We start from the raw sequence: 57,047 nt of genomic DNA, 5'->3' as shown, positions 1-57,047 counted from the left end.
TAGATAAACGTCCGTTCGGTACGATTAAAGATGTTTACGAAAAAGATTATGAGTGGATTAACCATTCTATGCATCCGACGCATATTAGTGATTTTGATTTTCGTACGACGGTAGGTGGTCCTCAATGTGCGCAACCGTATAGTTTGTCGATTTTCAATATTTCAGCCATGAGTTTTGGTGCTTTATCAGCTAATGCGATTTCGGCCTTAAATCGTGGTGCGATGATGGGGAAATTTGCTCATGATACGGGTGAGGGTGGTATCAGTAAATATCATCTGCAAGGTGGGGATCTGATTTGGAATATTGGGTCGAGTTACTTTGGTTGCCGTAATGAAGACGGTACGTTTAATGATGAGAAGTTCGCTGAAAAAGCACGTCATCCTAATGTTAAGATGATTGAGCTCAAGGTTTCTCAAGGAGCCAAACCCGGTCATGGGGGTATTTTGCCGGCGAAAAAGGTCACGGCAGAAATTGCGGAGGCACGCGGTATTCCTATCGGCATTGATTGTAATTCACCAGCGACGCATCCTGAGTTTGATAATCCGATTGGTATGCTTCAGTTTATTAAGCGGATGCGTGATTTATCAGGTGGTAAACCGACAGGGTTTAAAATCTGTGTAGGGCATCCTTGGGAATTCTTTGCGATTGCTAAAGCGATGCTAGAGACGGGCATCTATCCTGATTTTATCGTGGTGGATGGTGCAGAGGGTGGTACAGGTGCTGCCCCCGTTGAGTTTGCGGATCATGTAGGGGCGCCCTTACGAGAGGCGTTGCGACTTGTTCATAATACCTTAGTGGGTGTAGGTTTGCGTAAATATATTAAGATTGGTGCAGCGGGTAAGATTATTTCGGCATTTGATATTGCGCGTACTTTATCTTTAGGTGCAGATTGGTGTAATGCGGGTCGTGGTTTTATGTTTGCGGTCGGGTGTATTCAGGCACAGGCTTGTCATACGGATAAATGCCCAACAGGGGTAGCCACTCAAGACCCTAGTCGTGCTAAAGCATTGGATGTCGATAATAAAGCGAGTCGTGTGTATAACTATCATCGTAATACCATGCATGCGGTAGCAGAATTAGTAGGTGCGGCCGGTTTGAATCATCCTAATTTATTACGTGCGCATCATATTGCTCGCCGTATTTCACCGACAGAGGTACGCTTGTTATCAGCGATTTATCCAGAGTTACAGGAAAATGATTTGCTGAAAGGAAATTATCGATTCCGTTTATTTGAGGTGGCATGGCCTGTGGCAAGAGCAGATTCATTTGAGCCCAATGGTACAGTAGAAGACCTTATGAACCATATGAATCAAGTGTATCGTCCTACTAGTGTGAGTCCGACCGCGAATGCTAGTACTTGATTGTCCCTTTATAGTTGTGGTGATATCAAGCTTATCCAAGTAGTTGAAAAGCCTCAGTCAAAATATGTGGACTGAGGCTTTTTTGTGGCTACCATACTATACTGTTATGGATAGATGGTATCAGAGGAGGGGTTTGTTAAAGATTACTGGGTCTGCTCGATTTTTAAGCATTGTTCGCTAAACTGCTCTGTAATTTCAGCTTTAGGTCTTAACTGATCTTTAGGACTAGACCAGAGGGAATTAGCAAGGCCAACAAATAAATTTACATGTTCTTCTGGAATAGAGCCATCATCTTGTAAGAAATTGAGTGCTTGGTCGTATGATTTACCTTCTTGGCGCATATCGTAAAGCTCAGACAGAATATTGTCAGCGGCTTCACAAGAAAGTTTTAAATCCTCAGGGTTGGTGTCCGTATCAGCTGATGTACTCGCAAATGCTTCGTCCTCTGAGAGTGGTTTAGGCTCTGTGGCAGGAGGAGGGACATTGGTAGGCAGTGTTGCGGTACCATTTACAACGGGTGTTGGCTCATCATCAGCAAATAATGTGCTATCTAAGGCTTTCCATGCGCCAAAAGCAATGAGGGCAACAACGATTAAGAGAAATAGAACTTTTCCTAGTGCTTTCATGTACTCAACCCTTTAAGGTGTTATTTATTGTTAAGTTTACCTGTTTCGTGTGAATCTATCTACTTAAAACTTCAAAATGAGAATTATTATTGTCATTGTATGTTTCTTTGGATGACAAGTCTGACATCTGATTAGGGCGTATAATGAAGAAATTAGTTTTGGAAAAGAGAATAACGATGAAATATAGATCGTGGTCAGCAGGTGCAATAGTCGGAATAAGTTTGCTTTGCACGCCGTCAGTGTGGGCTTTTGCTAAAGCACCGAGTCAGCAGGATAATCAACACTTATCACAGCAAAGTGAGCACTCATGTGAGGTGGTGCTGGCTAAGTTTAATAAAACAGAATTAAAGTCTCAATTAGACGATGTAGGTCAATTGGTCGAGATTATTCGCAGTTTAAATAAGAATAATCGTCTTCCTAGTTATTTTGTGACCAAGAAAGAGGCGAATGGGTTAGGTTGGCAGCCGGGTACACCTTTTAATCAAATCCCTGCCTTAAAAGGAAAATCTATCGGTGGTGATCGTTTTGGTAACTATGAAAAACGTCTCCCTAAAGGACAATGGCAAGAAGCGGATTTAGATTATAAAGGGGTGAAGCGTAATGCAAAACGCCTAGTGTTTAGCCGAGAGGGTGAGCGCTATGTGACGGTCAATCACTATGATAGTTTTGCAAAGGTGCCAGTATGTCAATAACAAAAGTTTGTGTTCTCGATAATATTCACTCACTTGCACAAGTCTATGATCGCTTGGAAGAGGCATTTTCTTTGCCAGAGTATTTTGGACGTAATTTTGATGCACTTTATGATTGTTTAAGTGCAGATGTTGAGGGACCTATGGAAATTCGATGGGTGGATTATCAACAAGCTGCTTGCCGTTTGGGTGAGGATGTTGTCGATACCTTATTAAATATCTTTGAGGATGTTCAAATGGAGCGAGAGGATTTTAAATTGGTGTTGGGAGATGTGGTGTAACTTTTGCACTTAACCATGCTTCTAACTTACACTGCCTAATCGCATTTCTGCTTTCGTGATTCCGAATTTTCTTGTTCTCGGTGAGTCCTCGGGATCGACAATCTTGTGCCGTTCGTTATAGTTATGATATTAATCAAAAAGGCTATAAAATCAAATACAACATAACCATAATAGTAAATATAAATTATTAATAAATGTAAATTGGTAAGGTAGGGAATGGGGCAGGAGGTAGTTTTCAACTTTTGGTGGATTTGTTGAAAATAATTGGTAAAGAGGCGTTAAAATTCAAGAAGATAAAAATAGAATTTCAAGATAATAGTTTGATTTGAAAAAATTATTTTTTATTTTTAATTTCTATTTTTTCTTTGATTTTTCTAGATTTTTTTTATTTTTTTAAGTTTAATATTTATTTGGATTAAAGATAATGAAATCTACCTTTAAAGATTTTGAATTAAGGCTGCTTAATCCAAACTTCGATTCAGATCTTATTGATGTTTTGACAGAATTAGAGAAACTAAGGACATTGTTCTTGAGAGGGGATGTGCATCCCCATATTTTTATTCAATTAAAAACAATATTCCATATGCTGGAGAGTATGGGATCTGCTCGAATTGAAGGAAATCACACTACGGTTGCAGATTATGTGGAGCATCATTTGGATGATGCTCCTAGTCCCTCTGAGAATTTAGCAGAGATTAAAAATATCGAGAAAGCAATGGCGTACATAGATGAGTCATTGAAAGTAGGTGATGATATTACTGAGTTCTTTATTCGTGAATTACATGCCATTGCAGTTGAAGGATTAACGAAAGAGGGTGACCCTAGTCCTGGAAAGTATAGGATTGGTTCGGTGACTATTGGAAAATCATTGCATCTACCACCAGAGGCATTACGCGTTCCGGATTTGATGCAAGAACTAGTGGGTTTTGTGAATCGTCAAGATAAACCTAAATATGATTTAATGAAAATTGCATTGGCGCATCACAGGTTCGGCTGGGTTCATCCGTTTAATAATGGGAACGGAAGAACCGTACGCTTATTGACGTACGCATTGTTAATCAAATACGGATTCAATGTTCAGGCAGGTGGTCGTGTATTGAATCCAACGGCTGTATTTTGTAGCGACAGAACGATGTATTACGACATGTTAGCTGAGGCAGATAAAGGTAGTGATGAAGGTTTGGAGCGCTGGTGTACTTATGTACTATCAGGGATGTCTAGAGAGTTAAAGAAAGTGGATAACCTAACTAGCAAGGCATTTCTCAATGGAAAAATTTTAATACCAGCCATTCAATATGCTCAAAATAGAATGCTTATCTCACTAGATGAGGCGAAAGTGCTTATGTTAGCCATTGATAGAGGAGAATTTAAAGCGGGGGATTTACAAGGTTTATTTCCTTCTTATTCAAGTAATCAAAGAACATACCAGATTAAGAAACTATTGGAAAATAAATTTATTATTCCTATATCGGAAGGGTCTCGTGTTTATATGCCAAATTTTCAACACTCTTATTTAATTCGAGGAGTTTTTGAGGCTCTCGGTAAAAACGGTTTCTTAGGTGGATTAGATTAGTTATTGGTTGACATAATATTGCGAGAATGTGACTAGCGAGTCAATATCTGTATTCAAGTTGTGGCTGTGAGCAATATTTTTAATTTACTCTGCTTAGTGATGAGTCTAATAAGCCAAACTGTAGTTCGTATGAGGAATTGCTTTTATTTAAAACATGTTGCCATTCAGGTAAATCATTCGCATGAAAAGAATTTTTTAAGGTTTTCTATATATTCCATACCGGTTTAGGAGGGGAAATAAACAAAGCCTTGAAGTGATTCAAGGCTTGGGGGGAGGAAGAGTTTTTGACTTATGGTGAGTTAATAGAAAATTGGCGATTGACTTTTACGTTTGATGGTGAAGATGTTTATATTGTGAATTATCAGGATTATCATTAGGGAGTTTAAAATGGCTAGAATGCACAACCCTCCGCACCCAGGTTTATTTGTAAAAGAGTATTTGGACAATAGCAATATCACGGTAACAGAAGCAGCAAAGAATCTTGGTATTACTCGTGCGGCATTGTCTCGTATTATCAATGGTAGGACAGGCATATCGCCTGAGATGGCACTTCGATTAGATGAGGCTATTAAGCTATTTAAAGCGGAAACATGGTTGAAGTTGCAACTGGATTACGACCTCTGACAAGCCGAGCAACGCCACCAGAAATCTGTCGTGACGCCTTTTTATGCGGAACCTGCTTTTGGAGCGTAAAGGGGCTGGCTACCAAGTAGGCATTTTAAATAATCGACCATCTATGCCGTTATCATGAAGCGTTAAGGTTATTTCAGATTGAGTTAAAGGACTAGATAATCCTTGGACTTCAGAGTTGATAGTTGTTGCGATGATTTGGATGCCTATATCGCTATATTTTCTTAAAATGCTTAGCAATAAGTCTTTTTTTCTATTGTCAAGACCATCAAATACCCCGTCGATGTAGATGAAACAGGGGTAGTTCTGCCCAATATACGATCGTGCTACCGCTAAATCAAAAGCAATGCATAAGAATTTTCTGTAGGAAGATCCTCTGCTTTCATTTGTGTTTTTGCCGTGTTTATCCTGATATTCGGCACGAAACTCTAAATTGCCCTCATTGTTGATGAATACAAAAAGCTCGCCACGCTTATTTAATACGGTGGATATGATTTCGTTAAAGTATAGTCGAATTTTAGCGAACGTATTAACATCGTCTTCATTAACATGTTTAACGTTTGTCTGCATTTTGTTTTCAGTATCATCCAAGCCAAGTTTTAACGCTCTTTGTTGTTCTTGTAAGTCTAATATGCTTTCAATGTTTTCTTTTTGTTGTTCTAGAGAAAAAATATCAGTCTGAACTTCTGCTATCTGGCGGTTTGATTCTCTGAATTTATTAACAAGTTCGCTTTCTTTCAAGAAAGAGAGGTGATCCTCGCGCTGTTCGTTGAGATGTTTTAACTGAACAATAACTTGTTCAAGTTCTGCTTTACTTTCTTTCAATTCCTGCTTTAGGTAGGCTTTTCTCTCTTTCGTAATTGCCTTATTAAATGCGATAAGCTGCTCAAAATCCTTAGTAATTTGATCCGGGAGGAGTACATTGGCTTCATCAAATAAAGCCTGAACTTCTGTAGGGTTAAATTTAATTTTATCTTCAGAAAATGACTGCTCAATGTAACGAATATTATTTTTGAGCGAATATTCTTTCATATTCAGAACGGCAATTTTGTTATCTATGTCAGATACTAACTGCTCAACCGATTGCCTATCAATTTCATGAAAATTAAAATTATCAACAAATTTTTGTATATCAACCAATTCATTCTTGCGTAATAGTAAACGACCATCTACTTTACTCAATGCTTCACTGGCACTCTTTTCGTCAAAAGCGTTTCTTTCTTTGATTTGTGCTTTTATTTCGTTTACTTGTTGAGCGTATTCATATCTTTGTCTTGCTAACTTACCGTCAAAGCCAAGCAAGTCCGCCATATAGGGTTTCCACTGAGAGTCTTGTCCGCTGTATTTATGAAGTTTAAATACATCACTAAAATCGTCTTGTGTGCGAATTAGGTAGTTAATGATTTTACGGTATTTCCAATGTTTAACGGCAGTTAAGTTTAACTCCCCGTCAAGATAGGTTTTTGCTCTATCAAAGGAAAGGCGAGAATGAGTCCATTGTTCGTCAGCTAAATCTTTGTAGTTTTGATGGGGTTGCGTATGGGCGATGAAGCTAGGACTACTTGCTTCTGCAACGCTACGTTTAATTGTTAAGTACTTATTTTCTCCGAGTTTAATCTCTAAGAAGAATACAAAACCTTTAAAGATATCGATGTTCGCGAATAAAAAATGTCGATTATCTCGTTTCGCTAGGAACATGAAGTCCAGGAGTGCAGCAAGAGTGGTTTTGCCGAGGTTATGTGAGTCTCGCAAAACATCCTTTGGGAGTCTAACATCTCCGTAGATAAAATTCAGCCCTCCATTAAAAATGATGGGAGTGAATTTGCTATCCTGATTGCTGTACAACTTAGACAGTTTCATTTTTCTTCTCAATATATTCTATCGTATCAGTCTTTGGTTGATAATTTATCAATCCCAGTAGAAATAAGAAGTTTAATGCAGGTAAAAATAGATATTTACCGTTAACTATTTTATCTTTTACCAACAACAATAGGTCGTTATAGTGAATAACTCTCGACTTTTTTAAAGATTTTAGTATTAGAAAACTAGCATAAAGTACAGTCTTATCTGGGTGGTTATGTTTATTCGGACGTAGCATTGCTCTCTGAAATTCCTATGTCGCAACTCCAATACATGTAAAAAACCATAGCACGAGTCAGTCTCTTATTTTGTTTTAATGTAAAGTCCCGATTCGTGAGATAATCGACTAAATTATTAAATATTTTATCAAAACTTAGTCCTTCCGTCCTTTTTTTAAGAATATATTTAAGTTGAAATTCCTCTACTGCTTCTTGATAGTTTTCCAAAATCAGTCGGTTTTGTGGGTCGTGTAAAAAGTTATCTATGTTTGGAATAAGAGGCATATAAAGCTTGACCAACTCTTTGCCAAAATTTTCTGGCATTTCGTTAAGGTTATTTTTCTCGGAGAAAGTCGTGCGCTGGATAGAGTTAGCAACATATCTATCCATTGTCTTAGTTTCTGTCGCAAAAACATGTGAAAAGCAGGAGATTACTTTTGCCAAATTATTTGGATCGATAAGTGGTGCTATGTTAAGAGGCTGTAGATTAATGTCCCTTCTTTGAGGTATGTCAGGATAGCGGTTAAGCCAGTTATCCAAATCATCGATTCCCAAAATGGCTATATTTTGCTCACTTAAATTTGTCTTCTGAGAGATAAAATTTCTAACCTTACTTGATGCATCGCCTGTTAGTTTACGATTGGCAAATAGCATGTAATGGGTTAGCTGATTATTGGAGATGAGTTTCTTAATTTTTTCTGCTTCTTTTGACAGAACACAACTGTTATTGCCATAAAAGTCAGTCTCTAAAAAATGCTTGTTAATCCCATAAGTGTGCTTGGCTTGAATAACTATTGTACCTTCCCAAGGGGTTTGTAGGCTTGGGTAGCTATTAGCTTTACCGACAAAAACACCATCTTTCCCCCCATCTCTACCAGCAGTAAATCCTTGAACTCCCTCACCAAGAATATGTTGGCAAATAGCGATTACTAACTTTTCGAATTGAGGAGCTTCTATGTCTTCGTAGTGATACATATTCTATCCTTTTTCACCCCCGCAGCGACCACCATTTTTTCACAAAACCGCAAATGACCAGCTGGTCCATGTCTTTTTCTGAGACATATTCTGTGTCGTACTGGTCTTTATTATCGCTGATAATGGCTAGACGCCCGTCAATCATAGCGCGTAGGCGTTTGGTTAATAATCTGCCGTTCCAGTTGATGATGTAAATGCCGTCAGCGACGTATTCACGCTGTGTTACATCAACAAATAGCACATCACCATTATTAATCGTGGGACTCATTGAGTCGCCGACGTTATCGATAATCCTAATTTTATCAATGGCACCGCGTCCAAAATTTCTTAACGCCCAATCCTCAAGCACCCAAATCTTTCTGTCCAAGATAGGAGTGTAGTCGACAGGAGCCACCTTACCCGGTCCCGCAGACGATTGAATATCGTAGTAAGTCAGCTCTATGTAGCCGTCTTTGATAGGCTCATCATCAGCATGGTCTTGATCTAGCCAGTTTAGTGGTTTTCCGATAGCTGCCTCAAAGTCTCTAAGAGTAGATGAACGAACCCCACGAGGCTTCCCGGTTGCATGAATAATCGAGCCATTTAACCATTGGCTAATCTGTGATTGGTCTCTATTAGCTACTTCTGCGAGCTTGCCTACTCCGCCAAATTCTTCGACTAAAGCTCTTAGGTTTTTACGGCGTAATTCATTAATATCCATAATTCTATTTAATATCATTTTGATAACTTTTTGAATTATCAAAAAAGTAATGCTATTGATTTTTAATTGTCGTAATGACAATATTTAGGCTGTTTTATCATAAAACCCTAAATATGAAACTACTTGATTATGTAAAAGCCAATCGAGGTAGAGCTGCTGAGATTGCATCCATAATAAAAGTTCGACCAGAGTTCATTTCTATGTGGGCTCTTGGACGACGCCAAGTTCCAGCAGAACGCTGTCCTGATATAGAGCAAGCGACAGGACGTGCGGTTACTTGTGAGGAAATGCGACCTGACATTAACTGGGCAATCCTGCGCCAATCTCCTAAAAAAGCAAGGTGATGTATGACGGTGTAGGGGCAGAGGTGGAACTCACCGAGGACAACCATACTAAAACGCCTGTGAATTGGCAACATCACCAATTAGTGACTGACTTTGTTAAACGGTAACATTGGGTCGTCAAAATCATCATCATCCACGACTATGAGGACCGTTTTTTAAAGTATCGAGGATTGAGTAGAGCTGAACGTAGGGCAGCGATTAGTCAGCGGACGGGTGTCCCACTAAGGACTGTCGAATTTATGCTCAAAAATGTCAGAAAGGATTTAATGGATTTTGTGAGGGGTGAGGTTTGAAGTACGCAGATGAGGTTATCGAATTGCTTAGTACCTATCCGAACAAAACATTTAGGGTAAGGACGATTGTTAACTACATTAACCCTCGAAAGAAAGAAAAGCGTAGTGTTACGCGACAGGTGCAACGTGTATTGGACGGTTTGGCCGAGACAGGCAGTATTGAGGTAAAAGCAAGAGAAAAACTTGGAGCTGGAGCTGAGTATAGGTGGGGTAGAGCATCAAATGTGATGCTCTACCCCAATTGATTTTAGCTAGTTTTAATCAATATAAATTTTAAAAGGCTTACCTTGTGCTCGGATGACATGCCCAGTTTTTGTGCGGCGGGTCCATCGCAAAATAAAGGTACCTCTTTCATCAGAATAAGTCATATAGACCTCCTGTTAAAAAGGGTTATCACCTTTCTATTTGGAAGCCAAACCGTTACAAAGTTTACATTGCAAACATTTTAACGGTTGTATACAATCTAGAGTTAAGGTTTTGCTAGATTGTTTGCTTGAGTTAGTAGGCGAACAACTAACCCTAAATATTGATTACGCCAATAATCAATATTTACCAGAAGCTCAAAGGATACCTCTCCTTTGGGCTTTTTCTTTTCTAATTTCTGCGCATTCTAAACTTACTCCAAATTGCTCTGCTAGTATTTGAATAGAAGCGCCTTTATTTTTAACTAACTCATAATCAGGCAGAAGCACAGCACCTGCAAATTCATTAGCTTGCCACTCGCTATTTTCGTAGATTTTGTTTTGAGAGGTTGATGCTCTAGCAAAGCCAATTTGCCCTTGGTGCAAACATACATGTCCAAACTCGTGTGCCAGGGTAAATCTATCTCGACCATTTCCATTAATAGCTCCTTCATAAACGCTAGGAGCCAAGAAGATGATGCCATCATTGGTTGTTAAACCCATAGGTCCATTAGAGTCGCTTTCCAAAATGGCATATTTTCTGCCGTCGCCGTAGTCTATTTCTAGAATCGTAGAAATATCAATTCTTCCGTAACGGTCAATTCTATGAAAATAATCCATTCTGAAGTCCAGTGCTTTAGAGTGAATTTTTGAAATGCTTAGGGGATTAACTACATAGCCTTGATGATAGTGATTTTGTTTAATCATAGGCAAACTTATTCCTTTCTAGACGTTAAAAGACCAAGAATCTTTTCTTTGGTTGCAAGGTCTAATGTTTCAAAATTTCTACAAAAAGCACCAACAAGTTCTTTATTGAATGAATCTTCTGGCATTTGGATAATTTCTTGAGTCTTAGAATTATCAATAGAAGTAAGAAGTTCTTGTTTTTCTTCTTTAGAAAAAGTGTATTTTTCCAATAATTTTTTTTCAAAATCAGGGGGAAGGTTTTTCTTGCCTGTTTCTACAGCTGATAAAAAAGCTGAGCTAACGCCAAGGCAATCGGCCATGTGCTTTAGCAAGATAAGGTTGTTAATTCTGTACTTACGGATAAATTGTCCGAATTTAGTGAGTTGCATAGCGGATCTCCCTTCTATGTTATGAAACATATATTAACCTAAAGGAAAATTTTTTTCAATATAAAAAATTTATTTTTATTTTGGTTATAAGAGTGCGACATTTACTTCTTGAAAAGCGCGACAAAAACTGCGACAATTTGGACTAGCACAATTGTGCCTATAGAAAACGTAGAGATGAACCCCGGGATTAAAACTCTCGGGGTTTTGTGTTTGAACTGGTATGAATTTTCTGGACAGATAAAAATGGTCAATAGACCATAGGTGTTAACCCTGAGGGTTGATTAAATGCCATCGGCGTTTTGTTGTTCAATACAGAACTCGGACGTCGATGGTGATAAAAAGCGATAAATCGTTCAATCGCTTGATTTTGTTCAATAAAACTGGGCGTACTCGCTGTACTAAATGCTTCATTATACAATCCTTCTACCTTTAATATGCCATTAAAGCTTTCCATTACCGCATTGTCATAGCAGTTACCTACACGCGATAGACTTTGCTCAATCCCCTGTCTAGCCAACTCCTCTCTAAACGCTTGGGAGGTATAAATAGAGCCTTGATCGCTATGCAGTAACGCATGCGGAGCAACGCCTTTAAAGCTCAGTATTTTTAACGTCTTTAACGCTAACTGCTGATTGTGTTGCTTACCATAGCATCACGCCACAATGGAGCGGTCATATAAATCCAATATCAACGAGAGGTAACCCCAGTGCCACTGATTATCTTCATAATAGGGTACATAGGTCATATCAGCGACCAACTTACTCCTTGGGCTTGCTGAGCTAAAGTACCTATTGAGTACATTGGCAGCTAATCCCTGCGTTTGCACACAACGGCTCTTTTGATACGTCTTGCGTTGCTGACGTATCTTGGCATTGAGTTCAAACGCCTTCATCAAGCGACCTATCTGCGACTGCCCCAGTTTTAAGCCTTGGGCTTGCTCAAGCAATACCCCCATGCGACGACGACCTATCGTATAAAAACACGCTTGTTGTATCTGTGCTATCCACTGCGCTTTTTGCTCATCACGTCGCATCGACTCGCTCGGATGCTTGGCCGCATAATAGCTACTTCTTGGCACACTCAATACTTGGCAGGCAGCCTTGATGCTAACGCCTGTTTGAGCTGCTCGTGATATAGCTGCAACTCTTTTTTTTGACCTCATCCTTGCAATCACTGAGTATCTCTTGGAATAAACACTCGTAGGTAATTAAAATATCATTCACCTCTTTATCCAGCTGCTCTTTGGTCTTAGCTCTGGATAAGCGCTCACTGACCATTTGGTGAATTCGTGCTTTATCAACCATTGCATCTCCTGTCCCATGCCATCTTAGGCAATCCCATAACCGTATTTTATCAGGCAAATGCTCAGAGGGACTATGTGCGATATAACGTTTAATCTTTGTGTATAAGTCAGAGGGACGAATGCCAAATAAACGGGCAACATCACTGTAACCTATGGGGTAATGCTCTATCCAGTACAAAATCGCTTGATGATGCTGTGCTTTACGTGTCAGGACACTACGCTCACTTATCCAAGCAAAGTCACCTTTGTGTCCAAAATATCCGTACCAGTTTAAAAAAGAAAACAAAAAAGCACTTAACGGAAAATGCTAAGTGCTTGATTATATTGAATTCTTAGTGGTGGCTCTTCCCCGATTCGAACGGGGGACCTGCGGATTATGATTCCGTCGCTCTAACCGACTGAGCTAAAGAGCCACTTTTATTATTGGGGTGACCGATGGGGCTCGAACCCACGACAACCGGAATCACAATCCGGGACTCTACCAACTGAGCTACGGTCACCACAAGAGAATGAAACTATATCATTTAAAGATAAATTCTGACAAGTTTTATCTTTGTTTTGTTGTTAAAAGTTGCTTTTGTGCAACAAAAATATAGTTTATGGCGCCTCCAGCGAGAATCGAACTCACAACCTACCGCTTAGAAGGCGGTTGCTCTATCCAGTTGAGCTATGGAGACGCTAAGCCACAAATTATAACTGATTTTCTTTGCAAATACATCTGTTAGAATAGTTCTTTCATCTATTTGGGAGAAATGGCGATGAGTGTTGTTTTTGATATTCACCCTGATAATCCGCAACAGCGTCTTATTTATCAGGCGGCGTTATTAATTAAGGAGGGTGGGTTGGTTGCCGTCCCCACAGATTCTGGTTATGCCGTGGTGGCACGCTTAGACGATGCCGACGCCGCTAAAAATTTACGACGTATTCGGGGTTTGGATGATCGCCATCTATTGACCATTTTATGCCGTGATTTGGCAGAGATTGCGCATTTTGCGCGTGTGGATAATCAGCAATACCGTCTTTTAAAGTTGGCGACACCGGGACCATGGACGTTTATTCTCGAGGCAAGTAAAGAAGTGCCTCGCCGTGTATCTCATCCCTCACGTAAGACAATCGGTATTCGAGTGCCTCAGCATACGGTATTATCTGCTCTGATTGAAGAAGTGGGTTCGCCTTTACTATCGACTACTTTTATTCCGGAAGGAGAGGATATGCCTTTTGTGGATTATGAAGATTTTGTGGATGATTATAAGGGGCAATTAGAGGGTATTATTGTTGCAGGCGATGTGTCTGCTCACCCTACCACGATTATTGATTTGTCAGGTTCATCACCAGAAGTTCTACGGGTTGGAGCAGGTAATCCAGAAAAGCTTGGTATCTTTTCTTGATAAATAAAACATTTAGGGTATTGAAACATACTTTTTATTGTTTTCTTAGGTAATGTGATTAATTTTTCCGTGTTTTTCTATTAAACTAGTGAATTATTTGTTTTTATTTTTAGGATGATTACTTATGGCGGCTAATGAGTTCCAATATCCTCAATTCACGGGCAGTATTCCTGCGTTAATTACGCCGATGTTACCTGACGGTAAGATTGATTATGAGGCTTATAAGAAGTTGATTGATTGGCACGTGGCAGAGGGTTCTGATGCTTTGGTAGTTGTAGGTACATCGGGTGAATCACCTACGGTTGATTTTGAAGAGCATACAGAGCTTATTCGTATTGCGGTAGAGCATGCGGCAGGTCGTATCCCTGTTATTGCGGGTGTAGGTGCTAACTCAACAAAAGAGGCGATTTTCCTTTCTCAGCAAGCGGAAAAAGCAGGAGCACAGGCTGGTCTATCGGTGGTGCCTTATTACAATAAGCCAACACAAGAGGGGATGTATTTACATTTCAAAGAGATTGCTGAAAATACCAATCTCCCGACTATTCTTTACAATGTTCCTGGACGTACAGTTGCGAATATGTCTAATGAGACTATTCTACGGTTAGCTGAGATTCCTGGCATTATGGGGATTAAGGATGCGACAGGTGATATTGCGCGTTTAGGTGAGCTATTACGTGATAAGCCTGCGCATTTCCAAGTGTATTCAGGTGATGATCCTACCGCAGCAGCATTGATTTTATTAGGTGGTCAGGCCAATATTTCTGTCACGGCAAACATTGCACCACGTATGATGCATGATTTATGTGTGGCAGCAGCACAGGGTGATTTAGCAAAAGTACGTGAGCTTAATGGTAAGTTATCAACGTTAAATCGTGTATTGTTCGTTGAAGCCAATCCAATTCCTGTAAAATATGCGGTTGCGGAGATGGGTTTATCTCAGTTAGGTTATCGTTTACCTTTATGCCCAATGGCGGCTTCAAATGTTGCCATTGTGAAAGAAGCATTAAAACAAGCGGGTTTAATTTAAAAAGGATTTTTATACAATGCGTATTAAAGCAACTCAGCGTATTGCCGCTACATTATTAGTCGGTTTATCAATGACAGCGTGTAGCACATGGGATGATTTGATGTCTTCTGAAGCTGTTGATTATAAGAGTACGGTGCGTGGTGAGCCATTGACATTACCACCAGATTTATCAAAAGCCCAAATTAACCCGCAATATTCGACTTATGGTACAGGTACAGCTTCTGCCGCTGCTTATAACAAGGCAATGGCGCAAGCGAATAAGAGCGGTCAGGCGAATGCGGTATTACCGACTTCTGCGGATATGAAAGTGTTACGCTCGGGTGATACACGTTGGTTAGAGGTGAATCGTGATGCAACAGCGGTTTATAAGGATGTATTAGCTTTCTGGGGTAATCAAGGTTTTACCATTAATCGTGATAATCCTCAAGCAGGTATTATTGAAACAGATTGGGCTGAAAATCGCGCTAAGATTCCAGCTAACTTCTTACGTCGTACATTGGGTAGCATTGTCGATATGGTATCTGATAGTGGTGAGCGTGAGCGTTTTACGACACGTCTTGAACGTGTTAATGGTAAGACGGAAGTTTACATCCGTCATGAGCGTATGGTTGAAACACAAATGGATCGCGATGGTACGCAGTTTAAATGGTTACCAGCCAAAGAAGATCCTGAGTTAAATGCGATTATGTTATCGCGTTTAATGTCATATATGGGTGCTTCTAAGCAAGAGGTAGAGGCTGCGGTACAAACACCACAAGAGGTTAAGTCCCAACAAACATCGGCAGTTGGCTTTGTCGCTGGTGAAAATGCTTTAGCATTGACAGGGTCTCGTGAAGCATCTTATCGTCAAGTAGGTCAAGCATTGACAAGTGCAGGCTTTACGATTGATCAGTCAGATGCGGCATCAGGTAGTTATGTGGTACGTTATTTAGATACGGATACGGGAGAAAAACGTAAGTCATCAAATATCATCTCTCGTCTATGGGGTGATAAGGGTAATAAAACGCCAGTCCCATACATTATTAAAGTTTCTAGCCAAGGTGATGGTTTTTCTTTAGTAACGGTACGCGACAGTGCAGGTAATATTGATCGCTCTGAGACAGCGCAACGTATCTTGACGGTATTACAAGAGCGTTTGTAATCGAGTCAATATCACCTTGATGAGGATTCATGCGATATTGTCTATTGTTGAGGATTTTGGGATAAGGTGGTGACCTAAATAAAATAGGCTCAGGTGTTTATATCCTGAGCCTATTGTTTTTAAACACTTCCTCTATGAGCGGACTTCATCAAGCGACGACTAACCAACCATCATCAATCCAACGATGGAGTAATTCAAAAGTGTCTTCATCACTTTCAGATGTTGCATAGCCAGCTGATAAGCAACGTTTATCCGCTAATTCTTGGAGTACTTTGTTCATAGGAATAGGTACAGCTTCTCCATTGATAAAGAGCTGATCGCCGCGGTAGACCATACGTGTTTTACGGTCTGTTTTCAGGAGAGTTTCAGCCGGTAAGTCTTCGATATTGATTTCTTCTTCCGCAAAATCAAATTGGGCGAGTTGATTAGGCTCGGTGAGCCAGCATCCTAAAAAATGACTGGCTAAATCGGCATTGAACTGAATTTGCTGAGCCGCTTTTAAGGCCTCGGTAATCATGGCTTCTGGTAAGGCAGCAGGGGTCGTAACAGCTGGTGCACCCGGATCACGATAATAACCTTCAACTTTAAAGCCAGAGAGGGCTGGTTCGGAGTAAACACCGCTACCTAGACCTGAATTGACACTGACTTGATCGGCGGCAGCTTCAAAAATACCACGAACCATATTGGCAAAAGAGAGGGTTCTAAAGCCAAAAGAAATCGTGACGCAATTATCGGTTTCTGCAATTCCGTCATGCGCACATTGAGGGGGCAGATAAAGCATATCACCAGGTTCTAATACCCATTCTTGCTCAACTTGAAAGTTTTGTAAAATACGGCAAGGTAAATCAGGAATAAGTGTTTTATCTTCTTGTTGGCTAATACGCCAACGACGTTGTCCATGACCTTGGAGTAGGAATACGTCATAGGTATCAAAATGAGGCCCCACACCACCACCTTTTGAGGCAAGGCTAATCATCACATCATCAAAACGTGCATCTGGCACAAAGCGGAAAAGTTGAGCCATCTCTGATACCTTATCATCGTGTAAATCGACGCTTTGAACAAGGAGTGTCCAGTCATTTTGTTGCATACTGGGGGTACGGCTAATGGGGCCTTTTTTGAGTTTCCAGTCACCGTCATTGCGAGTGATAAAGCGTGATTCCACATCCTCTTGTGTCGCTAATTTTTTAAGTTGAGCGATGCTAATAGGTAACTCGAAATTTTTAAATGCTTGGCGGATAAGCAAAGGCTTACGTTGCCAATACTCACGCATAAATTCTTCGGGGCTGATATTGCCTAATAGGTCAATTTTTTCGGTTAATGATATTGTCATGATGTCTGTGAGGAGTCTGGTCCAAAAAGGTTGCGTAGTTTATAAAGAGCATCGAGTGCATCACGTGGGCTCATATTATCAGGGTCAAGCGTATTTATTGCGTTCTTTATGGCTTGTAACTCAAGATAATTATCGTTTTGTTCTTGATCTTTAATATCGGCTTGTGCAAATAAATCCAGTTGTGGTGAGATAGAAGTACCTTGCTCTAGGCGCTCAAGCTCACGCTTAGCTTGACGAATAACCGCCATAGGAATACCTGCTTTTTGTGCCACTTGAATACCATAGCTACGGTTGGCAGGACCCTCTTGTACTTCATGTAAAAAAGCAAGTCCTGTACTGGTTTCTGTAGCAGCCAAATGGACATTACGGACGCCTTCGAGTTGCTCGGGAAGGCGGGTTATTTCAAAGTAATGTGTTGCAAAAAGAGTCATCGCTTTATTATGGCTAAGCAGACGGCAAGCTATTGCCCATGCTAATGCTAGACCATCGTAGGTAGATGTACCACGTCCAATTTCATCCATAAGGACGAGGCTGTGAGCTGTACTATTGGCTAAAATCGCTGCAGCTTCAATCATTTCCATCATAAAAGTAGAGCGTCCACCCGCCAAGTCGTCGGCAGCACCAATGCGCGTAAAAATACGGTCAATTTTCCCAATAGTGGCAGCTTGAGCAGGGACAAAACTCCCCATTCTCGCGAGTAAGGTGATCAAAGCTACTTGGCGCATATAGGTAGATTTACCCCCCATATTAGGCCCTGTAATGAGTAGCATACGGTCTTGCTCATTCATTAGGCAGTCATTGGGCGTAAAGCGTTCGATACTATGCTCAACGACAGGGTGGCGCCCTTGTGTGATTTCAATGCAAGGTGTTTCCACCAATGTCGGCCTCACCCAGTCATTGGTGTAAGCATGGTAAGCAAGGCTTACATAAACATCAATTTGCGCAAGGGTACGAGCAAGATTTTGTAAAGCCACAATCGATGGTTGTAAGGATTGAAGCAATTGATCAAAGAGATATTTTTCGCGACTGAGGGCACGGTCTTTCGCTGAGAGAACCTTATCTTCCCATGTTTTGAGCTCGGGTGTAATATAGCGCTCGACATTTTTTAAGGTTTGACGGCGGCGATAATGGGCAGGTACTTTATCGATATGTGTTTTGGTGACTTCGATATAAAAGCCATGAACACGATTGTATTCTACACGTAGATTAGGAATACCTGTTGCTTCTTTTTCGCGTGTTTCCAATTCAATCAAGAAAGCACCGCTATCTGCTGCGAGTGTACGTAACTCATCTAATTCGCTATCAAATCCTTCAGCAATCACACCACCGTCACGTACCATCACGGCAGGCTCTACGGCTAGGGTCGCAGCCAATAAAGGATAAATATTATCCACAGCGCATAAAGGTTGAGTTAGCTCATTATCTATCATCAGTTGTGTTTGTAGAAACTGAGCAAAAGTAGGGAGCTGTTGTAACGCATCACGTAGACTTGCCAATTCACGAGGGCGTACGGATAAAAGAGCGATACGTGTACTAATACGCTCAATATCGGGATAGGTTTTAAGGTAATCCAAAACAGTATCAATCAGTTGCTTGGCATTGAGTGATAGATGAGCTGGATTTAAAAAGGCTTGTACATAGTGGTGGCGCTGTGTGACTTGTGTATTATCACGCAATGGGTGATGTAGCCATTTGCGCAATAAGCGGCTTCCCATGGGAGTTTTACAATGATCCAATAGCGAGAATAAGGTGGGTGAACTGTCACCACTAATAGTCTCCGTAATTTCAAGATTTTTACGGCTGACAGGGTCTAAGATGACATATTCATTGCTATGGTCTTGGCTAATGCTTTGAATATGGCTTAAGGATTGATTTTGAGTACGCTCAACATAACGTAGTAGAGCGCCGGCAGCACACAGTGCATTGGGCACGTCTTCTACGCCAAAGGCTCGTAGTGAATCAACCCCAAAAAATTGTGCTAATTGAGTCTGTGATTCTTTTAAATCAAAATGCCAATCTGCTGTTTTGCTCATGGCTGCCGCAGAAGTAGTTTCTAAGGAGTAAGAGTCTGCTGTAATAATCTCTGCTGGGGCAATCCGAAAAATTTCTGAATCCAGATTTAACTCATCTGTTTCACAGACCTTAAATTCACCACTCGCTAAATTTAACCATGCAAGTCCAAACTTTGGATTCTTGCCTTTGAAAGGTTTATATATCGCCAGAAGAGGACGATCTGAACGAGAGGGTAATAGATTTTCATCGGTTAAGGTACCGGGTGAGACGATGCGGACAATTTTACGTTCAACAGGCCCTTTACTGGTTGCAGGATCACCGATTTGTTCTCCGATGGCGACGGATTTTCCCAGAGCTACAAGGCGGGCGAGATATTGTTCCATCGCATGAGCAGGTACGCCAGCCATGGGGATTGGTTCACCATTGGAAACACCACGTTTAGTCAGTGTTAAATTTAAAAGACGTGCTGTGATGATGGCATCGTCATAGAACATCTCATAAAAATCACCCATACGATAAAACAGTAATATATTGCCGACTTCGTCTTTGAGACGAAGATATTGTTGCATCATCGGCGTATGACCTGCGTAAGGGTTTTGATCAAGTTCAGACATTGAATGTATCAGTATAAGAAATCGTTTAAGGCATCATTTTAACAGAATGTATGTCGTAGGCTTTTTTGATAAATGGCGATCCGGTAAGAAGATGGTTTTTCCTTATACTGAAAGTTGAGTGATGAGTATGGTGAGGAACAATCAGGTTACAATAATCTTTTATTTAGGTAATAGGAAGTCATATGAATTGGCAAGTATTATGGGAAAAGTATTATCCTCTCATCGGTGATTTTGTAATTAATTTTCTTTCTGCTTTAGCTGTTTTTATCGTGGGATGGCTTATTTCAAAATTTATTGGTAAGTCTATTCGTAAAATTGCTCATCGCTCAAACGCCTTGGACTATACGGCAGTTCCTATGATTGAGGGTATTGTTGTTTGGGCAATTCGTATTTTGGTTATTCTCGTTGTATTAACGCAGTTTGGGATTAAAACGACTTCTCTTATTGCGGCATTAGGTGCAGCGGGGTTAGCGATTGGTCTTGCCTTGCAAGGGACATTACAAAATATTGCTGCAGGGATTATGTTGATTGCCTTACGTCCGATTCGTGCGGGTGAAAGTGTAACGATTTCGAGCGGTGGCATTTCAGGAACAGTATCCGAAATTGGTCTATTTTTAACGCGCATTATACAAAATGACGGGATTCAAGTGACTGTTCCTAATAGTTCGGTATGGAGCAGTACGATTATTAACTTTAGTCGTAATAAGACACGTCGTATGGATATTCTTGTGCCGGTGAGTTATGGTGATGACTTAGATAAGGCAATTGAGATTCTAGAGGAAGTCGTTGCACAACAAGAAAATATTGATCTCGAACCTAAAGCCAGTATCTATGTGAGTGAGTATCGTGAGTCGGTAGTGGTGATTACGATTCGCTTATGGACGGCATCTAATGTGTATTGGAATGTACATGCGGCATTGATGAAACGAATCCGTCAGCGCTTAGAAGAGCATGCGTTCCAATTACCTGTGCCTGCACGTATTAGTAAGGTGGTAACAGAAGACCACGAATAATCAACCTCATAGGATAAAAAATGGCAATCAAAAACTCAAACGCTTTATTTGTCGCTACAGGCTTAATGCTCTTTGCACTGTTTTTTGGGGCAGGTAACTTGGTATTTCCAGCACATATCGGTCAGCTATCGGGTGAGCATATGTGGTGGACGATTTTAGGGTTTGTCATGACGGGGGCGGGCTTGCCATTGTTAGGTATTGCAGCGATGGCCTATTCGGGCGCAAACGATGTAGAGGCGTTGGCGGCTCGTGTATCCCCAAGTTTTGGGCTATGTTTTGCAATTGCTTTGTATTTAGCAATCGGTCCATTGTTTGCTACACCGCGCACAGCAACTGTATCTTTTGAAATGGGGGTGGTGCCTTTTTTAAGTGAGACTATCTCTAAAGAGTGGGCATTAGCTATTTTCTCCGTGGTATTTTTTGGCGTGACGTATTGGTTAGCGATGTCGCCGAGTAAGTTGCTTGACCGTATTGGTAAATTATTGACACCAGCTTTACTAATCAGTATCGCTGTGTTGACAGTAGCTGCCGTAGTGAAGCCGATGGGAGCATTGCAAGTAGCACAGGGTGAGTATCTATCACATCCTTTTATTAAGGGGTTCTTGGACGGCTATCAGACGATGGATGCTTTGGCGTCGCTAGTTTTTGCCATTATTGTTATCAGTAGTTTGCAGCAAGCGGGGGTGACTCAGGTCAAATCTTTGATGAAGATGACGTTAGGAGCAGGGATTTTAGCGTCGTTATGCTTGGCGATTGTGTATGCGATGGTTACCTACATGGGGGCGAGTAGCGTACAACAAATTGGTTTGCAAGAAAATGGTGCGGGTGTCCTAGCGGGGGTCGCGGCTTTTTATTGGGGTACTGCGGGTAATGTTCTCTTGCTGGTGATTGTATTGCTGGCCTGCTTAAGTACGGCGGTTGGTCTTATTGTGGCTTGTGCCGAGTATTTTAGTCGCGTGTTTCCTCGAGTTTCTTATCGTCAATTCGCCATTTTATTTACGATAATTTCTTGTGTGTTAGCGAATCGTGGTTTAAGTGGTATTGTCAGCTTGTCTGTCCCTGTGTTGATGTTGTTATATCCTCTGACGGTAGTAATTATTTTCTTAGCCTTTTTAGATAAGATGTTTGCTAGTCAACGAATCGTCTATGTGCTGACCATGGGGGTAACACTCGTGATGGGAATTTTAGATGGTTGGAAAACGGCTTTTGGTCTGCCATCGACCTTAGAACACTTCTTAAATACGTATTTGCCATTTTATACGGTAGGCATGGGGTGGCTGATTCCTGCGCTGATCGCTTTTGGTATAAGTTTTTTAATCAGCAAGATGAGGCAGTATGATTGACGGATTTGGGGCGTCCAATTTCACATTAAGAGGGACTAGCATGACAAGTTAGTCCCTTTTTTATGGGATTATTTTTTAAGTATTTGGGTGCATACACCACGCATCATATCGGTTTCTTCTTGTGTTAATTGACTACGGTTAAACCAATGGCGCATACGAGGCATGAGTTTTTTGGGGTGGGCTGGATTGAGAAAATCAATATGAATTAAGGCTTGTTCCCAGTGTTGAATAAGGGCTTCGACTTTTTCTTGAGGTGCATAGTGAGTCGGTGTCTCTTGTATCTGTGCTGGTTGTATCAGTTGATAGGCATAACGTAATTCCCATGCAGCTAGTTGTAGGGCTTGTGCGACATTGAGTGAGCTATAGGCGGGATTAGCTGGAATATGACAGATACGGTGGCATAGGCTAATCTGGTTATTGTCTAAACCAATCCTTTCGGGGCCAAGGATAATCGCTGTGCGTGTGTCATGACCTAGGCAAAGATGATGGCTCGCTTCGTGAGCAGCCTGACGAATATCCACCACGGGTGGTCCCATATCACGTTCACGAGCGGTGAGTGCAAAGGATAAGGTAATGGGAGCGAGAGCCTGTTCTAGACTCTCGGTGATAATGGCTTTTTCTAGAATATCGACTGCACCGCTTGCTAATGCAATTGCTTCAGGGTGGGTGGTGAGATTCTCTTTTTGAGGAGCCGCCAAGACGAGTTCTGCAAATCCCATTGTTTTAATCGCACGTGCAGCAGAGCCAACATTGCCCGGGTGGCTAGTTCCGACCATGATAAAACGTGTACGTTCAAATAAAGAATGCATAAGCTAGCCCTTAAAAATTATTAAAAAATATAATTTCACTAGTATATAAGGACATAGTCAATTAAAATAGTAGGCTGTGAAGTACTTTTAGAAATTTTGCGTTAGCAAACTAAGGGTATGTTGTTCTTTTTACAATTTTATATACAAGTAGACAAATGCATCAGTTTTTAACGATTGCCATTAAGGCGGCCCGTCGTGCGGGTAGTATTATCAACCGTGCTAGCTTAGAGCTAGAAAAAGTCCAAGTTGCTCGTAAAGGTCCTCATGATTTTGTGACCGATATTGATCGTGCATCAGAAAATGCGATTATTGAGACGATTCGTGAAGCGTATCCAGACCATGCTATTTTGGGTGAGGAAACAGGTTTTACTAAAGGTACTCGTGCTGAGCCAGAATATCAATGGATTATTGATCCACTAGACGGCACTAAAAATTTTATTCATGGCTTACCTGACTATGCGATTTCTATCGCTGTCGTTCATCAAGGTAAAGTGATGCATGGACTTGTATATGACCCTAATCGTAATGAAATCTTTACAGCCTCACGTGGCGTGGGTGCTTTCTTAAATGATCGTCGTATTCGGGTGAGTACACGTACACGTATCGAAGAGTCTTTAATTGCGGGTCGTTTTCCTTTAGGCGCACCAGAGAAAGAAGGTTATCGTTTCCATAATTTAGTAGAACAAAGCAATGGTTATCGTCGCTTAGGCTCGACTGTACTTGAGCTGGCTTATGTGGCAAGTGGTCGTTTAGATGGTTTCTGTGGTGCTAATCTCCAAGCGTGGGATGTGGCGGCTGGTAGCTTATTGGTGCTAGAGGCGGGTGGTCTTATCGGTGATTTTGACGGTGAGCAGGGCTGGATGCGTAGTGGTAATGTATTAGCTGGTGCACCTAAGCTTTTCCCACATTTAGTTAATGCCATCGCTAAATAAAGCGAAGAGTTAGGCGACTCATTATGCAAGACGTTGTATTCTTATTAAAAGCGGCATTTCTCGGTATTATTGAAGGTATTACCGAGTTTCTGCCGATTTCAAGCACGGCTCATTTACTCATTTTAGGTGATTGGATTGGTTTTGATGCAGGTCAAGACAAAGTATATGAGATTGTTATCCAATTAGGCTCCATTTTGGCGGTAATGTGGATTTATCGTCAGCGTCTAGCGCAATTATGTGTGGGGACATTAAAACGAGAACGTGCCGATTTATTGTTTGTGCGTAATTTGCTATTGGCATTTTTACCAGCAGCGATTATTGGTCTTATATTGATTAAGTACATTAAACAGTTACTTGACGGTCAGTTTATTGTTTATGCCATCACGCTTGTACTGGGTGGTTTGATTATGCTGTGGGTGGAGAGTCGTCCGGGTATGTCAAAGCATTCGACAGCAAATGATATCGAGAATAGTGGTCAAACAACAAAGATTGAAGATATCTCTATCGGTCAAGCATTGACGGTAGGCTTTGCGCAATGTTTAGCGATGATTCCAGGGACATCACGTTCGGGGGCGACGATTATTGCAGGTATGTTTGCTGGGATTCATCGCAAGACAGCCACAGAGTTCTCTTTCTTTTTGGCGATGCCAACGATGATTGCGGCAACTGTTCTTAGTCTGTATAAATATGGTGGTCAGCTGACGCAGAGTAATTTATTAGCGGTGGCGATTGGCTTTGTGATGGCATTCTTGAGTTCGCTCGTGGTAGTACGTGCTTTATTGGCCTTTGTATCGCGTTACTCGTATCGTCCATTTGCTTGGTATCGGATTATCTTTGGCTTGATTGTAGCAGCGTGGGTGTATAACTTGGTATAGCCTCCGCTTTTCTCTTGATGTATATCAAATTACCCTTCATAGGTGAAATACTTATGGAGGGTAATTTATTATTGAGGGGGTTTAACGAGGGAATGTAAGGTTAAACCCGATGGATGAATATTTAGGTAAGCTGCTCGAGGGGTAGCGTTATCCATATCCCAATCACTTAAAACATAGCGTAGGCGTTTTTTGTTATTAATGGTGCTGATAAGGTAATGTATGGCTTCTTTATGAGTATGCCCATGCACGACGTAATCAATCTCAGGGTATTGCTGGATAATTTTATCAAGTGTTTTGCTATCAATATCGTAATCACGGTGATAGTTGGCATTTTGTTGACGTTGGGCAGTCTTACTGCGTTGGCGTAAGAAATTAGCAATACCTTGTCGCCATGTTAATGGTAGATTTAAGAAAACCCCTTGTATAGCAGGACAGCGTAAAATCTTGCGTAACCGCATATAGCCCTTATCATGGGTACATAACTCATCACCATGGCTCATAAAAATGACACCAGCATCAGTTTTTAAAAGGACTTGTTCTGGTAGTAAATGAATGCCTAAGCGTTGGCATAAATCAGCACCGACTAAAAAATCACGGTTGCCATGGATAAAGTAAATAGGAATTTTTTGAGCGCAGTCAGCAAGTGCTATTAGGGCTTGTTGTAACCAAGGTTCTGGGTGCGTAAATGCTAAATCGTCTCCAAACCATACATTAAAAATATCGCCTGCTAAAATTAAGGCCTTGGCTTCTTGACTGGCTTGTTGGAGAAATTGGAAGAAGGTTTGATTGGTATGAGGGATATGTGGCCCCAGATGGACATCTGAAGCCACATACAGTGGTCCTGACAAGGTAATGGATGTAAGGTTAGCCACTAGAATTAAGCGTATTATTCTACAACAGAGGCTTTTTCGATGATAACGTCTTCAACAGGCACATCACCATGGAAACCACGAGAACCTGTGCGTACACCTTCGATAGCGTCTACGACTTCTGTGCCTTCGACAACTTTACCGAATACCGCATAACCCCAACCTTGTGGTGTAGGTGCTGTGTGGTTTAAGAAGTCATTGTTGTTTGAGTTGATAAAGAACTGTGCACTTGCAGAGTGTGGGTCGCTTGTACGAGCCATTGCAATCGTGTATTTGTCGTTGGTTAAGCCGTTGTTGGCTTCGTTTTCGATCGGTGCATGAGTTTCTTTTTGTTTCATGCCAGGTTCAAAACCACCACCTTGAATCATAAAACGTTTAATAACGCGGTGGAAAATCACGCCGTTATAGAAACCTTCTTTAACGTAAGTAAGGAAGTTGGCTGTTGTTTTTGGTGCTTTTTCAGCATTAAGTTCTAAAACGATAACGCCTTTGTTGGTTTCTAATTTAACGCGTGGGTTAGACATAGTAGTTTCCTTTGTTTGGGCTTGTGCAGTTTGTGTAACAGGCATCATAAAGACACTAGCTAGCACTAAACTGTTTAAGCAATGTTTAATAAAATGCATGGACTATTTTCCATTTAAAAATTGTTGAAGTTGCTGTGCATTGGCACGAGCCCCTTTTGCTCCTTGGCTTGCAGCTTTATCAAAAGACTGCTTAGCTAGAAGCGTATAGATGAGGCCAATGTTCTGATTTGCAATAGCATAGTTAGGACGGATAGTTAAGGAGGTTTGCAACGATGTGAGTGCCTCATCTAGCGAGCCAACCTTCATTTGAATAACGGCCATATTATTCCAAGGCTCTGCAAGCTCTGGGTAGTTAAACGTCATCTCTCGATAAATAGAAAGCGCTTTTGTCGCTTCGCCTTTAGCGGCATAAGCACGTGCTTCTAAAAAGAGCAGTTGCACATCTGTCCCTGGACTAGATAGTTTGTCTGCCTTGGTTTTGAGTTTGGTAATTTCACGTAAGGCACTATCGAAATGACCTTGTTCGATAAGACGGTTAATCCGTAGAGCAGCTTGGGCTGCTGTTTCAGGAATCCGCGTATCAACACTAGGCTCTAGCTTTTTTAGAATATTGGCAACGGTTTCTGAACCACCCTCGGGAGGCGGTTCAAAACCTGTGACATATTGAGTGTTGTCAATGGGACGAATCTCTCCCTGACCGCTCTCACCAGGAATAGCATCAGGGACAGTCGGTAATTCTGAGAGCGGCACAAATTGCGCTGTCACCATGGTAGGGGTAAGCAGCAAGCTCATACCTAGAATAAAGGCGAGTCGATTCACTAGAACTCCAATTCTTTAAATCTTTAAATTAACCACTTAATTTTCATGCAGTAAATTGAGTGGATTGTTATACTTAATCCTTTATATTTTAGCCTTAGTTTGCGTAAAGGATATGCAAACTATCCTATTGTTTGCGTAAAATTTTGTGGTTACGCCTAAAAAATCCATCGTTGAGAATTTATTATCATGTTGATTTATAACTCTTTATCACGTCAAAAAGAACCATTAAAAACGGTAGAAGATAAAAAAGTTCGTATGTATGTGTGTGGTATGACAGTCTATGATTTCTGTCATTTAGGACATGCACGTATGTTGGTGAGTTTTGATGTCGTGCAACGTTGGTTGCGTGTTAAAGGGTACGAAGTGAATTATGTGCGTAACGTGACGGATATTGACGATAAAATCATTAAAAAAGCAGTCGCCACGGGGCAGTCATTAAGTCAAGTGACGAGTTTTTATACCGATGCGATGCACGCAGATGAAAAGGCTTTAGGAGTGCAAGCGCCGACGCATGAGCCACGTGCGACTCAACATGTACCGGGTATGTTACAAATCATTCAGGATTTAGAAAAAAATGGTTTGGCTTATCAAGGAGATGACGGTGATGTGAACTTTGCTGTACGAGGTTTTGAAGGGTATGGCAAATTATCAGGTCGTTCATTAGATGATTTACGTGCAGGAGAGCGTATTGCGGTATCGGATAGCAAGCGTGATCCGTTAGACTTTGTGTTATGGAAATCAGCAAAAGCAGAAGAGCCAGAGGATTCTAAATGGGATTCTCCATATGGCTGGGGGCGTCCGGGCTGGCATATTGAATGCTCTGCGATGAGTAAGGCCTTATTAGGATTGCCCTTGGACATTCATGGTGGTGGTCCGGATTTGAAATTCCCTCACCATGAAAATGAAATTGCGCAGACAGAGGGCGCTTATGGTGGCACACTCGCTAATACCTGGATGCATTGTGGTCCATTGATGGTCGATAATGACAAAATGTCAAAGTCTTTGGGTAATTTCCGTACTATTCGTCAGACTATTGGTGCTGATGAATCGGCAAACGACTCTGCTGAATATGTCTTTAATGTGCGAGAAGCCGAGATGTTGCGTTTCTTTATTGTGCGTAATCATTATCGTAGCGCGCAGAATTTTACGCCAGATAATTTATTTGATGCACAAGCTGCTGTCGATCGACTCTATCAGACTTTGCATAATGTAGGTTATGACGAGGTTGAGGTGGATTGGGAAAGTTGCTATGCCGCCGAATTTGCACAAGCGATGGATGATGATTTTAATTCTTCATTGGCGGTATCGGTCTTATTTGATTTAAATACCGCAGCTAATCGTGAAAAGTCTAAAGCTTTAGCTGGTCAGTTGCGAGCCTTAGGTGGTGTGTTGGGCTTATTGCAACAAGACCCAGCACAATATTTGCGCTCGGCAACACGTTATACGCGTCATGCAGCCAGCCAGACCGAGCAAATGGATGAGGCACAAATTAATGCGCTCATTGAACAACGAGTACAGGCGAAGAAAGATAAAGACTTTGCTAGAGCTGATGCGATTCGACAATCCCTAAAAGAAGCGGGAGTTGAGTTAGAGGATAAGCCGGGTGGTATTACCCAATGGCGTCGTGTATAGGTTATAATAACGCACGAACTAGGTCGAATAGACTGTAGATAAAGAATTTAGGTGACAGCCATTATGAAAAAAACATATTTAGAGTTTGAAAAGCCAATTGAAGAATTAGAACAAAAAATTGAACAATTGCGCAATGTTTCTACTGAGTCTGCTGTGGACATTTCCGAAGAAATTGGTCGTCTTCAGCAAAAAGCAGAAACCCAGACTAAAAACATCTATGAGAAACTCACGCCATGGCAAACCGCTTTGGTTGCTCGTCATCCACAGCGTCCCTATACAATGGATTATGTGAATGATATTTTTACGGATTTCCATGAACTCCATGGTGATCGTATGTATGCGGATGACCAATCTATCGTAGGTGGTTTAGCACGTTTTAATGGTGAGGCGTGCATGGTGATTGGTCACCAAAAAGGTCGAGATACTAAGGAGCGTGCAAAACGTAACTTCGGTATGCCAAAACCAGAAGGTTATCGTAAGGCATTACGCCTCATGCGTTTAGCGGAAAAGTTTAATTTGCCAGTATTTACTTTTGTGGATACACCGGGTGCGTATCCAGGTATTGGTGCAGAAGAGCGTGGTCAGTCAGAAGCGATTGGTCATAATTTATATGCCATGGCAGAGTTAAAAGTGCCCATCATCTCTACGATTATCGGTGAAGGTGGTTCAGGCGGTGCATTAGCGATTGCCGTAGGTGATGTAGTACAGATGTTGCAATACTCAACCTATGCCGTGATTTCTCCAGAAGGTTGTGCCTCAATTTTATGGCGTAGTGCGGATAAGGCGTCTTTAGCTGCTGAAGCGTTAGCGATTACAGCCCCACGCTTAGTAGAGTTTGGTCTTGTGGATAAAGTAGTTCCAGAGCCAGTAGGTGGTGCACATCGTGACCCATCTGCAATGAGCAAAGCATTAAAACGCTCATTAAGCGATGCTTTACGCCAAGTAGAGGGCTTATCTGCACAACAACTGATTGATCGCCGTTTAGAGCGTTTAATGACCTATGGTCGTGTCGTTGAAAAAGACTAAACCATTTTTACGTGATACATTTCAAGCCAGCCGTTTATTAAAACCGCTGGCTGATTTGTTTAAGGACTTGCGTGGGCAGACGGTAGCGATTGGGTTTAGTGCGGGGGCGGATTCGGCCATGTTGGCTATCTGTGCTTCAACACTGGCTACACAATACGCGATAGATTTGCGGTTGGTGCATATTCATCATGGCTTAATGTCTCGGGCAGATGAATGGGTGAGACAAGCACAGCGTTTGGCCCAGTATTTAGCGCTTGATTTTAGTCCTATTTTTGTCGAGGTGGATAGAGCGAGTGGTCTGGGTATTGAGGGGGCGGCTCGTCAAGCTCGTTATGCGGCATTTATTCATTACGCAAAAGCGCATCAAATTAAGCATTTTTTACTCGCCCATCATTTAGATGATCAAGCTGAGACACTGTTATTGCGCTTATTACGTGGTAGTGGTGTACGAGGGATGCGAGGAATGCAGTCGGCGATTGAAAAGGATGGAATGCTATTTCATCGCCCTTGGTTAATGTGTGAGCGATCTTTTATCTTGTCTCTGGCAGAAAGTGTGTTTAAAGAGATAGGCTGGTATGCTGTCCAAGATGAAAGTAATTTGGATACAAGTTATAAACGTGGGGCAGTACGAGTAGAACTAAGTCCAGCATTAAATCAGTATTGGCCAAGCTGGAAACAAAACTTGGCTCGACATGCACGTTTAATGGAAGAGGCTCAAGCTATTGTGGACGATATGGCAGAGCTAGATTTTAAGCGCTTATTGCCCAGCGATGATCAGCGTAGTTTTTGTCTTAAAGCATGGCGCACCTTACCGTCTTATCGGCAGAGTAATGTATTGCGGTATTGGTTGGCTTTATTGGGTTTGCAAATGCCGACTGAGCGGCGTTTGCAAGACTGGTTAAAGCAATTGCGTGAAGTGCATCAACTCGGCTTTGATCGAGAGGTCAGACTCCCCCATGAGGGACAGGTGATTGTGGTGAGTAAGGGGAGAGTACAGATTAGCTAAGGCGCTGTTGTGATATATAGCTTTACCTTTGTCCTTTGTGCATAACTATCATGCCCGCAATCGCCAAGGGTGCACCGATAAGTAGGGAGCTATGTAGTGGTTCACCTAAGAAAATAGCTGAGATACTAATCCCAAAAACGGGGACGAGTGCAACATAGGCTGCAGCATTGCCAGCGCCGAGTGCTTTGACACCGATAAAGAACCAGTAATAGCCTAGCACGGTCGCGCCTAGTGCCATACCGACTAAAGCACCATAAACATGCCATGAGGAATGATAGGCGGTCACCCAAGCGCTAGAACCCTCAACAATAAATGATGTGATGCATAAGAAAATCGTTCCGAAGACGGTAGAAAAGGTCGTTGCGGTGAGTGCATCAATACCACCGAGTAATTTGCGACCGATTAAGGTATAGGCCACCCAAGAAAGAACACAACCGAGTAATAGGTATTCACCAAGACCTACAGAGCCAGATAAGAAATGTAGCGGATTACCTTGAGAAATAGCATAGAGTGAACCAAAAATCGCCATGAGAATGCCGATGATAATGGTGGAATTTAGTTTTTCTTTAAATAAAATAGCGGCAAGAATGAGTGTCACCGCAGGATTGAGCGCAATAACGGCTGAAGCTTTACCTGAGGGAATCCACTGTAGAGCGATTAAAAAACAAACGGCATAAGTAAAAATGCCTGTTGCCCCTGTGGCCACTAAACCAGACCATTGTTTTGGTGTCAGTGTGCGAGCTGCGTTAAAGCGGTCGCTGCTATATAGCCAGATAAGTAAGGCAATACTGGCAATCATAAAGCGAATAGCGGATCCTGTGATGGGTGGCATATTTTGTGCCACCATACGTCCCCAAGGCCATGACGCTCCCCAAAGTACGGCCATACCGATAAGTCTAAGGTGAATGCCAAAAAGGGGAGCGGTGGGTGTCATATGATTCCTATGTACTACTGGGCTAACTCTTCCGCCATTATTTCGCGGATTTTGAATTTTTGAATTTTACCAGAAGCAGTCATTGGGAATTCATCAACTAAGCGGATGTAGCGAGGAATTTTTTGACGAGAGATTTGTCCATCGCAGAATTGACGAATATCTTCTTCGGTGAGGCTACTGCCTTCTTTGGGTTTAATCCAAGCACACAACTCTTCACCATATTTTTCGTCTGGTACACCAACCACTTGTGCTTCTAAAATCTCAGGGTGAGTATAGAGGAAGTCTTCAATTTCGCGAGGGAAAAGGTTTTCGCCACCACGAATAACAAGGTCTTTGATACGTCCCACAATTGAGCAGTAACCTTCTTCGTCCATTGTGGCGAGGTCGCCCGTATGCATCCAGCCTGATTCATCAATGGCTTCTGCTGTTTTTGCTGGATCATTCCAATAACCGCGCATAACAGAGTAACCACGTGTGCAGAGTTCACCTGGTGTGCCACGAGGGACAACGCGTCCGTCATTGTCGATAATTTTGACTTCAACATGCGGGTGAATGCGACCTACGGTGCTGACACGCTTTTCTAAGGGGTCATCGACATGACTTTGCATGCTTACTGGAGAGGTTTCTGTCATTCCGTAGCAAATTGTCACTTCAGACATATGCATTTTATCGATAACTTTTTTCATGACCTCCATTGGGCAAATGGTACCTGCCATCACACCTGTACGTAGCGAGCTGAGGTCAAACTTATTAAACTCAGGGTGATCAAGCATATTAATAAACATCGTAGGGACACCATAGGCAGCCGTACATTTTTCTTCTTCGATGGCTTTGAGGTTTTCGAGGGGATTAAACACTTGGTCATGATAAACCATCGTAGAGCCATGAGTGACGCAGGCAATATTGCCAATAACCATCCCAAAGCAGTGGAAAAGAGGAACGGCAATAGAAACAGCATCTTGGGGAGTGAGCTTAATCGTCTCAGCAATAAAATATCCATTATTCAGGATATTGTGGTGGGTCAGCATAGTCCCTTTTGGGTTACCCGTTGTGCCAGAGGTAAACTGGATATTAATAGGATCATCAAATTGTAAATGCGCTCCAATGCGAGCTAAATTCTCAAGTTCTGCAGAACTTGGCTCTTGTAAAAGAGCGGAGTAGTTGAGCATACCATCGGTTTTTTCTTCGTCGAGCTTAATCACATAACGTAGTGTCGGTGCATTTTCAGCTTTAAGCTCACCAATGGGGGCTGTTTTTAGCTCAGGGACGACATCGTAAACCATCTGGACATAGTTACTGTCTTTAAATTGAGAAATGATGACTAAACCTGAGCAACCTACTTTATTGAGAGAGTATTCTAACTCTGTACGACGATACGATGGATTCATATTAACAAGGATAATACCCGCTTTAGCGCAGGCATATTGAATAATTGTCCATTCGGCGCAGTTGGTTGCCCATAGACCTAAACGATCCCCAGGTTGAAATCCTAAGCGTAATAAGCTACATGCCACAGTATCGACTTGTTTTTTTAATGCAGAGTAGCTTAAGCGGATATTTTGATGGCGAGAGACGAGGGCGAGTTGCTCGCCAAATAGTTCACATGCTTTATCAAAATTTTGACCTAAAGTTTCGCCAAGCAATGGTTTATCAGATGCCCCATAAACATAACTCAGTTGGGTCATAAAAAGAACTCCTTTGAGAGAATAATACGAATAATGTTTTATTTTTATTGCTTGTGATTATACGACTGAGGGAAAGAGAAAGAAATTGGTACTCTTACTAGGTGAGGGATAGTGATGAGAGTATGGGCTGAAAAGCAAAACGGACTTGAATTAAATAACTCAAGTCCGTTTAATTTGGCGCGCCCGGCAGGATTTGAACCCACGACCCCTTGGTTCGTAGCCAAGTACTCTAATCCAACTGAGCTACGGGCGCATAAAACATCATATAAAGGAGATACATTATGAATATTGGCGCGCCCGGCAGGATTTGAACCCACGACCCCTTGGTTCGTAGCCAAGTACTCTAATCCAACTGAGCTACGGGCGCGTTAAGAAAATAATTATGGGGTAATTTAATTTAATTGGCAAGAAAATTTTATCTATTACCCCATAATCACGACTTTTTGTTGTATTTTTAATACATTATTTTAGGCTGACTCCTTTAAATTGCATGGAACCATAAGGGCTGACTTTATAGCCTTCGACATTTTTTGCCATAGGCACATTGACAATAGAGGTTCCTATAGGTGAAGCAGGTTTTTGTTCATGGAAAATGACTTGTGCTTGTTCATAAAGCTTGATGCGATGTTCATGGTCAGCAGAGCGCTTTGCTTCATCTAAGAGTTTTTGGAAAGGTTTATAGCAAAAACGAGAGTGATTTGAACCATTGACAGCAGCACATCCAAAAAGATTGCCTAACCAGTTGTCTGGGTCTCCATTGTCACCCGTCCAACCAACCATGCTCACTTGGTGTTCACCTTTGGATGAGCGTTTTAAATATTCTCCCCATTCATAGGTCACAATATTGGCTTTGACGCCTATTTTTGCCCAATCAGATTGAAGAAGTTCAGCCATGAGTCGACCGTTTGGATTATAGGGACGTTGGACAGGTAGGGACCATAAGTCAATCGTAAAGCCGTTGGGGTAGCCAGCTTCTGTAAGTAGGGCTTTGGCTTGTTCAATATTGTATTCCGTGGCTTTGATATCTTTGTTATAAGACCATTGAGTTGGTGGCATAGGGTTGATTGCAGCTTGTCCTTGCTCTCCATAAACCGCAGGAATTAAGCTGCTTCGATTGATGGCCATATCCAATGCACGACGAACAGCTGCATTATTGGTAGGCTCTTTCTCGGTGTTGTAATAGAGGAAACCAACATTAAAACCGGGTGCCGAGATGATTTTTAACTTATCGTTTTTCTTAAGATTAGGAATATCCGCAGGAAGCGGGTAAGCCATAAGATGGCATTCACCAGCTTGTAATTTTTGAGCACGAACCGCAGGATCTGTATTGATAGAGAAGAGTAGGTTATCCACTAAAGGCATATTCTCTTTGTCCCAATAATTTTTATTGGCCTTATAGCGAATTGAGGCGTCTTTTTGATAGCGTTGAAAAATAAAAGGACCTGTCCCTAGTGGCTCATGTGCAATATTGGCGGCTTTGCCTGTTTTTAGTAAATGTTCTAGATATTCAGCAGAGTAGATGCCACCAATGGGCATGGCAATGGTTTGTAAGAATGATGCATCAATATTGTTAAGCACCATTTTGATGGTGTAATCATCTAGTTTTTCGATAGTTTTAATGGTTTTATCCAAACTCATTTCTTTGTAATAAGGAAATTCTGCGGGATAGGCCTTATTAAAGGGGTGTTCGGCATTGGATAGACGGTCGAAGGTGTAGATGACGTCGTCAGCATTAAAGTCGCGAGTCGGTTTGAAATAATTGGTCGTATGAAACTTAACCCCTTTGCGGAGATGGAATGTATAAATCAATCCATCGTCACTCACCTCCCATGAGGCTGCTAGACCCGGCTCAATCTCTGTCGTACCGCGTTTAACTTGGATGAGGGTATTGTAGATGGGGTGAGCAGCAGCATCAAATGTAGTACCTGTTGTCGATTGAGCGGCATCAAAACTGGTGGGGCTACCTTCTGAACAGTAGATGAGCGTATTTTGTTGTTGTGCCATGACGGGCAGAGTAGATAATAAACCAGCAGTTAATAGGGCTAGGTTTAGGTTTTTCATTTTCTCATTTCCTCCAATGATTGTTGATATAGGTATTTTTGTAACATAATATTTAAATTTAGGGGAATGGAGAAAATCAGTCTATTGGTATAACTACTTAATAATATGGGATATATTTTAAATATAAAAAATTTACAAAAGTAAGATATCGATTTTGTTATATTTTGTTACTTTGTGGTTAGATAGAAATGATGTGAATGGAAAAGAGGATTAAGTCTAAAACAAATCTATTTGTCTATCATCAATAGGCTCTTGTACGACTTTAGGTACTTTTTTGGTTAAGGGTTTTTTCTTGCCAATTTTTTGTGCTGGCGTATCTTTGTTGATGGTTTTTTTGCGAGCCATTTTGGTTGGTGTTGTTTTCTTTTTGGCGGTCTTTGTTACTTTGCTGGTCTTCTTCGCAGGTGATGTTTTTGAACGGGTGGCTTGGCTTGTTGTAGAGGTTTTTGTGTCTTGGTTTTCGATATGACGTTGGCAATAACCACGGACATTATTTACGTGAGTATCAATGCCATTTAATTTTAAAAAGGCTTGAATCTTTTGGTAAGACATTTTTGCAGCACGTAATTTAGCAATCTCATGATGAAATGGCTCTAGTGCAGAGCGGGGTGTATTTTGGGCGATAAAGTCTTCAGCACTAATCATGATTCAGTTACCATCAATCGTTAGTTCAACTTAGCTTGGTTTAATTTGAGCTTAGTGTGGTGAAATTATGTTTATTTTGTGTTGTAAGTGTGTTTATTTTAGCGTAAATCTTATAAATATTTACACATAAAAAAGGTTATAAGTTAATTCTAAGTATTAATGGAGAGTACAATAGGCCTCGTTTTAATTAAGTAGGTGCTGCTATGGATAGCATTATTATTGGTTTTGAAAATCTTTTGCAATGGTTGGTAAAGACATTTGATGGTCCTTTATGGGACGCAACGGTCATCGTTTTACTGTTGGTGGGATTATTTTTTACGATTACTACAGGTTTTGTTCAGTTGCGATTATTGCCTCGTAGTTTTCGAGAGATGTGGTCAGGACGTGCATCAAGTGGTGACTCACTGACACCATTCCAAGCATTCACGACAGGTCTTGCCAGTCGTGTTGGAGTGGGTAATATTGGTGGCGTGGCAACGGCGATTGCACTAGGTGGTCCAGGTGCTGTGTTCTGGATGTGGATTACGGCACTTATCGGTATGAGTAGTGCATTTGCTGAGTCTACATTAGCACAAGTTTATAAAACACGTGATGATAAAACAGGCGTGTTTCGTGGTGGTCCTGCGTACTATATTTCCAAAGGCTTGCGTGCACCATGGTTAGGTGTGATTTTTGCAATGACCTTAATTTTCTCATTCGGTTTTGCTTTTAATGCGGTGCAGTCAAACTCTATTGTTGAGGCGACACGTAATGCATGGGGGTGGGATGCCGAGTACGTGGGTATTATTCTTGTCGTGATTACGGCGGGGATTATCTTTGGTGGTGTGAAGCGTATTGGTCAGATTTCCGCCAAAGTGGTACCACTGATGGCGTTATTCTACTTATTGATGGCCGTGATTATTTTAGGGATGAATATTGAAAAAGTGCCTGCTGTATTATCTGCGATTGTGAGTAGTGCCTTTGATTTCTCGGCAATGGCGGGTGGTATCTTTGGCTCATTATTCTCACAAGCGATGTTGATGGGTATCAAACGAGGCTTGTTTTCAAATGAAGCGGGTATGGGTTCCGCACCTAACTCGGCAGCGACATCAGATGCGAAGCACCCTGCTAGCCAAGGTCTTATCCAGATGCTAGGTGTATTTGTGGATACAATCATCGTGTGTACATGTACTGCTGTAGTCGTATTGTTATCGAATGATTATGGTAGCGAGACATTAAAAAGCGTTTCGCTCACACAAAAGGCGCTGCAATTCCATGTAGGTGAGTTTGGTATTCATTTTTTAGCCTTTATGTTGTTATTGTTCTGCTACACGTCCATCATTGGTAACTATGCCTACGCAGAAAATAATATTCGTTATATCCGTAATCATCCTGTCGTTGTGTTGGTATTCCGTCTGGTCGTGTTATTCTTCGTATACTTTGGTGCAGTGCGTGATGGTGGGATTGTCTGGGCATTTGCGGATACGGTGATGGCATCGATGGCATTAATCAACTTGGTGGTGATTGTATTATTGTCACCTATTGTATGGTTAGTCTTAAAAGATTACCAAGCACAGTTAAAAGCAGGTCAGGATCCTGTGTTTAAAGTGCAGAATCATCCATCGCTCAGCCAACGTGGAGTGGATTCAGAGATTTGGAAGTAGTCATACTGTCTTGAATTGTTAAAATAAAAAATGCCGTGCCTTATTAAGGCACGGCATTTTTGTACTTGAAAAGTATTGCAAATAAGATAGAAAAGGGTTATATGTTTTTTTATAAGTGGAGTATTGCAGAAGTGAGATAAAAAACTGCCTTAACGGCGGTTGGTTTCAATAGTAGGAATTACATTACCATTTCTGGATTTGCATCATCACGATTGATATTTTTATCTTTGAATTCATTTACAGCCTTATACACGTAAGGCATAGCCTCAATAAGTTTAGGTACAAATTCTTGCACAGTATCCCAAACTACAATAACATCTACCTCGCTATAGCCATGAACTAACCTATGTCGCATTCCTGCTATATCTTTCCAAGGAATATCTGATGCAATTTCTAAAAAGCTTCAGTAGCATAGTCTTCTATATGTTTTATATAGTCATCAATCCTTAAATCGGCACTCATAATGGAACAGCCTCCTTTAAAACAGCCTCTCTAAACTTTGCTGGCAGCGCATTTTCCTCGATAAGATCAAAATTTTCCCCGAAAAAATCTTCAAGGTCTGCACATAACCCCCCTATATCCAATAAGGTTGTTCCGGGGGAAGTAGAGACTAAAAAATCAATATCACTATTTTCAGTATCTTCTCCACGAGCGACTGATCCAAATACTCTCAAATTGCTTAGTTTTTTTCGTTTAGCAAACCGAAGTAAAATTTCATGCCTATGAATTTTTAAAAGTTCTGAGGGTTTCATATGATATCCTCCGCTTTAATCAGTATTCTTATTGTATCCCAATAAAAACACTTACCAAAGCCCACTGTATAACCAATTGTATAAGTCGTCCTGCATTTTAACCGAGAATAATAAAATTCAATTGAGTGGCTTTTTTCAGTTCCACCTCTTTATTTGACATTAGTGCTGCCATATAGAATGTCCTTCTCGCCTAATATTCTGAAAGAAAATTTGCTTTTGTTTAGTGGATGGATTAAGCCACTCTTCTAAAGTAAAAATAGCTGGTGATACTAATACATCATCTTCGAGCAAATAAGTTATAGCCTAATCTCGCTAAACTTCGTATAGTTGATTTATTATTCTGCGAAGGATCTTTTAAAATAATGGCTACATCTAAACCGCTTCGCGACTTGTTCGCTAATCTTATCCATTTATGAACTCTTCATTCATAATACCGTCTGTAGATAAGCATCATCACGCAATAATTCCTTAAGTGCTTCGGCACTTTGAATCTTTTGGCGTGTTTAAACCATTGCTTAGCTATATCCTCAAAAGTCTGTTGCTCCGCTTTTTGAAGTAATTTTTCTTGTTTACGTTTTTCTAAGGGACAAGTACCTTGAGCAATCAAGTCTTTAATTTCAGCTTGTTGTTGTCTAGCCTGTGAAAGAGAAAGCATCGGATAGCTTCCTAGAGAAATAGTTTTTCGTTTTAAATGAAAGCTATAATCTAATCGCCAATGTTTTGACCCCTTAGGAGTAATAAAAAGATAGAGACCCTTGCCATCGGTCAGTTTGTAACTTTTACTACGAGGCTTAGCGGTAGTGATTTCTTTGACTGTGAGCATAATTACGGTATTTCCTTTTTGAAAAATCAGGAACTATAAAAATACCGTAAAAAAAATACCGTAAAAAAGCATTAGCTATATGAATACATAAGCAACGCAAACAACCTTTGAAAAATAGAAATCCAGTAAAAAACCCATACAAATCAATGATTTATATGGGTTGCTTACGTTGCTTAAGTCTCTTAAAATGAGAAGACTGGCGGAAACGGAGGGATTCGAACCCTCGATACAGGTTTAAGCCCGTATGCTTCCTTAGCAGGGAAGTGCCTTCAGCCTCTCGGCCACGTTTCCGTTAAGAAATGGAATTATAACAATAAATTATCTAATAGTGCAAGAGAAATTTTAATTTTGGTTTTAACGCTTTATTCTCATAAAGAAGCTACCGATAGCATTGCTAAGGGTAGCTTGAGAAAGTGAGTCAAAAAAGCAATATTATGCTTGTGCTGGCTCTTGATCTAAGTCAAATGCCTTATGTAGCGCACGAACAGCAAGTTCCATGTATTTATCTTCGATAGCTACAGAAGTCTTAATCTCACTCGTGCTAATCATTTGGATATTTACGCCTTCTTCAGCCAATGTACGGAACATCTTACTTGCTACACCCGCATGAGAGTGCATACCGATACCCACGATAGATACTTTAGCAATCTTCTCATCAGCAATCACTTCACGAGCACCAATAGAAGGTACGACAACGGTATTAATCACTTCGATAGCGCGTTTGAAATCACCACGACCTACCGTAAAAGAGAAGTCTGTTGTGCCATCTACAGATTGGTTTTGGATAATCATATCAACATCAATATTCGCTTGAGCGATAGGGTCAAGAATATTGAATGCAACGCCTGGACGGTCTGGTACACCAAGAACAGTAATTTTTGCTTCGTCACGGCTAAATGCGATACCTGAAACTACAGCAGCTTCCATTTTTGTATTTTCCTCAAGAGTAATTAGAGTGCCCGAATTTTTTTCAACGTCGAGATCAATGTTTGGGTCAGTGAGAGAAGAGAGTACGCGTAAAGGTACTTTGTATTTACCTGCAAATTCTACAGAACGGATTTGTAGTACTTTAGAACCAAGCGATGCCATCTCAAGCATTTCTTCAAAAGAAATCATCGAAAGGCGACGTGCATCTGGTTCAACGCGAGGGTCTGTTGTATAGACACCATCGACGTCTGTATAGATTAAGCATTCATCCGCTTTGATAGCAGCAGCAATTGCCACAGCAGAGGTATCTGAACCACCACGACCAAGGGTGGTGATATTGCCTTCATCATCTACACCTTGGAAACCTGTGACTACAACAACTTTACCCAAGTCTAGGTCACGCTTAATACGGTCTCCGTCAATAGAGGTGATACGGGCTTTTGTATATGCCTTGTCAGTACGAATAGGGACTTGCCAGCCTGTATAACTACGAGCGGATACCCCAAGTGTTTGTAGGGCGATGGCTAATAGTGCACTACTTGCTTGTTCGCCGGTAGAGGCTAACATATCAAGTTCACGACGGTCAGCGAGTTCATTAATTTCTTTAGCTAAACCAAGTAGTCGGTTTGTTTCGCCAGACATGGCTGATGGAACAACAACCACTTGGTGACCTGCTGCGTGCCATTTAGCAACGCGTTTTGCAACGTTTTGGATACGTTCGATAGAACCCATCGACGTACCACCATATTTATGGACGATTAAAGACATCTTAATAAAATTAAAGGTAGAAAGGATAACCTTGTATTCTACCTATGTTTTTGAAAAATGAGTAAAAAATCCGTCATGCTAGGCAAAAATAGGACTTTGTGATACTTTTGTGTATCAAAATAGAAACGGCTTATTCTTTGTGTTTTGAGCAAATATTATCTATATGGATTTTAGTTATTAATGAAAAGGAATAGCGATGACTTTACTTTCTTCTAAACGTGTATTAGTCCTTGGTAATATGCATGAGTTGGTGTTGGAGTATTTACAGCAAAATACGGATATGGTGCAGATAAAAAAGGCAGATGAAGTAAGTCGTTTTTTAGCGAAAGAGGGTGGAAGTATCCATGCTGTGATTTCTAGTGCTTATTTGGGACTAAAAAAAGAGTGGATTGATTTATTGCCAGCATTAGAAGTGGTGTGTAATTTTGGCGTAGGTTATGACAGCACAGATGTGGAGGCGTTAAAGGCTAGAGGGATTTCTTTTAGTAATACCCCTGATGTTCTCAATGACGGGGTGGCTGATACGACAATGGCATTGTTATTGGCAACCATGCGTAAGGTTTGTCTGGCAGATAAATTTGTGCGTGCAGGAGAGTGGGAGAAAGGGGTCTTCCCTTTAACTCCCGGATTGAGTGCTAAGAAAGTAGGCATTGTTGGTTTAGGAAGCATTGGTAAGGTCATTGCTAAGCGCTTGAGCGGTTTTGATTGTGAGATTGCTTACCATAATCGACGAAAGCGAGATGATGTATCCTTCCGATACGAGGCGTCGTTAATTGAGTTGGCAAGATGGGCTGATGTTTTGATTGTCGCGACGGTAGGTGGTGCAGGAACACGTCATTTGATTAATGCGGACGTTTTAGCCGCATTGGGTCCAAAAGGCTTTTTAGTCAATATCGCGAGAGGCTCTGTTGTGGATGAGCAGGCTTTAATCACAGCTTTGCAGACAGGTACAATTGCTGGGGCAGGATTAGATGTTTTTGAGAATGAACCTTTTGTTCCGCTTGCTTTACGTCAATTGGATAATGCTGTGCTTATGCCGCATTTAGGCAGTGGGACGATAGAAACGCGGTTGGTGATGTCGCAGTTAGTGATTGCCAATTTTGAACAGTTTTATCAACAAGGAAAATTAGTGACCCCAGTGGTTTAGTCCTTGATTAATTGTATTAGCTTATTTGGCTAATTTTTTTGTTTACGAAAGTCTGATGGATAGATAGCTCGTTCGCCGTCTATCCATAGTCCTCGCTTGTTCTGACGAGCTTCATTTTCTAGCGAGAGATAGTGCTGATTGTGCTCTCCTAGATATTTACGATAGGCCCACGCATAGCCTTGCTCAATCATCCAAGCATTAATATCTTGGTGTTGATCATAAAGCGTACCGATAAAACGACCGTAGCGATCTTTATTATAGAGGCGTATGCGTAGATGCTTGTGAATAATACGCGCAGAAAGGATTTGTTGCGCTTTGCGTCCAAATGCTTGCTTGCGCTCTGGTGCATCAATCCCGTCTAAACGAATCTTATGTGGAGTGCGATTTTCTAAGCACGTAATCGTATCACCGTCAGCCACATTGACGACTTTACATTGTAAAAATTGTTGAGCATGAACAGGCTGAGATAAGCTTATACCTATGAGTATCACACCAAGCAGAGATAATTTCATTTGTTAAGTAAAGTAGTAGTACGGCGATTAGAAGTAGATTGACATTCTCTGAATTGTAGTCTTTTTTGTTAAATGATGTCATATCTAAAAGATTTCCCTAATGGCAGTTTACGTAAAAGTAAGGTATAACTAAGCACATCAAAAGTCGATAAACTGTCTACTAGATGACATTCTTCATCAAAGAAGAGCGTTACTATGACGATGATTCGACATATTATTTATTGAGGAGACAATAATGAAAATCGGTTTTATTGGTTTAGGTAATATGGGTGGCCCAATGGCGTTAAATCTTGTCAAAGCAGGTCATCAATTATCGGTATTTGATTTAGTTCCAGCTTCAGTACAGAAATTGACCGAGGCGGGCGCTAAGGCATTTGCTAGTCCAGCCGAAGTTGCTGCGCAAGATATTGATATGTTGGTGACGATGTTGCCAGCATCTGCGCATGTACGCTCTGTATACCTAGGTGAAAATGGTATTTTATCAACAGTTAAAAAAACGGTGTTATTAATTGATTCGTCGACGATTGATCCACAAACAGCACGTGAGGTGTCAGCAGCAGCCCAAAAACAAGGCAATGCGATGGTGGATGCCCCTGTATCAGGTGGTACAGGGGGGGCGCAAGCGGGCACCTTAACTTTTATGGTGGGTGGTAGCGAAGAGGATTTTGCACGTGTTAAACCTATCTTAGAAAATATGGGTAAAAACATCGTCTATTGTGGTGGCACAGGTAATGGTCAAGTTGCCAAAATTGCGAATAATATGCTGTTGGGTATTAGTATGATAGGCACGGCAGAGGCGATGAACTTAGGCGTATCGTTGGGTATGGATCCTAAGATTCTTGCTGGTATTATTAATACCTCTTCGGGGCGTTGTTGGAGCTCAGAAGTGTATAACCCATATCCGGGAGTTGTTGAAACAGCACCAGCTTCGCGTGAGTATACGGGTGGTTTTGGAGCCGATTTGATGCTCAAAGACTTAGGGTTAGCAACAGAGGCTGCCAAAGTAGCCAAAGCCCCTGTGACACTAGGTGCAACAGCCCAACAACTTTATCAAACCTTTAGTAACCAAGGACAGGGTGGTTTGGACTTTTCTGCCATCATCAAAATGCTACAAAAAGCATAGATTTCTTTCAGAGTGATAGGATTGAGATTCAAATAAAGGACAGATTATGTTTACAACGCAATTAAGCGAAGAGCAACAAATGATTCGCGATATGGCGCGTGATTTTGCTAAAAATGAAATTGCTCCCAATGCCGAACAATGGGAAAAAGAAGGTTGGTTAGGGGATGCGGCGATTGCTCAAATGGGTGAACTGGGTTTATTGGGAATGACTGTTCCTGATACAGAGGGTGGCTCGTTTATTGATTATGTGTCTTATGCACTAGCGGTGGAAGAAATTGCCGCCGCTGATGCAGCGATGTCTACGATGATGAGTGTACATAGTTCAGTTTGTTGTGGCACTTTATTAAAAGCAGGTAATGAGGCGCAGAAGCAAAAATGGCTTGCTGATATGTGTGCAGGGAAGGTGATTGGTAGCTTTTGTCTTACTGAACCTCAAGCGGGATCTGATGCGAGTGCGTTAAAATGCCGTGCTACCCTTGAAAATGGTGAATGGGTACTCAATGGTGCTAAGCAATTTGTGACCAATGGCAAGCGTGCTGGCTTAGCGATTGTGTTTGCTGTCACAGATCCTGACTTAGGTAAAAAGGGTATTTCAGCGTTTTTAGTACCCACAGATAATCCCGGTTATATTGTCAGCCGTGTAGAGCATAAATTAGGGATTAAAGCCTCAGATACATGTGCTATTACACTAGAAAACTGTCGCATTCCTGAAGAAAACTTACTCGGTGAGCGTGGCAAGGGTTTAGCGATTGCTTTAGCTAACTTAGAAAATGGTCGTGTGGGTATCGCAGCGCAAGCGGTGGGCATTGCTCGTGCGGCGTTTGAAAGTGCTTTAAAGTATGCGAATGAGCGTACACAATTTGGTAAGCCTCTGGCACAGCATCAAAGTATTGCCAATATGCTAGCAGAGATGCATACACAGATTGAGGCTGCTCGTTTATTGGTGCTACATGCGGCTTCTTTAAAAGACCGTGGTATCCCAAGTCTTTCACAAGCCTCACAAGCCAAGTTATTCGCTTCCGAAATGTGTGAGCGAGTATGTAGTATGGCGATTCAAATTCATGGTGGCTATGGTTTTCTTGAGGATTATGCAGTGCAGCGTTACTACCGTGATGCTCGTATTACGCAGATTTATGAGGGTACGAGTGAGGTTCAAAAGATTGTTATTGCACGTGCACTACAGGACTATCAAGTATAATCTTAACGTGATGACTTAACATTTAAAATGGCTAATGGGTGTCGTACCCATTAGTCATTTTTTATTTTTTTGAAAGTAGCTTGTTGATAGATATATATTTATGTAAGACATTCGTTTTATAATGACGGCGAGAGATAAATTCAATACTTTTATCCTAGGAGAAGCTGATGCATAGCGAAGAGGGAAAACTAGAACGTCAAAAAATCGAACGCCTAAAAGAAATGCAAGAAGCACGAGAACGTATTGAAGAAGCAGAATATGAGCTAGAGCAAGCACAAGAGCAGTTACAACAGGTTGTCGAACAGTTTACAGAAGAACATGGCTCTGAAGAGTTAGATAGTATCATTGATCAAGAGAGTGAAGATCAAGCAAATGATTATGCGGATTCAGAAGAATTGGCGTCAGCATCGATTAGTGAAGATAGCCATGAGCGTGATGTAGTAGTTGGTGATGGACAATCAGTAGAGAAAAAGACCAAAAGCAAAGAGACGAGTACAGGATTGGTGGCTTCTGTCGAATATGTCCATGGTAAGAAACGTGAATCTGTTCCTCTGGATAAATTATCGGGTTATAAAAAAGATTCATCCCGTCTATTATGGGTGGGTCTAAAAGACCCTAGTCCTGAAGAGTTGAAAAAGGTTTGTAAGGATTTATCTATCATTGATGAAGCGGCACAGGAGATTCTCGAATTACACCGTAAGCCAAAAGTCATTGATTATGGTAATTATATTCAGTTAGTCGCGGTGACCATTACCAAACAGAATAAGAAACTCGTTTTCGGCGAAATGCAGATGATTTTTGGTGTGGGCTTTGTCTTGACTGTACGTCGAGGAGGGGCAATGACCAATAGCTCTTTACGTGAGCGATTAGAGTCTTGTCCCGAATTAATTGCTCGAGGCTCAGATTTTGTAGTGGCTGAAATTTTAGACGTATTTGTGGATAGTTTTTCCGCCTTAGCGTCACGTTTAGAGGTGGAAGTCAACCAGGTAGAACAGAAGATGATGTTGCGAGGATTTAGAGAAACGGATATTCGTAAACTCTATAAGCAACGTCGTGATTTATTGCGTATTCGTACCTCTATTACGCCAATGGTCGAAATTTGTCGCAAAATTGCGGTGATGAATAGCCCGATTATTGAACCAGACTCTAGAGCTTATTTCACGATTGTATCCGATCGAATAGCGCGTATTGATGAGCAGATTCATGCATTACATGAAGCACTGGCCTTTGCGTTTGAAGCCAGTTTGATGATTGGACAATCGCACCAGACCGATATTACTAAAAAACTTGCCGCATGGGCGGCGATTCTTGCCGTTCCTACTGCCGTCGCCGGAATTTATGGAATGAATTTTGCCTATATGCCTGAATTACAGTGGAAGTTTGGTTATCCATTGGTACTTGGGATAATGGGTGGCGTTTGTGGCTTCTTGTTTCACAAATTTAAAAAATCAGCATGGTTATAACTTGATATGAAACCTAATACAGTTATTGGCATTAGAACCCATACATGGACATTAGAAGAAGAGAAGATGTATCAAAAATTATTATTAGCCTTTCCGGCAGATAAAATTTTTGTCATCATGAACGAAACCGGGGGTGTGGTACCTACACCGGATTATGTGAATAAGATTAGTTGGAATGATGAGTTTATTTGTCAGCATCAGCTGTTGCATTACAACCATTTTAATGCGGGGATTGGTTGGTTATGTGGAGATTATTTTTATTATGCATTTCGAGAGCAGGTAAAGGCTGACTTTTATTGGTTAACCGACCCCGATGTGGGGTTGACGTTTGATGATGTGCGTACATTTTTTGCGCAAACAGAAAATGATCATGCCGATGCCTTATTATCGGCATTTCGAGTATTGTCAAAAGAGGATTATTGGTATAAGTCGGCTGAGTTAGTCGGTTTAGTCAATGGCAATGCCTATGGTTGTGTATTTTCATTTAACCGATTATCGGCGGCCGCCATTGATAGATGTTTACAGGAGCGCCAAAAACTTTCTGTATTGTATCAAGAAAAAGGCGCCTTGGTTTTTGATAATAATCCTATAGGTGTTCATTTCCCTAATGATGAATCTTTAGTGGTACCGACGCTTATGCGAGAAGGATTTAGTGTTAAGGGCTTAGACGAGTTGTTTCCTGGTGCCTTGATGAATTTTAGTTGTCATTATTGGTTTTGTATGCCACAGCACCAGATAATGCGCCCTCGTAACCAAGTCATTCATCCAGTACGACCTTTTTCTAGAATTGTTGCTCGATTATCTGAAGGCTTAGCGCAGGATATTGCTCAGAGTAGTTCGTGGAAATATACCTTTGTGGATGAAGAAAATACCAGTTTGGTGGCATCGGCTATCGCCAAAAACCTTATCCCTCAGATTGAACAAAAACTGAGAGAGCATTATCAATATATTGTATTGTTTGGAGAGTTTAAGGAGATGATGACTCATCAAATAGGTCAATTATCCCATCCGTTTAAAATCTCTACTTGGCAGGGGAATACACTTGTCTTGGATGTGTTTTACCAAAATAAAACATATGCGCTTGATATGCTACTACAAGGACAACAGTTAACCATCAAAACATTTGAGCGTTTTAGTGGGGCGGAGTGGGCCTTACAGTTTCAGCCTTATTTTTCGGATTTTGTGTTGGAGGGTAATATCGGTCGATTATCGTGCTTATCTATACAAGATATGGCGCAATGTCGGGAGCAACTTCGCATCGCTTTGAGCGTATTTTGTCAACAACTACAATAAGATAACTTTTTAAACAGGATTGCATATGTTTATTATTCCTATGGCGGGGTTGAGCTCACGTTTTTCCCAAGCAGGGTATACTCTTCCTAAGTATCAACTTTCTCTCCATGGGGAAACGGTATTTGGATGGTCTGTACGTTCTTTTGAAAATTATTTCACGACGGATAAATTTGTCTTTATTTATCGTCAAATGAATGATACCGCTGCTTTTTTAGAAACAGAAATTGCTCGATTAGGTATCGTGGATTATACCTTAGTGTGTTTAGATGAACCGACACAGGGTCAAGCGGATACGGTTTATCAAGGTCTGCGTGACATAAAAAGCGATGAGGGCTTGTACATTTTTAATATTGACTCCCAAATTAATACCTTTATAAAACCAAGTTGGGTAGAGAATTGTGATGGTTATCTACAAGTTTTTAAAGGAGAGGGAGAGCATTGGTCCTTTGTACAGGCAGATGCCTACTCAAAGAATGTGATTCAAACCACAGAGAAAGAACGTATTTCAGATTTATGTAGTAACGGTTTATATTACTTTAAGAATAAAGCCTTATTTGAGCGGTTATTTTTGCAGGCAAAAGAACAGGGGCAGACTATTAAAAACGAGTTTTATATTGCTCCTTTATATAATGCCTTGATTGCAGAGAAAGGCGTTGTTTACTACGATTTAATCAATGCGATGGATATGCAATTTTGTGGAACGCCCGAAGAATATCAGCAACAGTTGGCAAGAATGACGTTTTAGGAAAAAGGCATGATACTAATTAATTCAGCGGCTTATGTTAATGCAGAGTTTAGGAATGAGTTAGGGGCTATACCACCTTGTTTTTTACCCATTGGGAATCATAAACTTCTTTATTATCAGGTAAAAGCCTTACGTCAGGCATTCGGTGACCAGGAGCCTATCTATCTTTCATTGCCTGAGGGGTATCGCCTGAATCTGATGGAAGTCTTTTTGATTCATACATTATCTCTGGAGGTAATCTTTGTCCCCGAAGGTATCTCGTTGGGAAAGGCGATTACGTACAGCGTAACAAAGGTAGGTATTCAGCATTCTCCCTTACGATTACTTCATGGAGATACCTTACTCAAGCAATTTCCTATGGAAGAGGATTGTATTGCGTTGGGCAATACACAAGACAATTATGAGTGGGAATGGAGCCATCCAACAGAGCGTAAACTCGCCTGGTGTGGTTATTTCTCCTTTAGTGAGGCGCCACAGTTTTTGGCGGCATTGGTTGCTAAAGAGCATAATTTTGTCGCTGCCGTACACTATTATGCCGCGCAGCAAGCACACATTGATTACCCTCAAATGAATGAGTGGTATGACTTAGGGCATATTAATACCTATTTTCGTTCACGTTCTGCTATTACAACACAACGGGTGTTTAATACCTTAAAAATAAGCCAAGGCGTTGTGTGGAAGTCAGGCGTATTGACTCGCAAGATAGAAGCAGAAGCTTATTGGCTAACGCAGATTCCTGCGGCGTTAAAGCGTTATATTCCTCAGCTGATTCAAACGGGTACAACATCAGACCATCATTTTTTTTATGAAACAGAATATTTGCCTTTATTGCCCTTAAATGAAATTTTGGTTCATGGTAGAAATCCAGTCGCCTTTTGGGAAAAGCTTTTTGCGCTTATTGGACAGTATATGAGCGAGAGTCGAAGACTCTTTCCAGCGCAACAATCGCTAGAGAGGATTGATCAGGATGCCCGAGCCTTGTATGTAGATAAAACCTATACGCGTTTAGCTGAATATGCCCATCAGAGCCATATGACATTGGATACCCCATTACATTATGATGGGAAAATCTTGCCATCATTACGTGAGATTGCGCAAGATTGTATTGATAGAGCGTTGACCTTACCCGTGATTCCCGCTATTTGCCATGGTGATTTATGTTTTAGCAATATTTTGTTTGATTCACGAGCGGATACAATTAAGGTGATTGACCCACGAGGGCTCACGCATCAGCAAGAGTTGAGTATTTATGGTAATCAAGTGTATGACTTAGCTAAATTGCATCACTCAGTGATTGGCTTATATGACTTTATTATAGCGGATGCGTTTGTCATCGAAAGATCAGAGGACTTAGGATCTACCATAAGATTTACGCTTGATGAACGTTTGCTAGCTATTCAGCAGGTATTTTTAGCCAGACCATTTATTGAGGGGATTGATAATGCACAAATCATGGCAGTGACAATTTTGCTATTTTTATCTATGTTACCCCTACATAGTGACAAACCTTATCGGCAAGAAGCTATGTTACTCAATGCGTGCCGATTATATGCACAACTTAAGGCATAGCGTCGTTAATGCCACGGATGCCCTTTTATGGAGAGGGCAAACGTGGTTTTAGGGGGATAAGGTCGTTTAGCGCGTCACTTGACGCTCAATCTCTTGTTTAAGAGAAGCCTCAAGGTTGAGTTGCTTAGCCAATTCCTCTAAATAGGCTTTTTCCATAAAGTTTTGATTATTACACATGGCAATACTCAATGCATACATTTGAGCGGCGAGATGCGTATTGTTTGCATAACTCGCTACATAGCTAGGGTCGACAGGACGATTAATTTCTGCTTGGAACCAAGCACAGTCTTGAGCATCAGTAAGTTGAGCCAGATGTTGATCTAATTGTGCTTTTTCGTCCTCTTGGATATGACCATCTGCCTTAGCGGCAGCAATCATCGCAACCAGTAGTGCACGACTCACTTGTTCGGTTTCTGCCGATACTGCATTATCAAGGCTAGGCGCTGGAATCTGAGCAGGAGGGACAGCACCTGGAGCACGATGAATCGTTTCTGTTGACGGAGTCCCCATAGCAGCTTGCTGTTCTTGCCAGCGTTGAAAAGCTTTAAATGCAATCGTCCCCAAAGCAGCCATGCCCCCTAGTTTAGCCAGACTACTATCGGTTTTTTGACCCAATAAAACGGCTAATGCACCTGCCGCTAAACCGGTCTTATCACCCGAAGTCAAGACAGAGCTTGTACCGGTGGTCGCATTTTTAATTTGATTAAAAATATCAGCCCCTTTAGCTTGTGCTTGGTTAAAGCGGTCAGACTGAGTTGCTTGACCAAATTTCTCGCGCGCTTGTTGCTGTAAATCACCGAGTAAACCACCGGTACCTTTACCTAATAATTGTTCTAAGATATTGAATGCGCTCATTTTAAAATCCTTAAAAGATGTAAATTAATAAAAAGCGAGAAATGCTGATGTTAAGCAAATACTTATTGGCAAGCGTTGAGTTGTGCCTTATCGCTTATTGTAAAGAATATAGGGTGGTTCTTCTATAAGACAAGCGTAAAAGATTGTGAATAAGGCACGTAAATACTTTAATAAGTAACAAGTGTTTTGAGGGTATAATGAACGTATTCATTTTTTAAAAGAGGATAAAAAATGCCATCATTTGACGTGGTTAGCGAAGCGGATATGATTGAAGTGCGTAATGCAGTAGATCAAGCCAATAAAGAGATTTCTACTCGTTTTGATTTTAAGGGGTCTGATGCTCGTATTGAACAAAAAGAATTTGAATTAACGATTTTTGCGGATGATGATTTTAAAGTCAATCAAGTTAAGGACGTGTTAATCAATAAATTGGCTAAACGTCATGTGGATTTACGTTTTTTAGAGTACGGTAAACAAGAAAAAATCTCTGGCGATAAGCTCAAGCAGTTAGCGACAATCCGTAAGGGCGTGACAGGGGATTTAGCAAAACGCATTGTGAAGCAAATTAAAGATAGCAAACTTAAAGTACAAGCGAGTATCCAGGGGGATACCGTACGTGTAAGTGGCGCTAAGCGAGATACATTGCAAGAAGTAATTGCTTTACTGAAAAAAGAAGTAAGCGATGCCCCCTTGAGTTTTAATAATTTTCGAGATTAAAATTATCCTTAAACGCATTGAAACTGGCTTTAAAACGTGAAGGACAATAAGGTGATAAAGTCAGTTTTTATTTTTATGGCGAGTTAATTTCAGGGTAACCATCCCACCAATTAAAGCCAGTAGTGCGGCAAAGATACCGTAATAAAGTAGGATTTCTGAGAAGATTTGTGCAGTACTCATCCCACGAGCATACAGTTGGGTGAGTAATTGTCCATCTTGACTCCAAGCAAGCCATGCATAATTATAGAAAATCGCTAAAGGAGCACTGATAGCGACAGTGAGAATAAGGCGAGGCAAGTGTTTGGGAATAAGGTGAAAAATAATCGCTAAAGCGACAGCAACGACCCCGAGTTTGTGTACCGTAGCGTACAAAAAACTGTTCAGTGTAGACCAAGCAATGGTGCTATCAAGTCCTTGGTAGCCACCGATACTAAAAATCGTGACACCTAAACTAATAAGTGCCACGATGATTAATGCAAAGATAAAACTTAAAATCGTTTTAAACATTACATCACACGAGAACGGTATTCGTTCGTACGTGTATCGATTTCAATTTTATCGCCGATATTGCAGAATAAAGGCACAGCTAATTCAAAACCAGTATTGATTTTAGCAGGTTTCATTACTTTACCTGATGTATCACCTTTAACAGCAGGTTCTGTATACGTGATTTCACGAACGATAATTGTTGGCAACTCTACAGAGATAGCACGACCTTCGTAGAATACTACCTCAACTGTCATACCTTCTTCTAGGAAGTTAAGCGCATCACCCATATTGTCTGCTTCAACGTCGTGTTGGTTGTATTCTTCGTCCATAAACACATACATTGGATCAGCAAAGTAAGAATAAGTACATTCTTTTTTGTCTAGAATAACAACATCAAATTTCTCATCAGCTTTATAAACTGTTTCTGAGCCAGAAGCCGTTAATAAGTTTTTAAATTTTAACTTAACAACAGCAGCGTTACGACCAGATTTGTTGTATTCAGCTTTTTGTACAACGAGTGGTTGACCATCAACCATTACCACATTACCTACACGTAATTCTTGAGCGGTTTTCATTAAACGAACCTCAGGTTAGAAGAATAAAAGAGATATTTTAGCCGTTTTATGATTGCTTTGCCTGAAAATTGAGCATACTAAAAGACAAAGTCGGATTTTTCAGTAAATCCTCACGATAGCGTAAGTGAAAATCTTGAACTTCTTGCCATAATGATGTCATTTTTTTTGACGAGATGTCTGTGGTGAAGAAGTCCATACAGGATGAAGAAGAAAAAAGCGCGCACCAGTGTTGCACTAATTGTTGATGGAGAGTGGCCTTTGCTTTTTCGGCTTCTTCAATAGGGGCAGGTTTAATCAGAGGATTATTCCAGGCAGCATAGTAATTCCAATCGTATTGCAATTGAGCTAGTGGATGAGGGAGAGGGTAGCTATTTAACCACGCCTTAAGTTTTTCAAAGTGAGTGTCATCTTGTTGCTCATAAATGTGCCATAAAAAAGGCTGACCAGACCAGATAGCACGTACAAAACTATCTTCCCCGCGGATGATATTAAAGTCAGCGATATTGAGTAAATAATCAAATTGCGCCTGAGGAATAAAAGAAAAACGTTGTAAACGAATATCTGCGCCTGTTTGAGTGACATACCCAGCTAATATGTGTTCGGCATGAGGTAAGATCCCTTCCGCTAGAAGCAATAAGGTGGGGCGATGGTCTGTTGCATAGACTTCACATAGCGCTTCTACTAAACTAGCCAAGGGGGCGCTAGGATAGCAAAAAAGATGGATAAGACGAGCATTTTCAACGTAAGCTTGAGCTGCCATTGGATGAATATAGTGTGTCAGCCATTGTACTTTGTCGTCATGAGAAAAATGACTGAGACGATTGATCAAATCGACTTCCCGAATAAGTCCGCCGGTTTTGGAGGTAAAACCGGGAAAGAAAAAATATTTTGGTACCCCATTTTTTTGTGGAGAGGCTTGTCCATGAAAGCTTTCTATCCAGTCCTCTGCGCTCAAATACTCAAGATTAAACCAATAATGCGTATGACCTGGCATCGCTTGAATAAAACTTTCATCCAAATCTGTGCCAAAAGCCTCAATCACAATAGGCGCTGGATGGATGGCTTGTTGCCGATGAAGAAGTAATTGCTGAACCGTATGAGGCGTCCAATGAATGATGTGTATCCCCTTAATGTGGGTTTGAAAAGGGGGAGGTGTAGCGACGGTATCCAAAGTAGAGTTTGTTGTGACTATGGTCTCATTCATATTGACAGAGGGGGTATCTGCTGTGGAAACACTGGGTAATAATGCCATCAGTTCTGGTTCAATCTTGGCAAAACTGACCAGATCATCTACCCATAAACGAATGGGATAAGGTTGGTGAGTAGACGCTTGAAAGAGCTGATGAAAGAGACTGTCTTTTGAAAATTTGGTGTGAATATTGTGTGTATTTTGTGTGTCATTTATGTGTAATGTATGGTGGAGATCTTTAGCAAAACGCCAGCAAACACCAATATCACCGTAGTTATCAATGACTCGGCAGAAAATATCAATAAAAGGGGTATTTTTCATTGAAAAAAAAGCGGCTCTTAGCGCGATTCATTAGCGAATCAGAGAGAGGGGGACGCTAAGAGCCGTAGAGGGTTGAGAGAGAGTTATTTAAAAAGTTTAGCAAGACCAGCGATGCCTTGACGAATTTTTTCTTCTGGTACGGTTACAAAACTCAGACGTAATGTATTCGTCACTGGCTCAGTCGCTGCTGGATAGAAAGGCTGACCGGGTACATAAGCGACTTTTTGCTCTTCGACCGCACGCGCAAGTAGTTCTGTTGTATTGACACCTTTAGGGAAAGTTAACCAGATAAACATACCACCAGCAGGGCGAGTCCATTTGACATCAATACCTGCAAAATGCTCTTCTAGTGCTTCAAGCATATAATGACATTGACGCTTATAAAGCTCACGCACTTTAGGAAGATGTTCGTCTAAGAAACCGTCCTTAATCGCCTCATAAACAGCCATTTGCGTAATCGACGCGGTATGTAAATCCGTGGCTTGCTTTAATTGTACCATTTTGCTAATGATAGCCGCAGGGGCAATGATAAAGCCAATACGCATACCTGGAGCAAGTACTTTAGAGAAAGAGCCCATACGAATAACCGTACCACCGTATTGCTGAGATAAAGCGAATAAGCCTGGTAGTTCCTCACCTTCAAAGCGTAATTCACCATAAGGATCATCCTCAACTAAAGGTAAGTTAAGCTCCGCACAGCGTTTAACAAGAGCGATACGACGCTCTAAACTTAACGTACGCCCCGTTGGGTTTTGGTAGTTGGGTAAGGCATAAATAAAACGAGCGGCTTTGGCGATTTCATCGGTGAGACCTTCAGGCATCAACCCGCCCTCATCTGTTGGGATGGTGTTATAGACAGGACCATATTGATTGAAAGACTGAATGGCACCTAAATATGAGGGCGATTCGAGCAATACTTTTGAGCCCTCATCAATAAACAGTTTACCGATTAAGTCTAATGCTTGCTGAGAACCTGAAACGATAAGGACATTATCAACGGTGATTTCTACACCACGCTTTTTAAAGTCACTTACTACCCATTCACGTAACGGGCGATAGCCCTCAGTAGGACCATATTGTAGTGCTACTTTAGGGTGGTGAGTCATGACGGTTTCATAGGCTTCGCGAATTTTAGCGATAGGAAAGCCCTCAGGTGAGGGTAAACCACCCGCAAAAGAAATAATATCAGGACGCTCTGTGATTTTAAGGATTTCACGGATGGCAGAGCTGGTCGCTGTAGTAGCACGCTTAGAAAGCGGGAATGTGATGTTATTCATTTTGATATTCCGAAAAGACTTATATGTAGTGGTCTATCTTAGCGTGTTTTTAATAGAAAAGCCAGTATGAATGTTTATACCCACTCAAGACCATTTAATTCGTCTTTGTTGTAAGACGCTATAATACTAATTCAGATAATTTTTTTAATATCACCAGATTATGAATCAAGACCGTACTCAGCTGATTAAAGAGCGTTTGCAAGTTTTAGAGCCTATCCATCTAGAGATTATTGATGAATCACATTTTCATCAAGGACATTCAGGTAACCAAAGTGGTGCCAGTCATTTTCGTGTTATGATTACATCGAAAAAGTTTGAAGGGCTAACGCTATTAGCTCAACAACGACTCGTGTATTCGGCGGTAGCGGATTTGCTTCCGTATCCAATCCATGCGCTAGCTGTTAATACTCGTGTACCTACCTCAATTTAAAGGATATACTATGAAACGTTTATTAATTACTGCATTACTTTCTAGCATGACTGTGCTAGCCAATGCTCAACTCCCACAAGAGGTTGTCGCTACGGTTAATGGGCAAAGTATTTCTAATGCCGAATTTCAAAATACGCTGACCTCTATTATCGGACAAGAAAAAACAGCAGAGATACAACAAGCGGCCTTAAATGAGCTTATCACGCGTCGCGTGCTTTTACAGGAAGCAAACAAACTGAAACTTAACGAAAAAGAAGAGTTTATCAAGCAAGTTGAACAAGCAAAAGACGAGCTCTTAATCAATGCGCTATTGAGAGATTGGGTAAGCAAAAACCCAATCAGCGATGAGGAAGTGAAAAAGGTATACGATGAACTCGTGGCGGAATTGGTCAAACAAAAAGAGTATGACGTTCGTCATATTCTGGTGAAAGACGAAACAGAAGCCAAAAATATCATTACTCGCCTCAAAAATAAAAAAGCCTCTTTTGAAGAGACGGCCAAGAAATCTTCTATTGATGCACCGACGGCACAAAACGGTGGTAGCTTAGGTTGGTCAGTGGCTAACCGTTATTTGCCAGAGTTTGCAAAAGCGGTGGCAGAAAGCGATAAAACAGGATTGATTGCCGCACCCGTTAAAACTAATGCGGGTTACCATATTATTGAGGTGCTTGGTATTCGTCCTCGACAAGCGGCTGATTTTGATAGCATTAAATTGCGTTTACGCGAGCAAATGACGGCTCAAAAAATCACGCAGTATGTGAACGATTTACGTAGTAAGGCTAAAATAGAGACAAAATAGATTCTTGTACTCGTCATCTTACATAAAAGTTACAAAGCGTGTGGAAAAAAACACTTCTCTGGGTAACTGTCAGGAATTGTAAAAAAACCAAGCTTTTTAATAAAGAAAGGTTTTCATTGATTTCAGACAAAGGTAAGATTTAGCAGGGCTAGGATAAGTACGAATAGTTTTATTCGTATATATAGTATCTATAAAAGTGTATTTATATCATTTTGATATATAAAAAAAGGAAATGAAAATGAAATTTACTCGAGTGGCATTAGCGGTAACAACAGGTCTGTTACTTGCAGCGTGCGGCAATTTGAGCAAAGTATCTTCTGAGGGGACTGCTGAGCTTGAAGATTTAGTATGGCCAAAGGTTGATCGTGCTGGTTTTAACCATAGCGGTTCACAAGAAGGTTCTTGGCCAAACT

General features: G+C 41.1%; 58 protein-coding genes and 6 tRNA genes (1 of these 64 running past the window's edge). 28 read left to right on the top strand and 36 right to left on the bottom strand.

Annotated elements, in window-relative coordinates:
- On the top strand, nt 1–1,361 hold the 3' portion of the coding sequence (locus tag HKX39_RS06485) for an FMN-binding glutamate synthase family protein (protein ID WP_171680513.1). It extends 322 nt beyond the left edge of the window; only the last 1,361 of its 1,683 coding nucleotides appear in the window; the start codon falls outside the window, past its left edge; the stop codon is at nt 1,359–1,361.
- A 143-nt stretch (nt 1,362–1,504) separates the two neighbouring features.
- Here the strand turns inward: HKX39_RS06485 and HKX39_RS06480 are convergent, their stop codons facing one another.
- A complete protein-coding gene (locus HKX39_RS06480; RefSeq protein WP_171680512.1) occupies nt 1,505–1,987 on the bottom strand; it encodes a hypothetical protein in 483 nt (160 codons plus the stop codon).
- A 176-nt stretch (nt 1,988–2,163) separates the two neighbouring features.
- Between HKX39_RS06480 and HKX39_RS06475 the strand changes: the two genes are divergently transcribed.
- The 4 genes from HKX39_RS06475 (at nt 2,164) to HKX39_RS06460 (ending at nt 5,154) form a co-directional block, all read left to right on the top strand.
- Nucleotides 2,164–2,679, top strand: a complete 516-nt coding sequence (locus HKX39_RS06475) for a ribonuclease domain-containing protein (RefSeq protein ID WP_171680511.1) — start codon at nt 2,164–2,166, stop codon at nt 2,677–2,679.
- Nucleotides 2,670–2,957 (top strand): barstar family protein, encoded by a 288-nt coding sequence (locus HKX39_RS06470; RefSeq protein ID WP_171680510.1) that lies wholly within the window; start codon nt 2,670–2,672, stop codon nt 2,955–2,957. The genes HKX39_RS06475 and HKX39_RS06470 overlap by 10 nt, the downstream gene beginning before the upstream one ends.
- Before the next feature lie 424 nt (nt 2,958–3,381).
- Entirely contained in the window at nt 3,382–4,530 is a 1,149-nt protein-coding gene (locus HKX39_RS06465; protein WP_171680509.1) for a Fic family protein, read from the top strand.
- A 387-nt stretch (nt 4,531–4,917) separates the two neighbouring features.
- The gene (locus HKX39_RS06460; protein WP_216605063.1) at nt 4,918–5,154 is read left to right on the top strand and encodes a HigA family addiction module antitoxin; all 237 of its coding nucleotides are present in this window, start codon (nt 4,918–4,920) and stop codon (nt 5,152–5,154) included.
- Between the two features lie 78 nt (nt 5,155–5,232).
- Here the strand turns inward: HKX39_RS06460 and HKX39_RS06455 are convergent, their stop codons facing one another.
- Genes HKX39_RS06455 through HKX39_RS06445 form a run of 4 tightly spaced genes read right to left on the bottom strand, consistent with a single transcriptional unit; the run spans nt 5,233 to nt 8,994 of the window.
- Nucleotides 5,233–7,020 carry a DUF2326 domain-containing protein gene (locus HKX39_RS06455; RefSeq protein ID WP_171680508.1) on the bottom strand — a complete coding sequence of 596 codons (1,788 nt, stop codon included), beginning with the start codon at nt 7,018–7,020 and terminating at the stop codon, nt 5,233–5,235.
- The gene (locus HKX39_RS10790) at nt 7,007–7,258 is read right to left on the bottom strand and encodes an ABC-three component system middle component 8 (RefSeq protein WP_343043423.1); all 252 of its coding nucleotides are present in this window, start codon (nt 7,256–7,258) and stop codon (nt 7,007–7,009) included. The genes HKX39_RS06455 and HKX39_RS10790 overlap by 14 nt, the downstream gene beginning before the upstream one ends.
- Entirely contained in the window at nt 7,242–8,213 is a 972-nt protein-coding gene (locus tag HKX39_RS06450) for an ABC-three component system protein (RefSeq protein ID WP_171680507.1), read from the bottom strand. The genes HKX39_RS10790 and HKX39_RS06450 overlap by 17 nt, the downstream gene beginning before the upstream one ends.
- A 13-nt stretch (nt 8,214–8,226) precedes the next feature.
- Entirely contained in the window at nt 8,227–8,994 is a 768-nt protein-coding gene (locus tag HKX39_RS06445) for a S24 family peptidase (protein ID WP_171680506.1), read from the bottom strand.
- Here HKX39_RS06445 and HKX39_RS10810 point away from each other — a divergent pair.
- Nucleotides 8,988–9,257 (top strand): transcriptional regulator, encoded by a 270-nt coding sequence (locus tag HKX39_RS10810; protein WP_425500272.1) that lies wholly within the window; start codon nt 8,988–8,990, stop codon nt 9,255–9,257. The two genes, HKX39_RS06445 and HKX39_RS10810, sit on opposite strands and share 7 nt — an antisense overlap.
- Nucleotides 9,258–9,546: 289 nt before the next feature.
- Nucleotides 9,547–9,795: a hypothetical protein gene (locus HKX39_RS06435; RefSeq protein WP_171680504.1), complete on the top strand. Its 249-nt coding sequence runs from the start codon at nt 9,547–9,549 to the stop codon at nt 9,793–9,795.
- 315 nt (nt 9,796–10,110) lie between these two features.
- On the opposite strand, the gene HKX39_RS06430 is transcribed toward HKX39_RS06435, so the two are convergent.
- The 8 genes from HKX39_RS06430 to HKX39_RS06395 form a co-directional block, all read right to left on the bottom strand.
- A complete protein-coding gene (locus HKX39_RS06430; RefSeq protein ID WP_171680503.1) occupies nt 10,111–10,659 on the bottom strand; it encodes an ImmA/IrrE family metallo-endopeptidase in 549 nt (182 codons plus the stop codon).
- 8 nt (nt 10,660–10,667) lie between these two features.
- The gene (locus tag HKX39_RS06425; RefSeq protein WP_171680502.1) at nt 10,668–11,027 is read right to left on the bottom strand and encodes a helix-turn-helix domain-containing protein; all 360 of its coding nucleotides are present in this window, start codon (nt 11,025–11,027) and stop codon (nt 10,668–10,670) included.
- A 247-nt stretch (nt 11,028–11,274) separates the two neighbouring features.
- Entirely contained in the window at nt 11,275–11,544 is a 270-nt protein-coding gene (locus HKX39_RS06420) for an integrase core domain-containing protein (protein ID WP_171680501.1), read from the bottom strand.
- 135 nt (nt 11,545–11,679) lie between these two features.
- On the bottom strand, nt 11,680–12,105 hold the full coding sequence (locus HKX39_RS06415; protein WP_171680500.1) for an IS3 family transposase: 426 nt from the start codon (nt 12,103–12,105) through the stop codon (nt 11,680–11,682).
- Between the two features lie 28 nt (nt 12,106–12,133).
- Nucleotides 12,134–12,616 carry a helix-turn-helix domain-containing protein gene (locus HKX39_RS06410; protein ID WP_171680499.1) on the bottom strand — a complete coding sequence of 161 codons (483 nt, stop codon included), beginning with the start codon at nt 12,614–12,616 and terminating at the stop codon, nt 12,134–12,136.
- 50 nt (nt 12,617–12,666) lie between these two features.
- Nucleotides 12,667–12,743, bottom strand: a tRNA-Met gene (locus tag HKX39_RS06405).
- An 11-nt stretch (nt 12,744–12,754) separates the two neighbouring features.
- Nucleotides 12,755–12,830, bottom strand: a tRNA-His gene (locus HKX39_RS06400).
- 100 nt (nt 12,831–12,930) lie between these two features.
- A tRNA-Arg gene (locus HKX39_RS06395) sits at nt 12,931–13,007 on the bottom strand.
- Between the two features lie 81 nt (nt 13,008–13,088).
- On the opposite strand from HKX39_RS06395, the gene HKX39_RS06390 reads away from it, so the two are divergent.
- From HKX39_RS06390 to bamC, 3 genes are all read left to right on the top strand, one after another.
- Nucleotides 13,089–13,718 (top strand): L-threonylcarbamoyladenylate synthase, encoded by a 630-nt coding sequence (locus tag HKX39_RS06390; protein ID WP_171680498.1) that lies wholly within the window; start codon nt 13,089–13,091, stop codon nt 13,716–13,718.
- Nucleotides 13,719–13,842: 124 nt separating this feature from the next.
- Nucleotides 13,843–14,745: a 4-hydroxy-tetrahydrodipicolinate synthase gene (dapA, locus tag HKX39_RS06385; protein ID WP_171680497.1), complete on the top strand. Its 903-nt coding sequence runs from the start codon at nt 13,843–13,845 to the stop codon at nt 14,743–14,745.
- A gap of 16 nt (nt 14,746–14,761) precedes the next feature.
- A complete protein-coding gene (gene bamC, locus HKX39_RS06380) occupies nt 14,762–15,886 on the top strand; it encodes an outer membrane protein assembly factor BamC (protein WP_171680496.1) in 1,125 nt (374 codons plus the stop codon).
- A 148-nt stretch (nt 15,887–16,034) separates the two neighbouring features.
- On the opposite strand, the gene HKX39_RS06375 is transcribed toward bamC, so the two are convergent.
- Complete coding sequence (locus HKX39_RS06375) at nt 16,035–17,213, bottom strand: JmjC domain-containing protein (RefSeq protein WP_425500274.1); 1,179 nt, start codon at nt 17,211–17,213, stop codon at nt 16,035–16,037.
- A 2-nt stretch (nt 17,214–17,215) separates the two neighbouring features.
- On the bottom strand, nt 17,216–19,846 hold the full coding sequence (gene mutS / locus HKX39_RS06370; RefSeq protein ID WP_171680494.1) for a DNA mismatch repair protein MutS: 2,631 nt from the start codon (nt 19,844–19,846) through the stop codon (nt 17,216–17,218).
- A gap of 182 nt (nt 19,847–20,028) precedes the next feature.
- Here mutS and HKX39_RS06365 point away from each other — a divergent pair, with 182 nt between their 5' ends.
- Nucleotides 20,029–20,859 carry a mechanosensitive ion channel family protein gene (locus tag HKX39_RS06365; RefSeq protein WP_171680493.1) on the top strand — a complete coding sequence of 277 codons (831 nt, stop codon included), beginning with the start codon at nt 20,029–20,031 and terminating at the stop codon, nt 20,857–20,859.
- Nucleotides 20,860–20,879: 20 nt separating this feature from the next.
- Nucleotides 20,880–22,202 (top strand): branched-chain amino acid transport system II carrier protein, encoded by a 1,323-nt coding sequence (gene brnQ / locus HKX39_RS06360; protein ID WP_171680492.1) that lies wholly within the window; start codon nt 20,880–20,882, stop codon nt 22,200–22,202.
- A gap of 68 nt (nt 22,203–22,270) precedes the next feature.
- Here brnQ and HKX39_RS06355 read toward each other — a convergent pair whose 3' ends face one another.
- Nucleotides 22,271–23,011 (bottom strand): RNA methyltransferase, encoded by a 741-nt coding sequence (locus HKX39_RS06355; protein ID WP_171680491.1) that lies wholly within the window; start codon nt 23,009–23,011, stop codon nt 22,271–22,273.
- Between the two features lie 155 nt (nt 23,012–23,166).
- Here HKX39_RS06355 and HKX39_RS06350 point away from each other — a divergent pair, with 155 nt between their 5' ends.
- Together HKX39_RS06350 and HKX39_RS06345 are read left to right on the top strand one after the other, a co-directional pair.
- Nucleotides 23,167–23,943 (top strand): inositol monophosphatase family protein, encoded by a 777-nt coding sequence (locus HKX39_RS06350; RefSeq protein ID WP_171680490.1) that lies wholly within the window; start codon nt 23,167–23,169, stop codon nt 23,941–23,943.
- 23 nt (nt 23,944–23,966) lie between these two features.
- Nucleotides 23,967–24,818, top strand: coding sequence for an undecaprenyl-diphosphate phosphatase (locus HKX39_RS06345; protein ID WP_171680489.1), 852 nt, complete (start codon nt 23,967–23,969; stop codon nt 24,816–24,818).
- A 68-nt stretch (nt 24,819–24,886) separates the two neighbouring features.
- Here the strand turns inward: HKX39_RS06345 and HKX39_RS06340 are convergent, their stop codons facing one another.
- The 3 genes from HKX39_RS06340 to HKX39_RS06330 all read right to left on the bottom strand — a co-directional run bounded on the left by HKX39_RS06340 (nt 24,887) and on the right by HKX39_RS06330 (nt 27,030).
- The gene (locus HKX39_RS06340; RefSeq protein WP_171680488.1) at nt 24,887–25,690 is read right to left on the bottom strand and encodes a UDP-2,3-diacylglucosamine diphosphatase; all 804 of its coding nucleotides are present in this window, start codon (nt 25,688–25,690) and stop codon (nt 24,887–24,889) included.
- A gap of 14 nt (nt 25,691–25,704) precedes the next feature.
- Nucleotides 25,705–26,211 (bottom strand): peptidylprolyl isomerase, encoded by a 507-nt coding sequence (locus HKX39_RS06335; protein ID WP_306441979.1) that lies wholly within the window; start codon nt 26,209–26,211, stop codon nt 25,705–25,707.
- A gap of 102 nt (nt 26,212–26,313) precedes the next feature.
- Nucleotides 26,314–27,030, bottom strand: a complete 717-nt coding sequence (locus tag HKX39_RS06330) for a tetratricopeptide repeat protein (RefSeq protein WP_343043422.1) — start codon at nt 27,028–27,030, stop codon at nt 26,314–26,316.
- Nucleotides 27,031–27,213: 183 nt separating this feature from the next.
- Here HKX39_RS06330 and cysS point away from each other — a divergent pair, with 183 nt between their 5' ends.
- The 3 genes from cysS to tilS all read left to right on the top strand — a co-directional run bounded on the left by cysS (nt 27,214) and on the right by tilS (nt 30,694).
- Nucleotides 27,214–28,662, top strand: coding sequence for a cysteine--tRNA ligase (cysS, locus tag HKX39_RS06325; protein ID WP_171680587.1), 1,449 nt, complete (start codon nt 27,214–27,216; stop codon nt 28,660–28,662).
- 63 nt (nt 28,663–28,725) lie between these two features.
- Entirely contained in the window at nt 28,726–29,688 is a 963-nt protein-coding gene (locus HKX39_RS06320; protein WP_171680486.1) for an acetyl-CoA carboxylase carboxyltransferase subunit alpha, read from the top strand.
- Nucleotides 29,669–30,694: a tRNA lysidine(34) synthetase TilS gene (tilS, locus tag HKX39_RS06315; protein WP_425500271.1), complete on the top strand. Its 1,026-nt coding sequence runs from the start codon at nt 29,669–29,671 to the stop codon at nt 30,692–30,694. The genes HKX39_RS06320 and tilS overlap by 20 nt, the downstream gene beginning before the upstream one ends.
- Before the next feature lie 22 nt (nt 30,695–30,716).
- Here the strand turns inward: tilS and HKX39_RS06310 are convergent, their stop codons facing one another.
- The 6 genes from HKX39_RS06310 to HKX39_RS06285 form a co-directional block, all read right to left on the bottom strand.
- A complete protein-coding gene (locus HKX39_RS06310) occupies nt 30,717–31,628 on the bottom strand; it encodes a DMT family transporter (RefSeq protein WP_171680484.1) in 912 nt (303 codons plus the stop codon).
- A gap of 14 nt (nt 31,629–31,642) precedes the next feature.
- On the bottom strand, nt 31,643–33,313 hold the full coding sequence (locus tag HKX39_RS06305) for an AMP-binding protein (RefSeq protein WP_171680483.1): 1,671 nt from the start codon (nt 33,311–33,313) through the stop codon (nt 31,643–31,645).
- A 175-nt stretch (nt 33,314–33,488) separates the two neighbouring features.
- Nucleotides 33,489–33,566: transfer RNA gene (locus tag HKX39_RS06300), tRNA-Arg, on the bottom strand.
- 36 nt (nt 33,567–33,602) lie between these two features.
- Nucleotides 33,603–33,680: transfer RNA gene (locus HKX39_RS06295), tRNA-Arg, on the bottom strand.
- Nucleotides 33,681–33,775: 95 nt separating this feature from the next.
- Entirely contained in the window at nt 33,776–35,374 is a 1,599-nt protein-coding gene (locus HKX39_RS06290; protein ID WP_171680482.1) for an ABC transporter substrate-binding protein, read from the bottom strand.
- Between the two features lie 216 nt (nt 35,375–35,590).
- A complete protein-coding gene (locus HKX39_RS06285; protein WP_171680481.1) occupies nt 35,591–36,019 on the bottom strand; it encodes a hypothetical protein in 429 nt (142 codons plus the stop codon).
- A 203-nt stretch (nt 36,020–36,222) separates the two neighbouring features.
- On the opposite strand from HKX39_RS06285, the gene HKX39_RS06280 reads away from it, so the two are divergent.
- The gene (locus HKX39_RS06280) at nt 36,223–37,662 is read left to right on the top strand and encodes an alanine/glycine:cation symporter family protein (RefSeq protein WP_171680480.1); all 1,440 of its coding nucleotides are present in this window, start codon (nt 36,223–36,225) and stop codon (nt 37,660–37,662) included.
- Nucleotides 37,663–37,840: 178 nt separating this feature from the next.
- Here HKX39_RS06280 and HKX39_RS06275 read toward each other — a convergent pair whose 3' ends face one another.
- The 5 genes from HKX39_RS06275 to HKX39_RS06255 all read right to left on the bottom strand — a co-directional run bounded on the left by HKX39_RS06275 (nt 37,841) and on the right by HKX39_RS06255 (nt 40,932).
- Nucleotides 37,841–38,053, bottom strand: coding sequence for a HepT-like ribonuclease domain-containing protein (locus HKX39_RS06275; protein ID WP_343043426.1), 213 nt, complete (start codon nt 38,051–38,053; stop codon nt 37,841–37,843).
- 67 nt (nt 38,054–38,120) lie between these two features.
- A complete protein-coding gene (locus HKX39_RS06270) occupies nt 38,121–38,414 on the bottom strand; it encodes a nucleotidyltransferase family protein (RefSeq protein WP_171680478.1) in 294 nt (97 codons plus the stop codon).
- A gap of 421 nt (nt 38,415–38,835) precedes the next feature.
- On the bottom strand, nt 38,836–39,237 hold the full coding sequence (locus tag HKX39_RS06265) for an Arm DNA-binding domain-containing protein (RefSeq protein WP_171680477.1): 402 nt from the start codon (nt 39,235–39,237) through the stop codon (nt 38,836–38,838).
- A gap of 197 nt (nt 39,238–39,434) precedes the next feature.
- Nucleotides 39,435–39,528 (bottom strand) — tRNA-Ser (locus HKX39_RS06260).
- Between the two features lie 141 nt (nt 39,529–39,669).
- Complete coding sequence (locus HKX39_RS06255) at nt 39,670–40,932, bottom strand: aspartate kinase (protein WP_171680476.1); 1,263 nt, start codon at nt 40,930–40,932, stop codon at nt 39,670–39,672.
- Nucleotides 40,933–41,128: 196 nt separating this feature from the next.
- Between HKX39_RS06255 and HKX39_RS06250 the strand changes: the two genes are divergently transcribed.
- On the top strand, nt 41,129–42,079 hold the full coding sequence (locus HKX39_RS06250; RefSeq protein ID WP_171680475.1) for a 2-hydroxyacid dehydrogenase: 951 nt from the start codon (nt 41,129–41,131) through the stop codon (nt 42,077–42,079).
- Nucleotides 42,080–42,108: 29 nt separating this feature from the next.
- On the opposite strand, the gene HKX39_RS06245 is transcribed toward HKX39_RS06250, so the two are convergent.
- Nucleotides 42,109–42,591: a thermonuclease family protein gene (locus HKX39_RS06245; protein ID WP_171680474.1), complete on the bottom strand. Its 483-nt coding sequence runs from the start codon at nt 42,589–42,591 to the stop codon at nt 42,109–42,111.
- A 235-nt stretch (nt 42,592–42,826) separates the two neighbouring features.
- On the opposite strand from HKX39_RS06245, the gene mmsB reads away from it, so the two are divergent.
- The 6 genes from mmsB to HKX39_RS06215 all read left to right on the top strand — a co-directional run bounded on the left by mmsB (nt 42,827) and on the right by HKX39_RS06215 (nt 49,982).
- Nucleotides 42,827–43,714, top strand: a complete 888-nt coding sequence (mmsB, locus tag HKX39_RS06240; RefSeq protein WP_171680473.1) for a 3-hydroxyisobutyrate dehydrogenase — start codon at nt 42,827–42,829, stop codon at nt 43,712–43,714.
- 46 nt (nt 43,715–43,760) lie between these two features.
- Nucleotides 43,761–44,912: an acyl-CoA dehydrogenase family protein gene (locus tag HKX39_RS06235; protein ID WP_171680472.1), complete on the top strand. Its 1,152-nt coding sequence runs from the start codon at nt 43,761–43,763 to the stop codon at nt 44,910–44,912.
- A gap of 167 nt (nt 44,913–45,079) precedes the next feature.
- Nucleotides 45,080–46,375, top strand: coding sequence for a magnesium and cobalt transport protein CorA (locus HKX39_RS06230; RefSeq protein ID WP_343043421.1), 1,296 nt, complete (start codon nt 45,080–45,082; stop codon nt 46,373–46,375).
- 6 nt (nt 46,376–46,381) lie between these two features.
- Complete coding sequence (locus tag HKX39_RS06225) at nt 46,382–47,668, top strand: hypothetical protein (RefSeq protein ID WP_171680471.1); 1,287 nt, start codon at nt 46,382–46,384, stop codon at nt 47,666–47,668.
- 25 nt (nt 47,669–47,693) lie between these two features.
- Entirely contained in the window at nt 47,694–48,413 is a 720-nt protein-coding gene (locus tag HKX39_RS06220) for a glycosyltransferase family 2 protein (RefSeq protein WP_171680470.1), read from the top strand.
- A 9-nt stretch (nt 48,414–48,422) separates the two neighbouring features.
- On the top strand, nt 48,423–49,982 hold the full coding sequence (locus HKX39_RS06215; RefSeq protein WP_171680469.1) for a phosphotransferase: 1,560 nt from the start codon (nt 48,423–48,425) through the stop codon (nt 49,980–49,982).
- A gap of 66 nt (nt 49,983–50,048) precedes the next feature.
- Here the strand turns inward: HKX39_RS06215 and HKX39_RS06210 are convergent, their stop codons facing one another.
- Complete coding sequence (locus tag HKX39_RS06210; protein WP_171680468.1) at nt 50,049–50,837, bottom strand: tellurite resistance TerB family protein; 789 nt, start codon at nt 50,835–50,837, stop codon at nt 50,049–50,051.
- Between the two features lie 231 nt (nt 50,838–51,068).
- On the opposite strand from HKX39_RS06210, the gene HKX39_RS06205 reads away from it, so the two are divergent.
- On the top strand, nt 51,069–51,554 hold the full coding sequence (locus tag HKX39_RS06205) for a YajQ family cyclic di-GMP-binding protein (RefSeq protein WP_171680467.1): 486 nt from the start codon (nt 51,069–51,071) through the stop codon (nt 51,552–51,554).
- Between the two features lie 60 nt (nt 51,555–51,614).
- Here the strand turns inward: HKX39_RS06205 and HKX39_RS06200 are convergent, their stop codons facing one another.
- From HKX39_RS06200 to HKX39_RS06185, 4 genes are all read right to left on the bottom strand, one after another.
- The gene (locus tag HKX39_RS06200) at nt 51,615–52,061 is read right to left on the bottom strand and encodes a hypothetical protein (protein WP_171680466.1); all 447 of its coding nucleotides are present in this window, start codon (nt 52,059–52,061) and stop codon (nt 51,615–51,617) included.
- Complete coding sequence (gene efp, locus HKX39_RS06195; RefSeq protein ID WP_171680465.1) at nt 52,061–52,618, bottom strand: elongation factor P; 558 nt, start codon at nt 52,616–52,618, stop codon at nt 52,061–52,063. Before efp ends, HKX39_RS06200 begins: the two co-directional genes overlap by 1 nt.
- A gap of 46 nt (nt 52,619–52,664) precedes the next feature.
- Entirely contained in the window at nt 52,665–54,128 is a 1,464-nt protein-coding gene (locus tag HKX39_RS06190; protein ID WP_171680464.1) for an elongation factor P maturation arginine rhamnosyltransferase EarP, read from the bottom strand.
- An 83-nt stretch (nt 54,129–54,211) separates the two neighbouring features.
- On the bottom strand, nt 54,212–55,405 hold the full coding sequence (locus HKX39_RS06185; RefSeq protein WP_171680463.1) for an aminotransferase-like domain-containing protein: 1,194 nt from the start codon (nt 55,403–55,405) through the stop codon (nt 54,212–54,214).
- Between the two features lie 160 nt (nt 55,406–55,565).
- Between HKX39_RS06185 and HKX39_RS06180 the strand changes: the two genes are divergently transcribed.
- Both HKX39_RS06180 and HKX39_RS06175 read left to right on the top strand, forming a co-directional pair.
- Nucleotides 55,566–55,835: a BolA family protein gene (locus HKX39_RS06180; RefSeq protein WP_171680462.1), complete on the top strand. Its 270-nt coding sequence runs from the start codon at nt 55,566–55,568 to the stop codon at nt 55,833–55,835.
- Nucleotides 55,836–55,845: 10 nt separating this feature from the next.
- The gene (locus tag HKX39_RS06175; RefSeq protein ID WP_171680461.1) at nt 55,846–56,634 is read left to right on the top strand and encodes a peptidylprolyl isomerase; all 789 of its coding nucleotides are present in this window, start codon (nt 55,846–55,848) and stop codon (nt 56,632–56,634) included.
- Nucleotides 56,635–57,047: the final 413 nt, after the last annotated feature.

Source organism: Pelistega suis (assembly GCF_013133795.1).
Taxonomy (GTDB): Bacteria; Pseudomonadota; Gammaproteobacteria; order Burkholderiales; family Burkholderiaceae_B; genus Taylorella; species Taylorella suis.
Note: the sequence above shows the minus strand (reverse complement) of the source record. Positions and strands in the feature narration are given on the sequence as shown.

What these genes read in the sequence shown, in the direction of transcription:
- HKX39_RS06205 (WP_171680467.1), top strand. Translation starts at nt 51,069, where the DNA reads ATGCCATCATTTGACGTGGTTAGCGAAGCGGATATGATTGAAGTGCGT.
- HKX39_RS06180 (WP_171680462.1), top strand. Translation starts at nt 55,566, where the DNA reads ATGAATCAAGACCGTACTCAGCTGATTAAAGAGCGTTTGCAAGTTTTA.
- HKX39_RS06280 (WP_171680480.1), top strand. Translation starts at nt 36,223, where the DNA reads ATGGATAGCATTATTATTGGTTTTGAAAATCTTTTGCAATGGTTGGTA.
- HKX39_RS06175 (WP_171680461.1), top strand. Translation starts at nt 55,846, where the DNA reads ATGAAACGTTTATTAATTACTGCATTACTTTCTAGCATGACTGTGCTA.
- HKX39_RS06335 (WP_306441979.1), bottom strand. Translation starts at nt 26,211, where the DNA reads ATGTCTAACCCACGCGTTAAATTAGAAACCAACAAAGGCGTTATCGTT.
- mutS (WP_171680494.1), bottom strand. Translation starts at nt 19,846, where the DNA reads ATGTCTGAACTTGATCAAAACCCTTACGCAGGTCATACGCCGATGATG.
- HKX39_RS06245 (WP_171680474.1), bottom strand. Translation starts at nt 42,591, where the DNA reads ATGAAATTATCTCTGCTTGGTGTGATACTCATAGGTATAAGCTTATCT.
- HKX39_RS06450 (WP_171680507.1), bottom strand. Translation starts at nt 8,213, where the DNA reads ATGTATCACTACGAAGACATAGAAGCTCCTCAATTCGAAAAGTTAGTA.
- HKX39_RS06305 (WP_171680483.1), bottom strand. Translation starts at nt 33,313, where the DNA reads ATGACCCAACTGAGTTATGTTTATGGGGCATCTGATAAACCATTGCTT.
- HKX39_RS06355 (WP_171680491.1), bottom strand. Translation starts at nt 23,011, where the DNA reads ATGCATTCTTTATTTGAACGTACACGTTTTATCATGGTCGGAACTAGC.
- HKX39_RS06225 (WP_171680471.1), top strand. Translation starts at nt 46,382, where the DNA reads ATGAAACCTAATACAGTTATTGGCATTAGAACCCATACATGGACATTA.
- HKX39_RS06480 (WP_171680512.1), bottom strand. Translation starts at nt 1,987, where the DNA reads ATGAAAGCACTAGGAAAAGTTCTATTTCTCTTAATCGTTGTTGCCCTC.
- dapA (WP_171680497.1), top strand. Translation starts at nt 13,843, where the DNA reads ATGGCGGCTAATGAGTTCCAATATCCTCAATTCACGGGCAGTATTCCT.
- HKX39_RS06350 (WP_171680490.1), top strand. Translation starts at nt 23,167, where the DNA reads ATGCATCAGTTTTTAACGATTGCCATTAAGGCGGCCCGTCGTGCGGGT.
- HKX39_RS06390 (WP_171680498.1), top strand. Translation starts at nt 13,089, where the DNA reads ATGAGTGTTGTTTTTGATATTCACCCTGATAATCCGCAACAGCGTCTT.
- HKX39_RS06190 (WP_171680464.1), bottom strand. Translation starts at nt 54,128, where the DNA reads ATGAAAAATACCCCTTTTATTGATATTTTCTGCCGAGTCATTGATAAC.
- bamC (WP_171680496.1), top strand. Translation starts at nt 14,762, where the DNA reads ATGCGTATTAAAGCAACTCAGCGTATTGCCGCTACATTATTAGTCGGT.
- HKX39_RS06220 (WP_171680470.1), top strand. Translation starts at nt 47,694, where the DNA reads ATGTTTATTATTCCTATGGCGGGGTTGAGCTCACGTTTTTCCCAAGCA.
- HKX39_RS06465 (WP_171680509.1), top strand. Translation starts at nt 3,382, where the DNA reads ATGAAATCTACCTTTAAAGATTTTGAATTAAGGCTGCTTAATCCAAAC.
- HKX39_RS06310 (WP_171680484.1), bottom strand. Translation starts at nt 31,628, where the DNA reads ATGACACCCACCGCTCCCCTTTTTGGCATTCACCTTAGACTTATCGGT.
- HKX39_RS06230 (WP_343043421.1), top strand. Translation starts at nt 45,080, where the DNA reads ATGCATAGCGAAGAGGGAAAACTAGAACGTCAAAAAATCGAACGCCTA.
- HKX39_RS06200 (WP_171680466.1), bottom strand. Translation starts at nt 52,061, where the DNA reads ATGTTTAAAACGATTTTAAGTTTTATCTTTGCATTAATCATCGTGGCA.
- HKX39_RS10810 (WP_425500272.1), top strand. Translation starts at nt 8,988, where the DNA reads ATGACAATATTTAGGCTGTTTTATCATAAAACCCTAAATATGAAACTA.
- efp (WP_171680465.1), bottom strand. Translation starts at nt 52,618, where the DNA reads ATGAAAACCGCTCAAGAATTACGTGTAGGTAATGTGGTAATGGTTGAT.
- HKX39_RS06460 (WP_216605063.1), top strand. Translation starts at nt 4,918, where the DNA reads ATGGCTAGAATGCACAACCCTCCGCACCCAGGTTTATTTGTAAAAGAG.
- HKX39_RS06455 (WP_171680508.1), bottom strand. Translation starts at nt 7,020, where the DNA reads ATGAAACTGTCTAAGTTGTACAGCAATCAGGATAGCAAATTCACTCCC.
- HKX39_RS06215 (WP_171680469.1), top strand. Translation starts at nt 48,423, where the DNA reads ATGATACTAATTAATTCAGCGGCTTATGTTAATGCAGAGTTTAGGAAT.
- HKX39_RS06265 (WP_171680477.1), bottom strand. Translation starts at nt 39,237, where the DNA reads ATGCTCACAGTCAAAGAAATCACTACCGCTAAGCCTCGTAGTAAAAGT.
- brnQ (WP_171680492.1), top strand. Translation starts at nt 20,880, where the DNA reads ATGGCAATCAAAAACTCAAACGCTTTATTTGTCGCTACAGGCTTAATG.
- HKX39_RS06320 (WP_171680486.1), top strand. Translation starts at nt 28,726, where the DNA reads ATGAAAAAAACATATTTAGAGTTTGAAAAGCCAATTGAAGAATTAGAA.
- HKX39_RS06290 (WP_171680482.1), bottom strand. Translation starts at nt 35,374, where the DNA reads ATGAAAAACCTAAACCTAGCCCTATTAACTGCTGGTTTATTATCTACT.
- HKX39_RS06475 (WP_171680511.1), top strand. Translation starts at nt 2,164, where the DNA reads ATGAAATATAGATCGTGGTCAGCAGGTGCAATAGTCGGAATAAGTTTG.
- mmsB (WP_171680473.1), top strand. Translation starts at nt 42,827, where the DNA reads ATGAAAATCGGTTTTATTGGTTTAGGTAATATGGGTGGCCCAATGGCG.
- HKX39_RS06185 (WP_171680463.1), bottom strand. Translation starts at nt 55,405, where the DNA reads ATGAATAACATCACATTCCCGCTTTCTAAGCGTGCTACTACAGCGACC.
- HKX39_RS06345 (WP_171680489.1), top strand. Translation starts at nt 23,967, where the DNA reads ATGCAAGACGTTGTATTCTTATTAAAAGCGGCATTTCTCGGTATTATT.
- HKX39_RS06470 (WP_171680510.1), top strand. Translation starts at nt 2,670, where the DNA reads ATGTCAATAACAAAAGTTTGTGTTCTCGATAATATTCACTCACTTGCA.
- HKX39_RS06425 (WP_171680502.1), bottom strand. Translation starts at nt 11,027, where the DNA reads ATGCAACTCACTAAATTCGGACAATTTATCCGTAAGTACAGAATTAAC.
- HKX39_RS06430 (WP_171680503.1), bottom strand. Translation starts at nt 10,659, where the DNA reads ATGATTAAACAAAATCACTATCATCAAGGCTATGTAGTTAATCCCCTA.
- HKX39_RS06270 (WP_171680478.1), bottom strand. Translation starts at nt 38,414, where the DNA reads ATGAAACCCTCAGAACTTTTAAAAATTCATAGGCATGAAATTTTACTT.
- HKX39_RS06235 (WP_171680472.1), top strand. Translation starts at nt 43,761, where the DNA reads ATGTTTACAACGCAATTAAGCGAAGAGCAACAAATGATTCGCGATATG.
- HKX39_RS06255 (WP_171680476.1), bottom strand. Translation starts at nt 40,932, where the DNA reads ATGTCTTTAATCGTCCATAAATATGGTGGTACGTCGATGGGTTCTATC.
- HKX39_RS06210 (WP_171680468.1), bottom strand. Translation starts at nt 50,837, where the DNA reads ATGAGCGCATTCAATATCTTAGAACAATTATTAGGTAAAGGTACCGGT.
- HKX39_RS10790 (WP_343043423.1), bottom strand. Translation starts at nt 7,258, where the DNA reads ATGCTACGTCCGAATAAACATAACCACCCAGATAAGACTGTACTTTAT.
- HKX39_RS06250 (WP_171680475.1), top strand. Translation starts at nt 41,129, where the DNA reads ATGACTTTACTTTCTTCTAAACGTGTATTAGTCCTTGGTAATATGCAT.
- HKX39_RS06365 (WP_171680493.1), top strand. Translation starts at nt 20,029, where the DNA reads ATGAATTGGCAAGTATTATGGGAAAAGTATTATCCTCTCATCGGTGAT.
- HKX39_RS06285 (WP_171680481.1), bottom strand. Translation starts at nt 36,019, where the DNA reads ATGATTAGTGCTGAAGACTTTATCGCCCAAAATACACCCCGCTCTGCA.